This window comes from Afipia carboxidovorans OM5 (assembly GCF_000218565.1).
GTDB classification, from domain to species: domain Bacteria; phylum Pseudomonadota; class Alphaproteobacteria; order Rhizobiales; family Xanthobacteraceae; genus Afipia; species Afipia carboxidovorans.
The window spans coordinates 3239571-3296376 of record NC_015684.1 but is presented as its reverse complement, the minus strand read 5'-3'; the positions used below and the strand labels follow the sequence as shown (position 1 = coordinate 3296376).

Genomic DNA, 56806 nt, shown 5'->3' with positions numbered 1-56806 from the left:
GCGGTAGTGCGCGCCTTCCGAAATGGATGAGGAGGAAAGGTCATGGTGTCTGTCTGGACATCAAATCCGGTGATTAAAGTACTTTCCGGAATCGCGATCCTGTTCGGAGCAGCCACGCTTATTTCCGGAGGGCGTGCTCTTTTTGAGCTACATGGGACAGAAAGTTCGGCGGCAAAAATTGTGCCTTTCGTATTGTATTTCAATTTTGCAGCCGGCTTTGCGTATATTATCAGTGGCGTTGGATTGATTCTGAAACGCAGGTGGGCGCCCGTATCTGCGGTGGCAATTACCATAGCAACCACTATAGTCTTTCTTGGTTTAGGTGGCTGGATATTGGCAGGCAACGCTTACGAAATGCAGACTGTCGTCGCGATGAGCCTGCGAACGGCATTTTGGTTTGGCGTAAGCGTCATTTTATCAATTAGATGCCGTGAATATTCGCTTTCGCCCGATGCACAAAACGATCCACCATCGAACCAATAATAGTGCGCGGGAACTCCCGTAACAATGAGGAAGCGTTCGGCCATACTTCCAATGAAGTCGTGCTCAACGGCACTGCGATGTCGAGGGGATGGAATGGGATTGCTTCGACCTCTACGCACAGGCGCTGGTGCGGATGCTCGGAGCCGAGATGCGAGAACATAGCGGATCAGCCCTGTTTCAGCACAGTTCCATCCATCTCCTTCACGGTAACATTGAACGGAATGCCAGCGCGCACGCTCTGGGACACGGTGCAGAAATCCTCAAACTGTTCCAGTGCGCGATCGAGCCGCGGCAGGGTATCGGCTGCGACTCCCAGCGTGATCGCCACATTGACGCCGGTTACGCGCAGCCGGTTCTGTTCATTGCGGCCAACTTCCCAGGTTGCCGTAGTGACGAGATGCCCAGGGTCGCCCTTGAACTTGCCGATCGCGAATACCAGGCTGGCCGACAGACAATTAGCCATCGCGGCTGCCAATAGGTGGGCCGGCGTCGGGCCTGTGCCGTCGCCGATTGGCGGGGCCTCGTCGCCCATGATCTGTCCAAGTCCAGGTTCAAAATCGATCAGGAATTTGAACTTGTCTTGACGCGTGATGGTGACAGAGTGCGTTTCGCTCATGAAGCAAGACTCCATTATCTGGATGGCAAGTGGTTGTGCATGACATGTCGGCAGATTCGGCAGGATGTTCATGTACAGGCTGAGCATCTTCTCTGCGGCCTGACGTTCTGGCAAGGTCGCCGTCAATCACGCTCCGCACCATGGCCTCTTCATCCTTCGGCGTTGAGAGGTGCGTTCCTGGGCCTTGCCCATTCGGTCTTCGGGGATTGGCTAAAGCTTCGGCAACAGCAGCGTCCTTGTTCATGTCTGGATGGGCAACCTTTTGAAGGCTCGCACCCGGTCCAGTGATCGCTGCGCAAAAGAAAGGGGTGCGGGTCTTCGGTTTCATTGGAGGCGCCCTCTGACGAATACGGTCGCCATCGTCAGCGTGGCCAGGGCGATGACCGCCAGCGGCCACAGGCTGGCGAGAATGTCACCGGGCGGCATGGCTTTAAGAAAGCTGCCCTCGACGATAATGAGGAAGTGGGTCAGCGGAATGACTTGGGCCAACCATTGCAGGACCACTGGCATGTTTTCCACCGGCGTAGCAAAGCCGGACATCAGTACCGCCGGCACGCCAATAGCGAATGCACCCAGAATGGCCTGCTGCTGCGTCATGCTGACCGCGGAAATCATGAGGCCGATGCCGACCACCGACAAGATGAATAGCACCAGGCTGGCAAGCAGCAAGCCGAACGAACCGGTAAAGGGAATGCGGAACAAAAATACGCCCGCACTGATCATGAAAAGACCCAGCAGGGTGCCGATCGCTAGCGCCGGCAGCGACTTGGAAATGATGATTTCCGGCGTTGAGGTGGGCGACACCAGCAACTGGTCGAAAGTGCCGAGCTCGCGTTCGCGCGCAATCGACAGCGAGGTGATGAGCAGCGCGCTGAACAGCGCCAGGATCCCGGTCAGTCCGGGTACGATGAACCAGCGGTAGACCAGGTTCGGATTGAACCAGTGACGCACGACCACGGGTGTTGGCGCTTGCGCGTCGGGCACGACTTCAGCGCTGACATCGGCCGCTATGGTGGACAGATAGGCGACAGTGATCTGACCGGAGTTGCTGCGCCGGCCATCGACCAGCACCTGTGTGCGGCCGCTGTCACCGGCGGCAATCGTGCGCGAAAAATCCACTGGGATGGCGAGCGCGGCGATCACCTCACCCCGGTCAATCAACTCGTGCAGATACCGCTGGCTGTCCACATGCCGGACTTGGGTGATGAAGCGGGCACTATTTAGGCGCTGTACCAGTTCGTGCGACCAGCGGCCCGCATCCTGGTTGTACACGGCGATGTCGACATTGCGCACTTCCAGCGTTGCGGCAAAGGCGAACACGAGCAGTTGCAGGATGGGCGGCACGAACACCACCATGCGGCTGCGCGGATCGCGCAGGACGCTGAGGATTTCCTTGATAAACTGCGCCCGCAAGCGGATGAAGCTGAAGATGGAGCTGGACACGGGCCTACTCCAGGTTCTTGCGTGTGGCGCGCTGGGCAAGCACGAAAAACACGACACCGATGGCAGCCATAGCCAATAGATTGCGAGTGAATACCGTCCAGATGTCTCCGGCCAGAAACACCGTCTTGAGCGATTCGACGAAGTAGCGCGCCGGAATCAGCCGGGTAATGGCGCGGATAGGTGCCGGCATGGCGTCAATCTCGTACAGGAAGCCCGAGAGCATGAATGCTGGCAAAAAGCCAGTAAACAGCGCGATCTGCGCCGCCAGAAACTGGTTACGCGCCAGTGATGAGATGAGCAGTCCCTGACCCAGCGCCGGTGCCATGAACACCGCCGACAGCAGCAGCAGCGCTGCTAACGAGCCGCGCAGCGGCACACCAAACACGAACACGGCCAGCGCTGCCGCGCCCAACGTGGACAGCATGCCGAGCACGAAATACGGCAGTAGCTTGCCGATCAGGATTTCCGCCACCGAGGCGGGCGTGGACAGCACGGCCTCCATGGTGCCGCGTTCCCATTCGCGCGCCACCACCAGCGCCGTCAGCATGGTGCCGATGATGGTCATGACAATAGCGATGGCGCCGGGGATCAGCGCGCGGCGGCTCTCCAGCTCGGGGTTGAACCAGTAGCGCGGCTCCAGCACCACGGCCTGGGCGGGCGCTGCAACATCAAGCCCGGCGCGCCAGCTTTGGACCACACCCCGGGCATAGTTTTCGACGTAGCTGGCAGTATTAGGATAGGAGCCATCGGTGACGATCTGCACTAGCGGTTCACTGCCCCGCTGGGCCAGGCGTCGCTCGAAGTCCTGCGGGATCACTACGTAGCCACGCAACTCGCCGGAGACGAGCTTGTCGGCCACTTCGCGCCGATCGTGGGCAAAGTGCGCGTCCAGAAAGCGGGTGCCAGAAAAGGCGGCAGCTAGCTCTTGCGCGGCGGCGCCGGGTGATTCCAGCACTACGCCGACGCGGACCTCCTTGGCATCCAGCGACACCGCATAGGCAAACAGCAGCAGCAAGACGACCGGCAATACGAACGCGATCAGCAGCGTCGACGGGTCGCGCAGTGCCTGCAGGCTTTCTTTGTAAACCAGTGCCGTGAGGCGCTGCAGATTGAAGCGGCGCAGGCTGGCTCGCCTCGCGCCATCTCCGTCCTTGGGTTGTGGGGCGGCGTTCATGAGGTCGCCTCCATTTCACGGTCGGCGGACTCCACCAGATGGATGAAGGCATCCTCCATGGTCGGATCCGGCCGCTCGGCATTGGCGGTGACACGCTTGAGCGCGTCAGGAGTATCCAGCGCAATGAGCCGCGCACGCGAGAGCATGGCCACCCGGTCGCAGTATTCGGCCTCGTCCATGAAGTGGGTGGTAACCATGATGGTCACACCCTTGCGCGCTAGGCCGTTGATGTGAGTCCAGAATTCACGCCGGGTGATGGGGTCCACGCCCGAAGTGGGTTCGTCCAGGAACAGCACGGGAGGCCGATGCATGAGCGAGCATGCCAGCGCCAGGCGCTGCTTGTGCCCCAGCGGCAGGGAATCGGGTGTGGCGGACAACCAGCCGCCCAGGTCGAAGGTTGCTATCATTTCCTCGATGCGTTCGCGTCGTGTGTCCCCGGCCAATTGATACACCCCGGCCGAGAACTCCAGGTTCTGCCGCACCGAGAGCAGGCCATAGAGCGAAAACTTCTGCGCCATGTAGCCAAGCCGGCTCTTTGCCTCGCCAGTCGCCCGACGCAGATCGTGCCCCACAACATGCGCCTCACCTGCAGTCGGCTTGAGCAGGCCGCACAGCATCTTGAAGGTAGTGGATTTGCCTGCGCCGTTGGGCCCAAGCAGGCCAAAGATTTCGCCCTTTTGTACTTCAAAACTGACATTGTCGGTGGCGGTGAATTCACCAAAGCGCTTGGTGAGATTCCGGCAAGACACGGCAATGTCGGAACCCAGTTCGATCGGCGGCAGGCGCTGGGCCAAGGTAGAGGTGCCACCGGGGCCGCCGCCGAGCAGATCGATGAAGGCATCCTCGAAGCGTGCAGGCACCGGCGCCAGCCGTACTTGCGTCTGATCGGCCAGTGCCTGGATCTGCTCCGCTTGCGCGCCGGCGCGCAGCACCACGCGGACGCCAGCCCCCTGGATCACACCATCGCTCACGCTCTCGAGATCGAGTGCTTCTGTCAACACCGCCCGGCGCTTGGCGCCGACGTCTTCCAGACGGAAACTGCGACCTTTAAGCTGCGCAGTCAGTTCTTGCGGCGGGCCATCGAACAAGAGTTGGCCCTGGTTCAGTAACAGCACACTCTCGCAGCGCTCAGCCTCGTCAAGATAGGCGGTGGACCAGACCACCGCCATGCCTTCGTCGGTGAGTGCCTGTACCATGCGCCACAAATCCTGGCGGCTGACCGGATCGACTCCTACTCCGGGCTCATCCAGCAAGAGGACTTTGGGCCGCGCCATGAGCGCACAGGCCAAGCCCAGCTTCTGTTTCATGCCACCAGAGAGCTTTCCAGCCAGACGCTTGGTAAAGGGGCCAAGCCGCGTGAAGTCGAGCAATTCAGCAAACAGATCGGCGTTGCGGTCTGCGTCCATGCCGCGCAACTGCGCATACAGGCGCATGTTCTCGATCACTGACAGGTCTTCATACAAACCGAAGCGCTGCGGCATGTAACCACTGGCGACGTGAATGGCGTCGTTGTCCCGCACCACGTCGTACCCGGCCAAGGTGACGTGGCCGGCGTTGGGTACCAGGAGGCCGGTCAGAATCCGCATCAGCGTCGTCTTGCCAGCGCCGTCCGGGCCAACCAGACCCGTCAATCGCCCGTAGTGGATGCGCGCACTCAAATTCCGCAAGGCACGCACGTCGCCAAAATGCTTGTCCACACCCTCGATCACGACGGCTGCGGCATCTGCGTTTGCGTTCGAGCTTTTCGGCGCAGCTGCAATAACGGCGCTCGCTTGCATCTTAGCGTTTCCCCATGGGACCGGACTTAGCATCAACCTCGATCGTCACCGGCATGCCTTGGCGCAAAGCGGTGTCATGATCGGCTTCGTCGATGACGATGCGCAGGCGATAGACCAGGTCCGTGCGCAAATCCGTCGTTTCCACCGTCTTGGGTGTGAATTCGGCGCGCGGTGAGATGAAGCCGATCTGACCGCGATAAATCTTTCCCGCAGAATCGCTCTTAACACGCACTGCGGTGCCGGGCGCGATACGCCCCAAATCCGGCTCACCTATGTAGGCGCGCACGTAGACAGGCTTGTCCAAACTTAGGCTGTAGACCGTGCTCTGGCTCGCAACCATACTGCCGGGTTCACGTACCCGCGCGATGATGGTTCCGTCGCTAGGCGCTATCAATTCAGTGTCCGTAAGAGAGATAGTGGCTTGCGCCTGTGCTGCTTGCGCGACAGCCAGACGTGCTTCCGCGGCGGCAATGTCCTCCTCGCGAAAACCTTCGAATGCCTGCGACAGCGCAGCCTTGGCTACCTCAACGCCAGCGGCTGCCTGGTCTCGAGCCGTGCGGGCGGCGTCGGCTGCGCGCTGGGTGGTGGACCCTGACGCAAGCAGACTGCTTTGACGCTGATGGTTACGCTCAGCGTCAATAGCAACAACCTGTGCTTGTTTGAGCGCCTCTCGTGCCTGGGTAATTTCCTGCGGACGCAAACCGCGGCGCAGCTTAGCGAGTTCTGCCTGTGCCACCTGCACCTGGGCTTGCGCGGCCGCAAGTGCTTCCCGATAGGGCTGCGCGTCAAGAGCGGCCAAGCACGTGCCGGCGCTGACGGCGTCGCCCTCATCGAAAGCCATTTGAGTTACGCGCCCAGGCTGGCGGAAGGCCAGTTGCACCTCGCGGATATCGACATTGCCATAGAGGCGCAGCAGGCCAATACCCTTGTCGGTGCGCTGTATCCATAAGAACGCGGCGCCGAGACCCAGCACGAAGACAGCCCCGAAAACGATTGCTAGTTTCGCGGTGCGAGAGGAGGCAATTCTGGTCATCGCATGCGCCCCATGTGCTGAGCGGCGACGAGGTTTATGATGCGCTGGTTCGGCGTTGGCTCGCCGGGGGCATGGACGCAGAGAGCTTTCATTGCGCTGCTTCAATGCCACGGCGATAAATGGCAAATACGGCTGGAGCCTCGCGCCGAATCCGATTGACCTTGCCGGCCAACAACGACTGCATGACCAATCCCTGGATAGTGCCAATGAACAACACGGCGGCAGCATCCACGTTTAGCTCTGCGTCCAACTCGCCCTGCGCCTTGCCTTCCTCCATCAAGCGGCGCAGTCGCTGTTCGTACTGACGGATTAAGGTTTGCACCATACGCTTCGCGAGCGTCTCGCCAGAGCGCTGTAGCTCTCCGAACAGCATGCGTGGCACGCCAGGATGTTTGGCCACGAAGTCGATATGCGTCATGAACATGGCTTCGAGCGCCGCAACAGGGGATGCGGCGCCTTCGGCCGCCTTGTCCACGCTGATCAGCAGCCGTTCGCTGACCCAGGACATCGTTGCTTCCAGGATCGCGTCCTTGTTGGGGAAGTGACGAAATAACGCACCCTGCGTCAAACCCATCCGATCAGCGATAGCCGCGGTCGTGATCTCGGCCGGGTTTTGCTTGGCTGCCAAGTCGACCACGGCTTGCACTGTGGCGGCTCGGCGCTCGTCGGCGGGCAAGTATTGAGAGCGATCATTCACTATCTGGAACTCCAAAAAGCAGGTGGTTTGTTACTATCTTAACACCCGAAATAACCCTTATGGAAGAAAGAGAATTTGGTTATTCGGCACGGGATTGAGTCTGGGTTTGATGTTCGGAATGAGCGGTCTGGTTCGGAGCGGTTTGTGGCGTCGTTATGGCTCAAGCCGTATCGAAGAACTCTTGTGCCGACGTCAGTCAGGAAGCGAGCCGTGCGCACTGATGCCAGAAAACGGTTATCTGATGAGATGTGGGTTGCATGTTCTGGTATGGACAGTAGGATAGTAATAGATTACTCGCTGATTGGAAAGAGCTGGAGATGACCGCTGTTGACATGGCCAACAAGCTCGCGCCGACTTCGTCTGAAAGTACGCCGCCCGATGCCTTGGATGCGTTTGTTAACGCCTTGCGGGCGCGCAGCACGGGTGGGTTGTCACCGGCGGCTGGTCTGCTGGCTTGGTATGACTGGGCGTTGCACCTGAGCCTTTCCCCAGGCAAGCAACGCAGCTTGATCGAAAAGGGCTTGCACAAGCAGCAGCGCCTTGCGCGCTATGGCTTGCGCGTCGCCAGTACGCACGACTGTCCGACCTGCATCGAGCCTCTGGAGCAGGATCGACGCTTTGCCGCCCCGGCTTGGCAGCAGTGGCCCTTCAACGTGATTCACCAGGGCTTTTTGTTGCAGCAGCAGTGGTGGCACAACGCCACCACGGGCGTGCGTGGCGTGTCGCGCCATCACGAGAGCATGGTCACTTTCGCAGGGCGGCAGTGGCTGGACATGTGGTCGCCTTCGAATTTCATCTGGACCAACCCCGAGGTGCTGCACGCCATCTCGCAAAGCGGCGGCGCAAACCTGTGGCGCGGTGCCATGAACTTTCTGGAAGATGCAAGGCGCCTCGCGCTCGACGATGCGCCTGCAGGGGTCGAAGGGTTCGAGGTCGGCAAGGACGTGGCGGTCACCCCAGGCAAGGTGGTGTACCGCAACCACCTGATCGAACTGATCCAGTACACACCCACGACGTCCGATGTGTATGCCGAGCCGGTCCTGATCGTGCCGTCCTGGATCATGAAGTACTACATCCTCGACCTGTCGCCGCACAACTCAATGGTGAAGTATCTGGTCGGCCAAGGGCATACGGTGTTCATTATTTCATGGAGGAACCCGACCGCAGCCGATCGCGACCTCAGCCTGGACGACTATCGGCGGTTGGGGGTCATGGACGCATTGGATACGGTTACGGCCATTGTTCCCGAGCGTAAGGTGCAAGCGGTCGGCTATTGTCTGGGCGGTACCTTGTTGGCGATCGCTGCTGCTGCGATGGCGCGCGATGGTGACGAACGTCTGCAAAGTTTGACGCTGCTGGCGTCTGAGACCGACTTTCGTGAATCTGGCGAGATCGCGCTTTTCATCGACGAGAGCCAACTGGCGTGGCTCGAGGCCGGCATGTGGGACAAGGGCTATCTTGACGGCAGGCAGATGGCTGGCGCGTTCCAGTTGCTCAATTCGCGTGACCTGATCTGGTCGCGACAGATTCGCGAATACCTGTTGGGTGAGCGGCAAGCCTTCAATGATCTGATGGCCTGGAATGCCGACGTGACCCGCATGCCGTATCGCATGCACAGCGAGTACCTGCGGCAACTGTATCTGGGCAACGATCTGGCAGAGGGACGCTATCAGGTCGGCGGGAGGCCGGTGGCGCTCGCCGATATCGATGTGTCCATGTTCATCGTCGGCACAGTGCGCGACCACGTCGCTCCCTGGCCCTCTGTGTATAAGATGCACCTGCTCAGTGATGCGGAGTTGACCTTCGTGCTCACCAGCGGTGGGCACAACGCCGGCGTGGTCAGCGAGCCGGGGCATCCCCGGCGCAGCTTCCAAATTGCCACCCGTGCCGCCGGCAAGCGCTACGTCGATCCGCAGATGTGGCGCGCTGAAACGCCTTTGCACGAGGGTTCTTGGTGGCCGGCTTGGCAGCAGTGGTTGGCGCAGCGCTCGGCCGGGCGCGTATCGCCGCCTGCCATGGGCGGCAGCACGTACACACCACTTGGCGACGCGCCCGGGACATACGTGGCAATGACGTGACGTGGCCACCCGCGGCGGAGACAGAGCTGCCGCGGTTTGATCGGGCTACCCCGCAAGGAATGGCCCACACCTGCCCCCATGGGGCACAACGTGACCGTGGAGCATTGCAATGAACAACGAACTGCCTATCCAACTCTACAAAGCCAACGCCGAGCTACAGCTACAGATCATCCGTTTGCTGCAAGAAAGCGGACATCGCTGGCTAGAAGCCATGCAACAGCTCAGCGCTGGCGGCGTAGAGGAAACCACTGCGCGCATCCAGAAGCTTCAGCAGGTGGCAGACTGGCAGGCGCTCGCGACCTTGCCATCCGAGGCGTTCCGGTGCCTGTATCAGGGCCGCGTTGGCGATGCCCAAGCAATCGCTCAAACCGCTACCAAGGGCCAGGCCACCTTTGTCGATGGCCTGCGCCAGGCGCTCACGACTTGGCAGGGGTCCGTATCCGAGGCCTTCGGGGCCAGTGGTGATGCAGCTTCTTTTGCGCAGCTTTTTCAACCATGGACACAGCCCTGGTTTGGGCCAGCCGCCACGCCCCAGAGCAAGGCCGAGAAGTGAGGAGATCGCCATGAGTACCTCTCAGCGAACGGCCCTGGTGACCGGAGGCAACCGGGGATTGGGCGCCGCGATCGCCCGTGCTCTGCACGACGTCGGCCACCGCGTGATCGTGACACATACGCCGGGCAACACCACGATTGACCAGTGGCAGCAAGCGCAAGCAGCACAGGGTTATACGTTCGCCGCCTACGGGGTGGATGTGTCCGAATACGAATCGACGCAGGAGCTGGCGCGGCGCATCCATGCTGATGGTCATCGGGTCGACATTCTGGTGAACAACGCCGGCATCACCCGCGATGCCACGCTGCGCAAGCTCGACAAGGCCGACTGGGATGCCGTGCTGCGCACCAATCTGGACTCCCTGTTCAATGTCACCAAGCCATTCATTGATCCGATGGTGGAGCGAGGCTGGGGACGCATCGTGAACACCTCTTCGATCAATGGCAGCAAGGGCCAGTTTGGCCAGACCAATTACTCGGCGGCCAAGGCCGGCGTGCATGGATTCACCAAGGCGCTGGCGCAAGAGGTGGCGCGCAAGGGCGTGACGGTCAACACCGTCTCGCCGGGCTACCTGGCCACCAAGATGGTGATGGCGGTGCGCGAGGACCTGCGCCAGAAGATCATCGATGCGATTCCAGTTGGCCGCCTTGGTCAGCCGGATGAGATCGCAGCGCTGGTGGCGTTCATCGTGAGTGATGCCGCTGCCTTCATGACCGGCAGCAACGTCGCCATGAACGGCGGTCAGCACATGTACTGACACGCGGGGAAGCAACGCTTTAACCGCAGAGCTGGCGCCCCTGGAACCTATGTTCATCAACACTGAGGCAGACTTGGATCAATCCCCACTCAGGAACCGCACCTTCGACGAACTCGCGATCGGCGAGAGCGCTTCCCTCGTGCGCGTCGTTGGCCGCGACGACATCGATCTTTTCGCCACTGTCTCCGGTGATGTAAATCCTGCTCATCTCGATCCCGTCTTCGCGTCGACCGATATATTCGGACATATCGTCGCCCACGGGATGTGGACTGGCGCGCTGGTCTCGGCCGTGCTCGGCACGAAGCTGCCGGGCCCGGGCACGATCTATCTCGAGCAAGATCTAAGCTTCCGTAAACCAGTTTCCCCCGGAGATACGATCACCGTCACCGTCACCGTCCGGGAGAAGTGGCCGGAGAAGCGCATCGTCGTTCTCGACACGCGCGGCGCGAATCAGCGCGGCGAGGAGGTGTTGAACGGCTCGGCGACCGTGATCGCTCCGGACCGCGCCATCGAATGGCCGCGCGCACTGCTTCCCGACGTTGCACTGGTGCGGCGCGACCGATACGAGCATTTCGTCAAGGATGCGCGGGCCCTGCCGGCGCTCGAGGCAGCAATCGTCCATCCTTGCTCGCCTGATGTCATACTGGCCGCGGTGGAACTCCGTAACAAGGGCCTGCTCGAGCCGCTTCTCGTCGGGCCCGAGGCCAAAATTAGGACCGCGGCTGAGGAGGCCGGCGTCTCGCTTGATGGAATCCCGATCGAAGCCGTCGAGCACAGCCATGCGGCGGCCGCCCGCGCGGTCGAGCTTGCCGCCGGCGGCCACGTCGCCACGCTCATGAAAGGCAGCCTGCACACCGACGAACTGCTCGGAGCCGTTGTTGCCCAGAATTCCGGACTGCGGACAGATCGTCGCGTCAGCCATGTCTATGCGATGAGCGTGCCGGCCTACTCGAAGCCGCTTGTCGTCACCGATGCGGCGATCAACATTCAGCCGACTCTCGATCACAAGCGCGACATCTGCCAGAATGCAGTCGACCTTCTGCACACGCTCGGCGTCGTCGAACCGCTCGTTGCCGTCCTTACTGCCGTTGAGACCGTCAACTCCCGCATGCCATCTACGCTCGACGCCGCCGCGCTGACTGTCATGGCGGCTCGCGGCCAGATCACGGGCGCACGCGTCGATGGGCCGCTCGCCTTCGATAACGCCATCAACTGCGACGCAGCGCGAAACAAGGGCATAATCTCGCCGGTCGCCGGTCAGGCGGATATTCTGCTCGTGCCGGATCTCGAGGCCGGGAACATGCTGGCGAAGCAACTGATCTATTTCGGCGGCGCGGACGCAGCCGGTCTCGTGCTCGGCGCCCGCGTGCCGATCATCCTGACGAGCCGGGCCGATTCGCTGCGCACCCGCATCGCCTCCGCTGCGCTCGCCAAGCTCATCGTATTTCGCCGGTCTCAGGGAGCAAAATCCGCATGAGCCAGCGCATGCTTGTCACGTTCAACGCGGGATCGTCCACTGTGAAGCTCGGGCTGTTCGCCCTCGAAGGAGATGAGGCGCGGCGCATCGGGAAGGGAATGATCGACTTCCACAAGCCACCCCTGAGGTTTCATCTTCTCGAAGGCCCGGATACGTTCGACGTGGCGCTTGAAGCTGACGCCGGAGCTGAACTGCACGTTGTGCTCGGCGAGGCCTTCCGCCGGCTATCCTGGCACTACGATATGGATCAGATCGCCGCTGCCGGCCATCGCATCGTCCACGGCGGCGACACCTTCGCCGGGCCAATCCTGCTTGACGCCGCCGCGCTCGAAACCTTGCAAGCCCTGACGCCGCTCGCGCCGCTGCACCAGCCAGAGGGACTGCGTTTGGTTCAGGCGATCCGTCAGCTGCGATCCGGTCTGCCGCAGACTGCCTCCTTCGACACGGCTTTCCACCGTACCCAGACGGATCTCGTCCGCCGATTTGCCATCCCGCGCGCCCTGCATGACGAGGGCGTGAAACGCTACGGTTTTCATGGACTTTCCTACAAGTTCATCACCGGCGAAATCGAGAAAAGCGAACCCGAACTCGCCGGCGCTCGCATCGTGGTCGCCCATCTTGGCAGCGGCGCGAGCCTGTGCGGATTGGCGGGCGGTCGTAGCCGCGACACCAGTATGGGCTTCTCCGCGCTGGATGGCGTTCCGATGGCGACCCGCTGCGGCGCGCTGGATCCGGGCGCCGTTCTGCATTTCATCATGCAGAAAGGTATGAAACCGATCGATGTTGAGGATCTGCTCTATCGTCGCTCCGGGCTCCTCGGCGTCTCCGGGATTAGCGCCGACAGTCGCGAATTGATTGAAAGTGCTGCTCCTGAGGCCGCCGAGGCGCTTGAACTCTTCTGCTTTCGCATCGCCGGCGAAATCGCCCGCCTCGCGGCCACGCTCGGCGGACTCGACGCCATCGTCTTCACGGCGGGCGTGGGCGAGAACCAGCCGCCGGTGCGCGCTGCAGTAGCGAAGCGCCTCGGCTGGCTCGGGCTCGAACTGGACGAAGCCGCGAACGCCGTCAATGCCCGGTCGATTGGCGCGGCCGGCGCGCGCGTCAAAATGCTGGTCATTGCAACGGATGAAGAGCGCGTCATTGCCGACGAGGCGCTGTCGGTGCTGCAACATGACAGCTTCGCTGCGGGGCGCTTGTGATGGCTCCTGTCGTCGATCTCTCGGGTAAACGTGGGCTCATCGTCGGCATCGCCAATGCACAGAGCATCGCCGCCGGCTGCGCTCATGCCCTTCGCCAGGCGGGGGCGGAACTGGCGGTCACTTATCTCAACGAGAAGGCGCGGCCCTACGTGGAGCCCGTCGCGCAGGCCATCGGCGCGACCATCGTTACGCCATGCGACGTGCGCAGTCCCGGACAGCTCGAAGCCGTCTTCGAGCGCATCCGAAACGATTGGGGCCGGCTCGATTTTCTGCTCCACTCCATCGCGTTCTGCCCGCGGGAAGACTTGCAGACCGGTGTCATCAACTGCTCGGCCGACGGCTTTGCGCTGGCGATGGACGTCTCCTGTCATTCGTTCATCCGGATGGCTCGGCTCGCGACGCCGCTGATGACGCAAGGCGGAAGTCTGCTGACTGTGAGTTTTTATGGCGCCGACCGTGTCGTCGAGAATTACAATCTGATGGGACCAGTGAAGGCCGCTCTGGAATCGAGCGTACGTTATATCGCCGCCGATCTCGCCGACCGCGACATCCGCGCCTTCGCGATTTCGGCTGGACCTGCGAAGACGCGCGCCGCCTCCGGCATCGGCCGGTTCGACGATCTCCTCGACAAGATCCGCGAACGCACTCCCGCAAACCGCCTTGTTAGCATTGAAGAGATTGGCGCAGTCGCTGCTTTTCTGGCAAGCGAGGCGGGTCGCCCGATGACGGGGTCGGTCGTCTACGCCGATGGCGGCTTTCATACGATCGCGTGACGGACGGATCACCTGTGACATACGCCCGCGCAGCGGCAAGATCGAGTTCAACGGACACCTGGATGTTCAACTTGTACATCAATACCTCAGGCAGTTCCAAATCAGTGCGGTTGCGCTGAAAGAGCCGACATGGCGCTTCGAAAAAATAGGGGTGGGAATGAGCAGCACTCTCAGTTTGCCCGGTCGTCTATCGTTCGTCGTCATCGCCATGACGATCCTTACCGCCTGCAGTTCTCTTCCGCGGACACCCTACACCGCCAATGACGCGCTATCCTCGCGTGTGCTCGATCTCAACAATCTGCGGAGATATGCGGACGAGCCAGTATCGACGTTCTCCAATGAAGCGCGCGTGCCCCTTCGTGCTGGCTCGCATAGCTATCTTGCGCTATCCGGAGGCGGTGCCGACGGTGCCTACGGTGCCGGCGTTTTGAGTGGCTGGGCCGCAGCCGGCACTCGCCCGCAGTTTTCAGTTGTTTCGGGGGTGAGCACAGGCGCATTGATTGCGCCGTTTGCATTTCTTGGGCCTACTTACGATGCCACGCTGAAAGAAATATACACCAGCGGCATAGCGGAGAGCATTCTCGGATCGCCAAGTATTGCGAATGCCCTTTTCAGATCAGGCCTGTTTGGAAATACGCGTCTGCGCGAACTCGTCGCTCATTATGTTGACCAGCAATTGCTCGCGGCAATTTGTGCCGAACACGCCAGGGGCAGAAGGCTTTTCATTGTAACCACCAATCTCGATACGCAACGTACGGTGATCTGGGACATGGGGCGGATTGCCTCGATTGGATCAACCCAGGCTTTGAACCTGTTTCGGGACGTCGTTGCCGCATCGGCAAGCGTCCCGGTGGTATTCCCACCTATGCTAATCGACGTTGAGGCAAACGGGCGTCGTTTTCAGGAGATGCATGCGGATGGGGCGGTGATGGCGCCTGTGCTGACGTTACCGGATGCATTCCTTTTACGGAATGGAAACTTCAGCCGAGATCTGCATATAGACATCTACATTTTGATCAACAACAAGGTCGAACCAGATTTTCAAGTGGTGCGGAACAACACGGCGGATATCGCTGCGCGGAGTTCTGCCTCGACCACAAAGACGCAAACTCGGTCTATTCTATACGGCACCTTTGACTTCGCCCGGCACAACAAGCTTGGATTCAACCTGACCTATATCGACAGGAATATTCCGTCACCTGCCTCGCCTGACTTTGATACAGGCTATATGCGGTCTCTTTATGAGTACGGTTATGAAAAGGCGAAAACCGGTTCGTTCTGGGAGAAGGCACCGCCATCCAATGATCGTCCTCTGAATGACGGCCGCGAACAAAGGGTAACAATGTAGCGCGCTGGCGACTCATCACGTTGCAGAGGGCGATCTGACGGATGTCGCAAGGCGCACAATTCCGCTGGTCTCCTGGTGTCGCAGAGGAGTCTCTATCTCGTGTTCCGCGTGTTGTTGTCTCCCGTCATCGCCGTTGCCAACGGTGCTCTTGTCCGTCATCATCGCTGCAATGCGCTCAGGCTAAGAGGAACGAGGATAGAAGGCCGCGATGATCGGCACCGTATCCCTGTCCCGGTCCATCGATGACCCCGCGCTTTCGGATGAGGTTTTGGAAGCGGCACGCGGGCTGGATTGACACGAAAATCAGCGACATCCCGGTCGGCGGTTCTATCGCCGGCCCCCGCTATACTGGACGCAGCAACGTCCATCTCGGGGGCATGAAGGAGGCGCGTAGCCCGCACTTGACAGCATCGGGGCGCAGCAGATGATCTAATCAAGGATTAAGTCATCGGCATATTCAACGGTGAGACGTACCATGTGGGGACGAACATTGGTGGTGCTACTTGGGCTGTTGATTGCGGATGCGGTGCAATGCGCCGAACTCGACCCGCATGCGATCTATGAAACGAGGTGTCGTGGCTGTCATTTCGAGCACGGAGCTGATCTGGCGCGGCTAAAACTCAAGATAGAGAAAGACACCCTCATAGTCAGTCGCACCGGCCAGCCGCTCACGCGACTTCTTCGTAATCACCATGGCGTTAAGCTTGAGGCGGGAGAACCGGGTGCTCTCGAGGATCTGTTTACGCGGGGGCTCACGTGGGCCGGCGTCTTTCAGCACCGCTGCGCAAAATGTCATGGGCGGGCCGTAGAGTTTGCGCGACACAATCTCGAGATGCGTGCGGGAAGTATTGTTTCGAAGCGTAATGGTATGGATGTGACAGGACTACTCGCGAGCCACGGTGAGGCTACGCCCGAAGAGGTGCGCACGCTTGTCGAGATGTTGCAATATCAGCTTAGGACAGCGCAGCCGGCCGTGACAAAGTGAGCTACCTCTTGCTGGTAATACGGATCCTGTCGTGGGGGCAGTTGCCGGGGTGGCGGTATGGGTCGATCCCGATCCGGAGGATAACAAAGGGGCCTGCAAGTCGGAGATCGATGTCAAGGAATTCCGGGAGGTCCGCGTCTGAAAACGCCCACCAGATGCGCCACCAGGCGACGTGGTGGTCGGAGGCTTCTCTGGCTCTTACTCGCAGCCTTGAGTTGTACTTTGGAGTAGTACAAATGCGGTACAGGCACAAAAATACCTCGGTCTGAGACGTCGCGGGTTCTCGATCTTACAATGACTGACCTATCGACGCCGGCTGAATCCACGCTGACAGCTTCCGTTCAGGTTGGCGTGTCATGAGGATGGCTTTTCGGGGCCTGTTCGTATGCCTAGACCACTATTGATAATCATTCGCATGATCGCGATCGTTCTGATGACGCCGGCGCAGGCGCAGCAGGCGACGACTTTATCAATCGATGCCTTGGCCAAGACCGTCATCGCCAATAATCCTGAGCGACGCTTCTATATGGAGCAGATCAATCTCGCCGGGATCGAACGCGACGCCTCGAATCGATTGCCAGATCCTGAAATGTCGGTTGAGTTCGGCGAACGCCGGACAACCGACGTCGTGACCGGCGCACCAACGGGGTCCGGTCCGGCTTATGGCATATCGATTATGCAACCGATCGATTTTGCCGGTCGGGGCGCCCTTCGCCAAGCCATCGCCGGGCACCAAATCGCGTTGGCTCGAATCGGCCTGGCACAATTTGACTCCACTCTGGCCAGCCGGGCGCGACTGCTCGGCTATACGCTGTTCGTAGCCCAACAGAAGTCCGCAGCGGCAAGAGACGTCGCCGCCCGGATGCGAGCGCTCGCAAAGGTGATAGCGCAGCGCGAGACGGCCGGTCCCACATCCGTACTGGATACGGCCATTCTGGAGGCCAGCGCGATCACGTCAGAGCGCAATGCCGCGGCCGCCGATGTGAAGGCAAGCGCGGTCGTCTATGAATTGAACCAGCTTCGTAACTCACCCCTGGGTGCGCGTATCCGCATCAATCGGCCGGATATCACGCTGCCTGGACTACTGTCGGCCGATCGCATGGCGCAGGAGGTGGACGCTAATAATTTCGAACTTCAGTCGCTCCGTGCGCAGTCCCGGCAGCAAGGGTTGCGCATCGATCTGGCACGGAGATCGCGTGCCCCGAACGTGGCGGTCGGCCCCTATTACAACCAGGCGAAGTCTGACATTCGCGAGACCAATTTCGGCGTCCGGTTATCGACAACTCTGCCGCTCTGGAACAGTCAGGCGGCGGGTGTGGCGCAGGAACAAGGCCGCCAATCCCAAGCCGATGCGGCCCTGCTGGCAGCGAGGCGGCGGATCAAGCGCCAGGTCTTTGAACAGGCCGCATTGTACGAGACTGGTCGCAAAACGTTGGCGGGCTGGGCTACGTCGACGCCGGATGCACTCCAGGCAGCCGCCAAGGCGGCCGACGACAATTTTCGTAGCGGTGCAATCCCGATCGCGACCTATGTAGAAATGCAGCGCCAATATCTGGATGCGTTATCGGCTTTTCTGGATACAAAGCTCGAAACTTTCGAGGCCTCGCTGCAATTGCGCGTCCTTAACGGCGGTCGCAGCTTTGGTGGCAAGATTCAATAATGCGCCGCTTGCTGCACTGGACAACCAGCCACCTGTTCGCGGTGGTCGCAATCGCCCTGGTGATCAGCGGCTTTGGCCTCTGGTCGTTTCTGCGGCTGCAGGTCGACGCTATTCCCGACATCACAGGCGTGCAGGTTCAGATCAATACCACGGTGCCGGCCTTCGCACCGGAGGAAATCGAGCACCTTGTCACCCTGCCTATCGAGCGCGCAATGGCGGGCCAGCCGGGGCTTCGTGACATGCGATCGCTGACCAAGACCGGGCTGTCTCAGGTCACGCTGATTTATGGCGACGGCACCGATCAGCTTCGCGCGCGCCAGCTCGTCACCGAGAGGCTGGCGGCGGTGCGCGACCTGCTGCCGTCCGGCTCGGTGCCGCAACTCGCGCCCATCACCACCGGGCTTGGCGAGATTTGGTACTACACGCTCGACTGGACGCAGCCTCCGGCGGGCATGAACGAGCAGCAGCAGTTGATGGAGCTGTACGAGGCGCAGGAATACATCGTCAAGCCGATATTGCGCGCGGTTCAAGGCGTGGCGGATGTGAATTCCAACGGTGGCCTTGAACGGCAGTTCGTCGTCGAGCCCGATCTCCAGCGGCTGACAGCGGCAAGCGTCACGCCGAGCGAGCTTGGCCAGGCCATCGGTGCCAATGTCGAGAACGCGGGCGGCGGGACGATCACTCAAAACAATCAGCGTTTCACTATACGGACCGAAGCGCGCGTGACGACCGCGGATATGATCCGTGCCCTTCCCGTTAAATTCGCGGGCGGCGTGCGGCCGCTGACGGTTGGCGATCTCACCACCGTCACCATCGGCCATGCCCCGCGCAATGGCGCCGCGACAGCCAACGGCAAGGAAACCGTCCTTGGCACGGTGATGATGCTGGTCGGCCAAAACAGCAGGGAGGTGGCGCGGCGCGTCGACGCGCAGTTACCGGATCTGCGTGCGGCGCTGCCCAAGGGCATGACCCTGCAAGTACAATATGATCGCTCCGAACTCGTGGAGCGCACCGTTGCGACGGTCGAGAGCAATCTGGGTGAGGGCGCGCTGCTCGTTGCGGTGGTGTTGCTGGTCGTGGTCGGCAACTGGCGTGCCGCCCTGATCGTCACGCTCGTGATCCCGCTGGCTTTCCTGATGATGATCATCGGCATGAATACGCTGGGCATTTCAGGTAACCTGATGAGTCTAGGAGCCCTTGACTTCGGCCTTCTCGTCGATGGCGCCATTGTCGTCGTTGAAAATGCTCTGCGCCTGATGACTGAGGCCAAGGCAGCCAAGGGGCGCGAATTGACCGCGCGGGAGCGCCGTACCATCGTCATCGACGCTACCAGCGGCGTGGCGCGTCCGGTTTTCTTCGGCATTGCCATTATCACACTGGTCTACGTGCCGGTGCTGAGTCTTGGCGGCGTGGAAGGCAAACTGTTCCACCCGATGGCCGAGGCGGTGATGCTGGCACTGGCGGCGGCGCTGATCGTCACGTTCACGCTGGTGCCGGCGCTATGCGCATCGCTATTGCGTGGTGAAACGCCGAGCAGGCAAAGCGAGCGCATCGACGGCGAGAACGACGCACGGCTCCGCGCCACCGATAGTATCCGGCAAAGCGGCTTCGCCGGGGTGGTCGCACGCGGCTACGTTCCCGTGCTCAACTTTGCCCTGCGTCATCCCATAGCGCTGCTGTTCGTGGCGGTTGGTCTGCTCGGTGGGACGTTCGCGGTTTTTCAGACGCTCGGCGCACAATTCACCCCGCGTCTCGATGAAGGATCGATCACGGCCATGGTCTACAAGCCGGTCGGCATGTCGCTCGACCGCAGCCTGGCCATCGAGCAGGAAATCGAGCGGGAAATCCTGCATCGCTTCCCGCAGGTGACGCGCACCTTTTCGCGCATCGGCACCAGCGCGGTCGCGACCGACCCGATGCCGCCGAACGAGAACGATCTCTACATTTTTTACAAGCCGCTGGATCAGTGGCCGAAGGACCCCGGCATGCCGACCACCAAGGCTGAACTGGTCGCGGCCATCGAAAAACTGGCAACTACGCTTGAACCCGAACAATCCTTTCTGTTCGCACAACCGATCGAGATGCGTTTCAACGAAATGCTGGAGGGCACCCGCGCCGACCTGTCCGTCAAGATCTTTGGAAACGACTATGACGTGCTCGAGCGGCTTGCGGCGCAAGCCAAGGAAGAACTGCAAGGTTTGCCCGGCACCGCCAACGTCGCTTTCGAGACCGCCGACCGCACGCGCAGCGTGGTGATCGAGATCAATCATGACGCCATGATCCGGCTGGGGCTGGGCGCGGCGGAAGTGAACCGCGCCATCCGCGCCGCCCTGGGCGGCGAGGAGGTCGGCTTCATCGCCCGTGGCGAGCGTCGCTATTCAATCGTCGTCCGCCTGTCTGAAGCCATGCGTGCGGATCGCAAAGCGATCCTGTCGCTGCCGCTGCGGGTTGGCGCGACCGGCCTGGTGCCGCTTGAGCGCGTTGCCAGGCTCCGCGAGATGCGTACGGTCGAGCCGATCTTGCACGACAATGCCAAGCGCCGGGCGGCTTTGATGATCAATCTCAACACCAACGACATCGAAGGCTATGTCAGGGCGGCCCGCGCACGGCTGGACAGCAAGCTGGAATTGCCGGAGTCCTACCGCATTGAGTTCGGCGGGCAATTCCGCCAGTTGGAGGCCGCCCGCGCCCGCCTGATGATCGTCGTGCCGGCGGCGCTGGCGATGATCTTCGCCCTGGTCTATTCGGCTGTGGGCAGTGTCCGCCAGGCCGCGATCGTCTATACCGGCATTCCTTTTGCGATCACCGGAGGCGTGATGGCGCTCTGGCTTCAGGGCATGCCGTTTTCGATCACCGCGGCGATCGGATTCATCGCGCTGTCCGGCATCGCAATGCTGAACGGTCTGGTGCTGGTCGATCATATCAACGCCCTGCGGCGGACGCTGCCACTCGTCGATGCCGTGCGCCAGGCCGCGACAGACCGCCTGCGCCCGGTGCTTTCCACCGCGCTGGTCGCGGCCATCGGCTTTGCACCCATGGCCGTCGCGCAAGGCGCCGGAGCGGAAGTGCAACGGCCGCTCGCGACCGTCGTCATCGGGGGCATCATGTCGTCCACCGTGCTGACGTTGCTGTTGCTGCCGGCAATCTATCACTGGGTGGAGCGCCGCTCGGCAGGCGCTCCTGATCGACAAAAGCAATCGTTGAAATTAGAGATTTCGGCATGAGGAATCCTGGGTAGGGTCTTGGTCACATCGATTGCGGCAACGATACTGTCGCCTGCTATCGGGCAACTGAAATCACGTCGACTTGCATCCGCAGGATGCCCGTAATCGAAGTCCATACGCTTTTGGACGGCAACGTTCGTCGCGACTGAACGAAAAGGCCTTGCCGACAAAGCGTTCGCCGTTTCGTCCGAAACCTCAAACTTTCATCCGGGAATATGGCCCATGCGCACCCTTCACAAAGAAAACCATCTGATCGAACGAATAGGATGGCTTCGTGCCGCGGTGCTCGGAGCCAATGACGGTCTGATTTCAACGTCGAGCCTGATCGTCGGCGTCGCCGCTGCAACAGCAACGTTCCACGAGATCCTCGTTGCCGGTGTCGCCGGGCTGGTGGCCGGAGCGATGTCGATGGCAGCGGGTGAATACGTATCGGTCAGTTCCCAGGCTGACACGGAAGAAGCCGACATGGCGCGTGAGCGTTATGAACTGTCCACGCAACCCGAAGCGGAGCTGGCCGAGCTGGCAAAGATCTATGAGGACCGCGGCGTGACACCCGAACTGGCCCGGCAGGTTGCCGAGCAGATGATGGCGAAAGACGCGTTCGCAGCACATGCGAGGGATGAACTCGGACTGTCGAGCCACATGATGGCCAGGCCAGTTCAAGCAGCCTTCACGTCTGCGGCGACATTCGCATCCGGCGCTGCATTACCGTTAATTATCGCCCTGCTTTCCCCGGCGGGAACAACCGTCTGGACGGTGTCGATCGCCTGCCTCGTCGGGCTTGCCACCCTTGGGGCCATTGGCGCGCGAGCGGGCGGCGCCAGCATATGGAGGCCCACTTTTCGGGTCGTGTTCTGGGGCGCTGTTGCCATGGCATCAACCGCTGTGATCGGCGCCCTTATTGGCCGGGCCGTCTAGAGTTTTTCCGCCTCTCAATGTTCTTGACGCGAACCGGCCGTCACCGGGCCGGAGCCGGCTATGGCCTAGCGAAGGCCGGTTTCCCACCCTCGGGTCAGGCCCCAAGGATATCGTTTGGGGCATGCTTCGCGCGAAAATGCTCTGACCGGGACCAGAGCCGTTCGATGCAATCCATAACCTGACCGCTTGAGCCACAGCGCTTACTTTCCCAAAGTAAACCTGGCTTCAAAGCCATCCTGTTGGCCTTCGCGGGGGGAAATCAATTCAATACGGCCGCCGGTACCGGCGGCGATCGCCCGGGCGATGGCCAGCCCCAACCCGGTACCATCCACCCGCGCGCCGCCTCGTTCGAACGGCTCGGAAAGACGGGCAAGCAGATCGGGAGCCACTGCTGCACCCCCATTGGCCACGCTGAGCACGCCGTCTGTCGATAGGGTCACGCGCACCGGTTCCTGCTGTGATCCGTGCTTCAGCGCATTTTCGATGAGGTTCCGCGCAAGAATTGCGAAAGCATCCGGGTCGATACGGGCCATGACCTGTGTATCCGGCAACTCGAAGGCTATGCGGTCAACGCTGTGCGCGCCTGTCGTCATTTCCCGCACCACCATTCCCAAGATCGCGGCAATGTCCGTGGGCTCCGTTCCCCGGAGGCGCCCACCCTCAGCCCGTGCGAGCTGCATCAGCTTTTCCGACAGCCTGGAAAGCCGCTGCAATGCCGTCTCGATGAGACGCGCTCGCTCGCGTATTGCGTCATCCTTCGCTTCGATGAACAATCTTTGTGTTTGCGCCAGCGCAGCCGCGACCGGAGTCCGCAATTCATGGGCGGAATTGGCCGTGAAGCTGTGCTCGGCCTCCAGGGTGCGCCTGAGTTGCTCCAGCAGGCGGTTCACCGCTTGCGCGGTCGGCAGGATCTCGGATGGCAGATCTTCGTCTGAAATGGGCGATAGATCGCCGGCACCCCGCGCCTCAATGCCTGCGCGAAAGGTCATTATCGGTGTCATTGAAATTCGCACAGTGCCCCAGATGCCGATCAGGCTTAAGGGAAGCACCAAGCCAAGCGGCAGGAGCAGATCGAGTAAAGTTCTTTGCGTTATTGCCCGACGGTGGGCCAGTGGCTCGGCGACCGTGATGGTGATCGTTTCCTGCAGTGCGGCATCGGAATAGATGCGATGGGTTGGGGTGTCGGTAAAACCCATGCGGGTGAACGGCGGAAATATGGATAAATCGGCTTTGTGTGAACGTAGCAGCACCTTGTTTTGGGCATCCCGCACCACATAGGTGAAATACTCGTCATGCTTGCGCAGCGTCGTAACGCTTTGGCTCACATCACCATCATCGCTGTCGCGATTGATGATGTCGCGAACGGCCAGCGGCAGGATGCGCTGCGCCGTTTCCTCAAGCGCGCTGTCGAAGACCTGATCCATTTCATGACGTAATTTTTGCGCAGTTATCGCGGCTGCGATTGTCCAGAGCAGGGTGATGGTCAGTCCCAGCCATAGCGAGAGACGCCACTGCAGACTTTTAGGCGACTTCATCTGGCAGTTCCGAGCCGGTAGCCAATACCCCGCACGGTTTCCACAATCGCTGATCCGAGCTTCTTGCGCATGCGGCTGACATGCACTTCGATTGTGTTGCTTTCCACCTCGGCGCCGAAAGCGTAGAGGCGCTCCTCCAATTGTTCCTTGGACAGGACCTGGCCGGGATGCTGGATGAAAGCCTCTAAAAGCGCCCACTCCCGCGCCGTGAGATTGACGGGTCGGCCGCCACGCGTGATCGTCCTCGCCGCGAGGTCGATCTGCAGGTCGCCGATCTTCACGAGCGGATTCGGATTGCCGCTGTATCGGCGTCCCACGGCGTTCAATCGTGCCAATAGCTCGGAAAGATCGAAGGGCTTGGTCATATAGTCGTCGGCCCCGACGTTGAGCCCCTGGATGCGGTCTGAAATCTGATCCAGCGCCGTCATGATAATCACTGGCGTGACACAGCCCTTCCGGCGCAGATCGCGCAGAAAGGTAATGCCCTGTCCGTCAGGAAGCATCATGTCGAGCAGAATAAGGTCATAGGCCGCACTGCCGAGATGGTCGTTGGCCGCGTCGAGACGGGTCACCCAATCAACCGAATGATTGTCGGCGACAACGTGGTCGCGGACGGCTGCCCCAAGTATCGTGTCGTCTTCGATCAGAAGGATTCTCATAGGCGCGATATTCCTATCCCTATCCCAATCTGTGTCCAAGAAGCCTGTCGGAAGGCTGACGGAAATATCTTTCCTCCTTCAGCTACCCGTCAGGATTGATCGCCATCTTTTGTCACAGGACGATGCGGAGCAAGGACAATACAATGATCAGGCGCATGGTGGCAGCTTCGCTGCTTTTCGCTCTTGCCGGGTCCGGCGCGGCGATGGCGGATGACGATTGCAACGTCCCCATGAACCAGTGGCAGTCGCGCGAGGCCGTGCAGAAGAGCGCCGAAGCGCACGGCTGGAAAGTGGACCGGATCAAGATCGATGACGGCTGTTATCAGATCAGGGGCATCGACGAGACGGGACAGCCATTCAAGGCAAAGATCGATCCGGGGACCCTTGCGGTCGTCAAGATGAAGCGCAAGCGGGCCGATGATCATGACGAGCACGGGCGTGCGCGGCGCGAGCCGGCCGCGTCTGGTATGATCGAGCCGTCGTCCTTGCCGCCGGTGGACAGAGAGTCGCCGAAGGTTATCGTCAGGTAATCGATTCCGGCGCCCTCATTTCCCATTAGCATCTCTTCCCTGATCGAAGGGCGGCCAGCCATGCCCAAAACGATAGTTCGCTATTCGAAAAGTATCGTCGTCATCCACTGGGCCAGCGCCATTGCCGTGCTTGGTGCGTGGCTGAGCGCGGAGGGCGGCCGAAAGATCGTGCAAGACCCGCCCCTCTTGCATTTCACGCTCGGTCTTGCGGTGCTGGTTCTGGTCCTGCCGCGGCTGATCCTGCGGCTGATCGGCCCCTGGCCTGAGCCGGTTGCCCGGACCGGCTGGCTGGCGCTCGGCGCCAAGATGGGGCATGGCGCGCTCTATCTGTTGCTGATCGGCCTACCTCTCACCGGCTGGTATGTGGCATCGCAGATGGGGGTGCAGGTCTCCTTCGCGGGGCTGCCTTTGCCAGCTCTCACCGCAGCTGTTCAGGGACGCCCCGGCCTGATAGGCGAGCTTCACGAGAATGCCGGCAATCTCATCCTGATCCTTGCCGGAGCGCATGCCCTGATGGCGATCTGGCATCAATTCGTGTTGCACGACGGAACCCTGCGACGCATGAGCTGGCGCTGATCAAATTATGGCTCGCCGGCTCGTTCCTGCCTGTCCGTATATGCAAACAGCCGGCAAGGCGGACACCCTGCCTTGACCGATGCGGTGCGCGCGCCGGGCATGTCAATCAGGTGCTTACGGCGTCCATCAACTGACATTCGGCTGAAGAAGAAACCGCTCCCGCGTCAGCAATCGCTCAGTTGCGCGATCGACAATGACGGCACGGAGAAAGAAGCCCTCAAGGCAGTCTCCTGAGCTTCCGGGCCTATGCCGGAGCTGTTCGCAGACCTGAGACAGGCAAGGCAGACCCACCATGAAATCACTCCTCGCAGCCCTTATGCTAACCACCGCGCTCACGCTTCCGGGCCTCGCCGAGGCGAGACCCGTGACGCTGACAACCCAGCTGAGCAATTACGGCGGCGACGGCGCCTATCTCGCGCTCTATGTCACCGATGCGCAGGGCAAATATGTCAACACCCTGTGGATGGCGGGAACCAAGTCGAAATATTATGACCACCTGTCGAGCTGGGCTCGTGCCAGTGGCGGCAGGCCAGCCGAAATCAACGGCATCACCGGCGCCAGCGTCGGCGCCGGCCGCACACTCGAAATCACCCTCGACCTTGCCGACGCGCTGTTCGACGCCGGTTACTCGCTGCGTATCGATGCCGCCGTTGAAGACATGCGCGATAGCCCGAACGAGGTTGTCGTCCCGTTGACCAGAGGAACCAAGCCTTCGGTCCGCGGTCGGCGCTATATCGCCAGCTTCGCCTACAGCATGTAGATCGAGGCTGCGATGATCCGCGCATCTCACCGCTGGGCGGGCCTTCTTGCCGCCTGTCTGCTGCTGGCGCTCAGCCTGAGCGGCGCGGCTCTCTCGATCTTTCCCGCGCTTGAGGGCCTGTCCTCGCCACAGGCGGCGGCGGCGCTGTCGACGGCCGAACTGGCCGGGCGCATTCAGGCGATCTATCCAGACGTGGAGCAGATCCGGCGCGCGCCATCGGGCCGGATCACCGCCTATTGGTTCGGCAGCGCCGGGCCACAGGCGGCGGTTGTCGATCCGGCGACGGGACAGGGCATCGCCTCCGTTGATCAGAGCCGTTTTGAACGCTGGCTGACCAATCTGCATCGCTCGCTGTTTCTCGGCGATGGCGGCCGCATGGCGACGGCGGCCGGAGCCGCTGCCATGCTGGTGCTTGCCCTGTCGGGCGCCGCGCTTGTCGCGCGCCGGGCTGGTGGCTGGCGGCGATGGCTTGCGCCGATGCGCGGCGCGGGCAGCGGACGGGCGCATGCGGAGATCGCGCGGGTAGCTGTCGCCGGCCTGCTGCTGTCTTCGGCAACGGCGTTGTGGATGACCGCCTCGACCTTCGATCTTCTCCCCGACGAAGCAGTGACGCCTGCCCCCCAGGCAGAGGCGAGCGGCCGGACCGGCATGGCCGTCGCGGCGATGGATGTGCTGGTGCGCACCCCGGTTTCCGAACTGCGCAGCCTGACGTTCCCCAGTGCTGGCGACGCAACGGATGTCTTCACCCTCAAGACCGATCGCGGTGCTGGCCATCTCGATCGAGGCACTGGCGCGCTGCTCGCCTGGAGCGATCTGACCGGGTGGCAGCGCGTCTCGGAAACCATCTACATGCTTCACACTGGCCAGGGGGCCGCCGTGCTCGGGCTCATTCTCGGGATCATGGCGCTTGGCGTGCCGGCGATGGTGGGAACCGGCGTTATCCTCTGGCTTGCCGCCCGGCGCGGCCGTCCACGCCTTCGTGACAATGTCCCTGCAAGGCGTGCCGACACGATTTTGCTCGTCGGCAGCGAAGGCGGCAGCACATGGGGCTTTGCCGCAACGCTGCATGCCGCGCTGACGGAGGTTGCGGGCCAGACCATCCATGTCGCGCCGATGTCATCCTTCAACCCGGCGCTCTACCGGCGGGCGCGGCGCATTCTGGTACTGGCGGCAACCTATGGCGAGGGTGGCGCACCTGCCTCGGCGGGGGAATTTCTCGATCGCCTGAAGTCTTTGCCCGCTGCGCCAGGAATCCCGTTGGCGGTTCTCGGCTTTGGCGACCGCAGTTTTCCCGCCTACTGCGCGTTCGCGCAGGCGGTCGCCGAGGCGGCGGAAGCCGCTGGATGGAAGACGCTGATCCCCTTCGACACCGTGGATCATCAATCGACGCAAGACTTCACTCGGTGGGGCCGAGCGCTCGGCGCGGCGCTCGGTATCGAACTGGAGCTCGTCCATCAGGCGCGTGCTCCAGCCGCCTTGCCACTGACGCTTCTATCACGCCACGACTACGGCGCCGAGGTGCAAAGCCCGACCGTCATCCTGCGTTTTGAGTTGCCAAAGATCCGGCTGATCCAGCGGATGACCGGTCACGGTTTTGGCCGCTTCGCGGCCGGCGATCTCCTTGGCGTTCTACCCGAGGGTTCGGTCGTCCCCCGCTTCTATTCGTTGGCCTCGGCGCATCGCGATGGCTTCGTCGAGATCGTCGTCAAAAAGCATCCGGCCGGCTTGTGTTCCGGCCAACTCTTCGAGCTGCGGCCCGGCGCCACCATCAATGCTTTTTTGAAACGCAGTCCCGCCTTCCATCCGGACCACAGCCGTGCGCCGCTGATCCTGATCGGCGCCGGCACGGGAATAGGTCCGCTGGCAGGTTTCGTGCGCGCCAATGCGCGGTATCGGCCGATCCATCTGTTCTTCGGGATGCGCCATCCGGACAGCGACTTTCTCTATGCCGAGGAATTGGCGGAATGGCAGCGGGATGGCCGCTTGCGGCAACTCGCGACGGCCTGCTCGCGGGGGCGAATGCCCCGCTACGTACAGGACACGCTGCGCGAGGAGTCGGCCGAGATCATACGCCTTGTTCAAGCGGGCGCGCGCGTAATGGTGTGCGGTGGACGCGATATGGCCGCCGGGGTTTCCGCAGCGCTCACCGACATCCTGGCAACCGCAGGGCTAACCCCGGCTCTGCTCAAGGCGGAGGGACGCTATGCCGAAGATGTCTACTGAACCGGGGCGTCGCGCTTTGAACGGGCCGACGATGGGTACGCGCTGGTCGGCGTTGTTCTACACCGCCACCAAGTTCGATCTGCCGCCGGTCCAGGATGCATTGCAGGCGGCGATGGATGAGGTGGACGCGCAGATGTCGGTCTGGAATCCGGACAGCAACCTGATGCGTTTGAACGCCTGTCCGATAGGCGAATGGGTGGAGATACCGAAGCGGCTGATGGATGTCCTGAGTCTCGCGCTCGATATCGGTCTCGCCTCGGGTGGCGCATTCGATATTGCTGTAGGCGACGCGGTTGCGGCTTGGGGCTTTGGGCCGGAAGCCGCCGACCAATCCCTTATCCGGAAGGCGCTTCATACACCGCGTTGCGCGGCGCACGAGGCGCTGGAACTCGACCTTGATCGGGTAAGGGCGCGCAAGCGAGCCCCCCTCGTTCTCGATCTCAACGGCATCGCTAAAGGTTATGGCGTCGACCGGTTGGCTGAGACGTTGCGTGCTTTCGGTATTTCTTCCGGATTGGTGGGTATCGATGGCGAGATGCGGGCGTTTGGCCTTCGGCCCGACGAGCAGCCATGGACCATCGCAATCGAGGCTCCCGACGACGATCGCCGTGCGCCCCATTCGATCCTTGCGTTGGAGAATGCGGCTGTTGCCACATCCGGCGACTATCGGCATTGGGCTCTCGTCGCGGGCCGTCGCCTTTCGCATACGATGGACCCACGCCGCGGTGCTCCTCTCAGCGAGTCGCCTGCCTCCGTGACAGTCATCGCACGAACCTGCGCCGAAGCCGATGCTTGGGCGACCGCGCTGATGGTTACCGGAGCGACGGCTGGAGCGAGGCTCGCGCAGCGGCGCCAGATCGATGCCTTGTTTCTTTCGCGTGGTAGCGATGGCGAAATCATCTCCGAAGCAGTCGGGCTCTTTTCCAGAGTGTCCGGCGCGGATGCCGCCTGAGAGAGTGCGGTCCGCTGTGACGTTTCGATTTCGCCTGATCCTCTGTCTGTTTCCTCTGTCTGTCCATGCAAAGACAACTTGCGCGTTTCATCGATCCCTGTGCGCAAACAGACGGCCTATCTTCAAGCCACACGCGACGGCCCTCCACGATCGCTCGTTGCGGCCAGAGCCAATACCCGACACAGGAGAAGACCTATGCAAACCGCCAAATTCCTCACCACCCTCACCATGGTCCTCGCCCTCGCATTGGGGGCGCCCGGAATCGCCGCCGCGCAGACCGCCACGCATAATGGCCATGATGCCTCGGCCCTTGAGATCGTGCTGAACAATGGCGCCAAGTGGCAGGGCGATCAGAACATGATCACCGGCATGACCGCGATCCGCGACACCATGGCCGCGAACCTGGACGCGATCCACGCTGGCACCCTGTCGGCCGACGCCGCGCGGGGGATGGCCGCCAATGTGCAGAAGCAGCTCGATTTCATGGTTGAGAACTGCGTCCTGGAACCTGCGGTTGACGAGCAGTTCCACATCGTCCTCGAACAGGTGATGGAGGGCGTCGCGGCGCTGAAGAATGGCAAGGCGCAGCCGGGCGCAGCGGCGATCGTTCATGCGCTCGATGCCTATGGCAAGCATTTCGAGCACCCGGGGTGGCAGACACTTGATTAACATCCGCGAGGCGCAAGCCCAGAGGGGCCGGCCGGCCGAGGCATTACGCTCCGGCCGGTTTTTCGGCCAACGGCCCGCGGCCCTCCAGTAGGTCGGCCTGCGCAGCTAGCGCCTCGGCCATGAAATCGACGAAAGCGCGGATGCGGGCGGTGTGGCGCAGATCCTCGTGGGTGAGTAGCCACAGGTCGAGGCGAAAATCACCCGGGAAAGGTGCCACCCGCCGCAGGCCGGAATCGGGATCGGCGATGGCGCAGGGCAGCGCCGCAAGCCCGATCCCCACCCGCGCCGCCGCGATCGCTGCCGTGATCGAATTGGTGCGAAATTGCGGGCGCAGGCCGGGCAGCCATTCGGCCAGCACCTGCCGCAAGGGCGCATGGGCGCTGCCAAAGCCGATCCAGTCATGGCTTGCTAGGTCCTCACCGATCCCCTCGCGATGGTACGCTGCCGCGCAATAGACCGCGAAGGCCAGCCGCCCGATCCGGCGCCCGACCAGCGTTTCTTGCACCGGATTGCCAAGGCGCAACGCGATATCCGCCTCGCGCCGGGTCAGGTCAAGCCGCGTGTCCGAGACCAGCAGTTCCAGTTCGATCCCCGGCCAGGCGACGCGGAACGCGGCCAGGTGTGGCGGCAGCAGGCTGATAGCCAGCATGTCGGTGGCGGTGATGCGGACCTGCCCGCTCAGCCGCTGGTCCTGCCCGGTCACGCGGCGACGGACGGCGGCGATCTCGTCGTCGATGCGCGCCGTCGCGTGCTGCATCGCCTCGCCTGCCGCGGTCAGGACATAGCCCGAGGGCAGGCGTTCGAACAGGCGCACGCCAAGGGTTTTCTCGAAACCGGTAAGGCGGCGGAACACGGTCGAATGGGTGACGCCCAAAAGCCGCGCCGCCCCCGACAGCGAACCCGCCTGCGCGACAGCGAGGAACAGGCGGTAGTCGTCCCAGTTCTGATCTTGTGCATCCATGCAAGAAATCCTTGCATAATTTGCCAATAACCGTGCGTCAACGGACAGCCTATCTCGACCCTGTAAGTCAGGTCCAGACCGAGGTCGGGCCGAGCAGACAAAAGACAAAGGAAAGAACCATGTCCGACACGCTCAACACCGTCCTGCGCAGCGACGAATTTTCCTGCCCCTCCTGCGTGGTCAAGATCGAGAAGGCGCTCAAGGCGCTGCCCGGCGTCACGATGGCGAAAGTTCATTTCAACACCGGCCGCATCGAGATCGCATACGATCCGGCGATCGCCTCGGTCGAGGCCCTCGTCTCGACCGTGAAATCCGTAGGCTATACCGCCCGCCCTACGGCCTTCTGACCTCACCTTCTGACCCCCGTCCCGCCGCCACCCCCGGCGGTCATCCTCCTGTTGTGCAAGGGAGCATCTGACATGATCACCCGCATCCTTCCCCTGCTGCGCAACCCGGCGACGCGACGCAAATGGCTAGTGCTGGGCAGCGCGGCGCTGATCGGCGCCGGGCTGGTGGTGCGCTGGGGCTTCGGCGCCATCGACCTGTGGGCGGCGCTGATGGTGGCGGCCGCGGTGCTGGCAGGCGCCGACATCGCGTGGCGCGCGCTGCAGGCGCTGCGCATCCACCACCTGTCCATCGAACTGCTGGTGACCATCGCCGCCATCGGCGCGCTCATCATCGGTGAATACTGGGAGGCGGCAGCCGTCACCTTTCTGTTCATGCTCGGCGCCTGGCTCGAGGCGCGCACGCTGCGTCAGACCCGTGGCGCGCTGGCCGATCTCTTGAAGGCCGCGCCCCAACTCGCCACGGTCATCCGCGACGGCCAGCCGGTCGAGGTCGCCGCCAGTGCCGTGCGTCCCGGCGAGACGGTGCTGGTGCGCGCGGGCCAGCGCATCCCCGTCGATGGCGAGGTGATGGAGGGCAACGCCGCCGTCTCGGAGGCCGCCATCACCGGTGAGCCGATCCCGGCCGAGAAAGCGCCAGGCGCGCGCGTCTATGCCGGCACCATCGCCGAGAACGGCTTGCTGCGCATCCGCGCCACCGGCGTCGGTGCCGACACCACGCTGGCGCGCATCATCCGCCGTGTCGAGGAGGCACAGGAGGAACGCGCGCCCAGCCAGCGCATGATCGAACGCTTTGCTCAATGGTATACGCCTGCAATCATGGTGCTGGCGCTTGGCGCCTGGGTGGTGACGCAGGATGTCCGCCTCGCGCTGACGCTCATGGTGGTGGCCTGCCCCGGGGCGCTGGTGATCTCGACCCCGGTTTCCATCATCGCCGGTATCGGAAGGGCGGCGCGCTCAGGGATACTGATCAAGGGCGGCCAGCATCTGGAAAACGCCGGGCGCATCGACATGTTGGCGCTCGACAAGACCGGTACGCTGACCGAGGGGCGCCCGAGCCTGGTCGAGGTCTTGCCGCTGGCCGGCATCGACCGGGCGGAGCTGCTGCACTGGGCGGCGATTGCCGAGTCGGGCTCGGACCACCCGCTGGGCCGCCCGATCGTCGCCGCCGCCCGCGCCGAGGCCGAGATCCCGCCACCGGAGGCGGTCGAGGAACTGGCCGGCATGGGCTTGGTCGTGCGCCATGCCGGGCGTCGGATCGCAGCGGGTAACCGCCGACTGTTCGACCGGCTGGGCATCGCCTTCGATGCCGCGGCCGAGGCCGCGCTGACTGGGCTTCTCGCGCGCGGACGCACGCCGGTAATCGTCGCGCTGGACGGGCGGGCCGTCGGCATTCTGGGCCTGTCGGATCAGCCGCGCCCTTCAGCCGCCCCGGCGATAGCCCGGCTGCGCGAGGCTGGCATCCAGCGCATCGCCATGCTGACCGGTGACCAGCCGCAGGCCGCCCGCGCCATCGCCGCCGATCTGGACATCGACGAGGTCCATGCCGGGCTGATGCCCGAGGACAAACTCAGGCTGATCCGCGCCTTCCAGGCCGAGGGCCGCCATGTCGCGATGATCGGCGACGGCATCAACGACGCACCGGCCCTGGCTGCCGCCGATACCAGCATCGCCATGGGTGCGGCAGGTTCCGACGTGGCGATCGAGGCCGCCGACATCGCGCTGATGGCCAATGACCTCGGCAAGCTGCCCGAGGCGGTTGCAATCTCGCGCGCCACACTCTCCAACATGCGCCAGAACCTGGTGATCGCGCTGCTGACCGTGGCCGGGCTGCTCGCGGGCGTGTTCAGCGGCGACATCCACATGGCCGAGGGCATGCTGGTCCACCAGTTATCGGTGCTGGTGGTGATCCTCAACGGCATGCGCCTGCTGCGCCGCCCGCGCGCTCTCCGGAAGCGCGGGGCGCGGGAACGCGGAAACATGGCTGCGAAAGAACGCACCAGCCCTGTCGACGCCTGAGGCGTTGCGTCGGAGAGTATTAGCTGACAGACCTCTCCGCTCAACCAATACTTTCTGCGATTGCAGATCGTTCAAAACCCCGATGATCGAAAGATCATCGGGGTTTTTGTTATCTGGCGTGTGGCTGCTTACTGCCGGAGCTTGAGCGCCATTCCGACCCAGCCGAAGCCGGCAAACAGCAGATCGATCCCGAGAAACAGCCCGAGGACGTAGAGGCTCGAGACCGGCCACTGGCTGAGAATGATCGCGCCGAGCAGCACGGTGATCGCGCCGGACAGGCAGATCCAGAATCGCGGTGCCGTATCGGGCAGACGGAAGGCGAGGAAAATCCGTACCAGGCCGGAGGCGATGAGGGCGATGCCGATCAGGAGCGTCAGCGCGCCTGCCGCAAGCAGCGGATTAGCCCAAACAAAGATGCCGGCGAGGGCGTAGAGCGCGCCGAGAACGATCCAGAGAAAGAAGCTGCTCCAGGTCTTCATCTGGAAGGCGCTGATGATTTCAAAAACACCCGAAATGAACATCACCGCACCGATAATCGCGACGGAGAGAACGGTGCTGAGAAGCCCGTTCCCGAGAGCGATAATTCCGGCGACGATATACACAATGCCGAGTGCGAGAATCCAACCCCACTTCGCGCGCAGCGAATGCAGGGCGCCGCCAAGACTATGATGGGATCCGCTCGAAATGCTCATGGCTTTTCTCCCGAGTGATGGACGCGTAGCGATGTTACTGCGCTTCCGAGCGGAAACAATATCGGGTGATCTCGGACTCGGGGTGAGGGAACCCGGTGCGGCCAATAGATCGTAAGGGGAATGGGTACCCCGACAGCCGATCTCGGCCGGCCCCTATCTCATCGAGCCGCTCAGGGGCGATCGAGGATGGTCATGTCCTGCTGAAGCACGAAGGGCAGCGCTTGTTGCGTCTGCCGGATCGGGGCCGAGATGGAAAACACATCGGCCATCACCTTGGCCGAGATGCTTGTCGTGGCGTCACCGTCGCAGGCGATGGTGCCCTTTTTCATGACGATGATGCGGTCGGCGAAGCGCGCTGCGAGATTGAGGTCGTGCAGAACCGCAATCACGGCCGCGCCCTCCCGCGCTTTTGAGCGGGCGAGGTCGAGAAGCTTGATCTGGTGGCGCAGGTCGAGGCTCGAGGTCGGCTCGTCAAGAAGCAGTACGCCCTTGCCGTGTGTCCGCTCGCCGAGCGCAAGCTGCAACAGAGTGCGAGCGAAATGCGCGCGCTGCTGCTCGCCGCCGGACAGCGTCGGAAACTCCCGATGCCGCAGGGCTGCGAGTTCGACTTCGTCGAGCAGCGAATCGATCAGGCCGTTACTCTCGGCGTCGGCGTGGCCCTCACCGCCCATGCGCACCACTTCCTCGACCGTGAACGGAAAGCTGACATTGACGTGCTGGGAGAGAACCGAGCGGCGCTTGGCGAGATCGCGCGGAGCGTAAGCGGAGATATCCCGGCCGAGAAGCTGAACGTGTCCCGACGACGGGCTGAGATCGCCGGAAATGAGCCGCAGCAGGGTTGATTTTCCCGCACCGTTCGGGCCGACGATGGCGACGGTCTCTCCCGGCCTGAAATCGACGCTGATCTGATCGAGCAGCACCGCGTCCTTCACGCGGTAGGAGGCGGAGCGAAGCTGCAGCACGGCGTTCATAGCCCGACCAGAGCTCGCTGGCGCAACAACAGAACCAGAAAGAACGGCGCGCCGACCGCTGCCGTCAGAATGCCGATCGGCACTTCCGCGGGGGCGGCGATGATTCGCGCGCAGCTATCGGCTGTCACCATCAGTACGGCACCCAAAAGTGCGGAGGCAGGCAGAAGAAGCCGATGGCCGGGCCCGATCGAGATTCGCAGGAGATGCGGCACGATGATGCCGACAAACCCGACGATCCCGCAGACGGCGACGGACACGCCCGTCATCGCGGAGACGAGTACGATGGCGATGCGCTTGGTGCGCTCGACCGCAACGCCGGCATGAAAGGCTTCGGCCTCGCCCAGCACCAGCAGATCGAGCGGCCGCGCGAGAAGGGGAAGCGCGATCAGCATTGCCACGAGCGCGGGCACGAGCATCGCGGCTTTGGCCCAGGTTGCGCCGCTGAGCGAGCCGAGCAGCCAGAACGTGATGTCGCGCAATTGTCTGTCGTCGGCGATGAACACCAGAAGCCCGATGCCGGCGTTGGCGAGCGCCGCGATGGCAAGCCCGGCCAGCAGGAAGACCGCGACCGAGGTTCGCCCGGAAGAGCTTGCGATCCGGTAGAGCGCGAACGTTGTGATAAGCGAGCCGACAAAGGCCGCGAATGGCAGCATGTCGAGCCCGAAATAAGCATGACCGGCAAGCAGCGTATCGCTGATGACGATGGTGAGTGCCGCTGCAAAAGCGCCGCCGCTCGAGACGCCAACCAATGCTGGGTCCGCAAGCGCGTTGCGGAACAGGCCCTGCATCAGCGCGCCCGCCATCGCGAGCAAGGCACCGATCATCGCGGCGCAGACGAGGCGCGGCAGCCGAATGGAGTAAAGCACAAGCTGGTCGCGATCGATCAAGGCGCCATCGGGCGTGCCAATGCCGAGCGCCGGCCACAGCCGGTGCAGCGGAATGTTGGCAGCGCCAACGGTCGCGGACACGACAAGTGCCAGTGCCAGCAGGCTGAACAACGCAAGAAGTGTCGGTACGGCAGGCGGCCGGCGCAGAAAGGATTTGCCCGAGCCGCGAGTGGTCAGCGCGCTCATAGCTTGCGGCAGTCGGCTGTGGCGACGCGCGATGCCCAGTGAGCGGCTTCCTTGCTGATGGATGGATAGAGGTCGCTTGCGAGATCATGCGCGGCCGCGGCCGTGCGCGGACCAAAGCCGAGGAGATAGAGGCCATCCATGGCGATGAAGGATTTCGAGGCGGAGGCCGGTGTCAGCTTGAAAGCCGGCGTCGAGAACACCGCATCGGCATTGAGCGAATCCTTGCCGCGCTGCATGGCCAGAATCACCTCCGGCTTGGCCGCGATGATCGCTTCCTCGCTGATGGTTTTGTAGCCGTCATAGCCGTCGATGGCGTTGGTGCCGCCGGCAAGCGCAATGATTTCGTCGGCCGCCGTATTGCGCCCGGCAGCCATCGCCCGGCCGTCCAGAAGCGACATCACGAACATGACTCGCGCCTTGTGGCCGATATGGCTGCGAAGTTCCTTGATCGCGGCGAGATCGGCGGCGGCCGCTGTGGCGAGGCATTCGCCGCGCGCCTCGACCTTCATCTCGCGGGCAATGAACTTGATCTTATTAATCAAGCCGTCTTCGGTGTAGCGGTCGGGGACGATCTTCAGCGACACCTTGGCTTGGCGCAGCACGTCGAGCGTCGAGGCAGGACCCGAGCCTTCGATCGCGAGAATAAGGTCGGGTGCGAGGCCGAGAACGCCCTCGGGCGAGAGCTGGCGCATGTAGCCGACATTGGCTTTGGTCGAGAGAGCGTTGCTCGGATAAAGGCTCGTGCTGTCGACGCCGACGATACGGTCCTCGAGGCCGAGTGCATAAAGGATTTCCGTCACCGCCCCGCCCACGGAAACGATGCGCTTCGCCGGCGCCTCGCCGGAATAAGCGGGTTGGCAGCAGATGACCGTGGCTGCCAATGCAGCGGACAAAAGGGAGGCGAGAGGCTTCTGCAGCCGGAATGCAAACACGATCAGTCCGCCTATTTTGTCAGGATCAATTTGTTCTGCGAGGTAAGCCTCAACCGATAGGTCTCCTCGCCGTGCGATATGAGAAGTTCGCGTGCGGAGCGAAAGAGGTCGGCGCTATCCATGCGGTTTCCGTTGATCAGAACCTGCCGGGTGGATGTGTCGACGGAGGGTCGGGGCGTTTGATCTGTCGTATCGTTCATGAGCTTGGTCGGAGCCTTCTTCATGAACTTTCTATCGAAATCGCAACGCCGCTTCCAAGCATGCTACTTTACAATCACTATAAGGTGGCCGCTCTCGGCTTGACCGTGCGCAAGCTGCCCTTTAGCGATCAGGATGGAAGTTCCTGCAGGGTGACTCTGCAGGCGATGCCAGCAAGCCGTTGCCCGAGTGCAGCCGCAAGCCAGCCTTTCCAGCAGTTTTGAAGAATCTGGGGGCGGGTAATGGCAATCGTTACCAGCAGCGCGCGTGCGCTTGCGTGGGGTGTATCTCTTGCGGCTTTAAGTCTTGGCGGCGCGATCAGCGCGCATGCGGAAGATCAGGTGGCGCCGGTCACGGTGTCGCAGGCTGCTTCGTCCAATCAAAACAGTGCGGTGTCTGCCAAACGGCAAAAGCCGCAGGCAGCAGCGATGTCGCCGGAGGTGCGTGATGCGCGCGCCCAGGCGGTCGACCCGCGCGTGCCGCAGCCGCTCGATATGATCACGGTGACTGCATCGAAGACCGAGGAGCGTGCCGTCGATGCGCTGGCGCCGGTCAGCGTCGTTACGCCGGAACAGATTGAGGTGATGCAGGCGAGCACCATCGGCAATCTGATTTACAATATTCCGGGCGTGTGGACGCAGGATCGCGGCGATGAGCCGTCGACCTCGATCAACATCCGTGGCTTGCAGGACTTCGGCCGCGTTGCCTTCATCGTCGATGGCGCGCGCCAGAACTATCAACGTACGGGCCATTTCGCGAACGGCTCGTTCTTCCTCAATCCTGAACTGATCAGCGGTATTGATATCGTCCGCGGTCCGACCGCGAACATCTACGGTTCGGGTGCGATCGGTGGTGTTGCCTCGTTCCGTACCAAGGATATCGATGACGTGGTGCGAGCCGGCGAACGCTGGGGCGTCGACATGCACACGGTGCTCGGCTCCAACCACGGCCGTGCGCTTGGCTCGATCTTTGCGGGAGCGCGCATCAATCCCAACGTCGATATCTTTGCCGGCGGCACTTACTCGACGCAGGATAATTATCGCGACGGCACGGGCTACCAAATTCCAAATACCTGGAACAGGCTTTCGAGCGGCATCGCCAAGTTGACTGTGCGTCCTGCCGATGGCCATGAGGTCAAGCTCGGCACGATCTACCAGGAAAACATCTACAATGTCGGCCAGCCCGCGCGTAAGGCGGGCGATCCCAATTCGACCAATCCGAACGGGAGCAACAACCTCACCGGCACGTCGATCTATGCCACCAACGTCAAGAACTACACGACGACGCTGGGCTGGACCTACTCGCAACCCGATGATCAGTTGTTCGACTGGAACGCCAGGATTTACTGGAATCGCACCGAGAACGATCAGATCAAGGTTGCGCATAACACGGGTGGGTCTTCGGGCGGCTGTGCGGGTGTGGCTCCCGGTACCGATATCACCGGTTGTGTCGGCGATCCGCGCAGTTACCTGATCGATACTTATGGTTTCGACGCCTACAACACCTCACGCATCGAGTCCGGTGAATGGCGTCATGCCTTCACCTACGGTGCCGATGGTTTCCGTGATCGCGTGTCGACCTACGACAAGAGCGGCAACTCCGATGCGACCACGCCCGGCGGCGAGCGCACCGTCACCGGCGGCTTCGTGCAGTGGAAGCTGAACTACGCGTCATGGGCCGAGTTGATCAGCGCGGTCCGTTACGACAACTACCGCTTGTCTTCCAACATCGGCGGCACCAGCGGCGACCGGTTCTCGCCGAAGGTGACGTTGGGTCTTCTGCCGACCCATGTGGTCACGCCTTACATCAGCTACTCTGAGGGCTATCGTGCGCCTTCGATCACCGAAACGCTGGTGGCGGGATCTCACGTCGCGAGCGGCCCGGGTCAGGGCGATACTGCACAGTGTCCCGACGGTTCGCGTGGTTTCTTCTGCTTCCTGCCGAATCCGAACCTTCGTCCGGAAGTCGGCAAGAACAAGGAGATCGGCCTTAACGTCAAGAAGAACGACCTGTTCACGGCAGGCGACAGCTTCCGCGGCAAGTTCAACGTCTTCCAGAATGACGTGACGGACTTCATTGATGCGATCCAGTTCGCATGTCCCGCACCGATGGGGCAGTGCTATCAGTATCAGAACATTGCAGCGGCGCGGATTCGCGGTTTCGAAGCCGAGACGATGTATGATGCCAATCTGTGGTTCCTGGGCGTGTCGGGCAGCTTCACGGAAGGCAAGAACACCCAGACCGGTATCGGCCTCTACAGCATTCCGTCGCAAAAGATCACCACCACTGCCGGTGTTCGTTTCGACGAGGGGCGGGTCGTTGCCAGCGTGATGTGGACCAACGTGAAGGGCAACACCGATATCCCGGCGAACTTCCTTCCGGCAACGTCCTACGACCTCGTGAATGTCTATCTGTCGGTGAAGCCGACCAAGAATCTGACGTTGATCGGGTCGGTCGAAAACCTGCTTAACCAGTACTATCGCCCCTACGCGGTGCCGACCGGGAGCGACACCACGTCGACCCAAAACGACGTCAAGTGGGCGAGCGCCGGTGCGGGTATCGTCTTCAAGGGTAGCCTGAAGTATCATTTCGGAGGTTAGACCGAACGACTGTCATCGGTTGAACGGCGGGCCGCGCAGATTTTTCTGCGCGGCATCGTGCGTCAAAAAAAACAAGATTTTGGGAGCGGATTGTCCGCTGCACCGTAAAGGAGGCATCGCTATGTATATTGCAATGAACAGGTTTCAGGTGAGGAAGGGTTCCGAGCAGGCATTCGAGACCTTGTGGGCGAACCGCGAGACCTATCTCGGCGAGCTCGAAGGCTTCATCGAGTTTCATCTGCTGCGCGGCCCGGTCGCCGAGGATCATCAGCTCTATGCCACCCACACGATCTGGGCGAGCAAGGCTGCGTTCGAAGGCTGGACCAAGTCGGAGCAGTTCCGCAAGTCGCATGCCCGCGCCGAGAACAGCACCGGCAATAGCCTCTATCTCGGCCATCCGAAGTTCGAGGGGTTCGAGATCATCCAGACCGAGCGCAACGCCAAGGTGGCGGCTTGAGATGACAGCGACCTCAACGGCAGAGGGCATGGCGAGCCTCCGCCAGTACATGGCCGACAATCCCGGCGCGGTGATCGAGGATGCCGCGCGTGAGCATGGCGTGATGCCCCGCGCCGTGCTCGAGGCTCTGCCGGACGCCATGCGCCGCTTCGTGCCGGGTGACCGGTTCGAGGCGGTGATGCAGGACATCGCCGGATGGGGAGAAATCACGTTCATCGTTCACACCGAGGACGCGATCTTCGAATTCACCGGCGAGATTCCGAATGGCGCGATGGGCCACGGCTATTTCAACCTGATGCAGCCGAAGGGCCTGCACGGGCATTTCCGCCCGCAGCGTTGCGCGACCATTGCCTTCGTCGAGCGTAGCTTCCGCGGCAAGGCGTCGGCGTTCATCGCCTTCGTCAATGTCGATGGCGGCATCATGTACAAGGTGTTCGTTGGCCGCGAGGAGGGCGGCGCGCTTCGATCCGACCAACTCGCACGCTTCCGGGCGCTCGTCTCGGAGCCCGTTGGATAGGCGGCCGCGTCCATGACCGCCGTAATGATGTTTGATGATCGTGAGCGGGCCGATGTCTATCGCTGGACGATGTCGGCCCTGCTCGTAACGGCGTTGCATGGTCTTGTGGTGATCGGCTGGACTCTTTGGCCGGAGCCGCCGCAGCCTCTGGGCGCGCACCTTCCCCCCGCCATCATCGAATTGTCGCTTGTCTCCGTCTCTCCGCAGGAGACCGAACTCGATCTCGCGCCGGGTCCGGTGATGCAGGAATCGGATTCCGCAACCACAGCCGCGAAGCCTGCCGCAGCCGAGGAGGCCTTTGCTCCGGTCCTGCCGCCAATGGATTCCGATCTCGTTCTGCCTGCCGCGCAGCCCAAGGCCGAGAAGGCGCCGGTCACGGAGAAGGAGCCGGTGAAGAGCGAAGCCGAGAAGGAGGCTCCACAAACCCGCAAGCCGGTCGAGAAGAAGAAAACCCATACCGACCGCACGCCCGCGCCGAAGACCACGGCATCGCGGCGGGCCGAGCAGCGCGCGCATCAGGCCGCCTCGAGCCGGGTCGGCGCCCAGGCGATGGCCAATGCCCTGCCGTCCTACCGCGAGCGGCTGGCCGCACATTTGCAGCGCTACAAGCGATATCCGCCGGAACTGCGTGCGGCCGGGGTCCGCGGTGTCGCACGATTGACGTTTACGGTTAACCGCTCGGGCCATGTCCTCTCGAGCCGGTTGACCGGTTCGTCAGGGAACAGCAGCCTCGATGCGGAAACCCTGGCAATGATCCGCCGGGCGCAGCCCCTGCCGTCCTTTCCGCCGGAAATCACCGTGAGCAGCATGAGCTTCACCATCCCGGTCGGCTTCGTCATCCGCTAGGGAAGACCGCCCACGATTGTGCCGCTGATTGCCGCGCAACCGGCCGTCGATGCCGGGTCTACGTAAAAATAGGTCGTATCGAGCCTTTGCGGCGGGCGTTCGACCTTCGTCGGCAAACTTGCAAAGCCGTTCATGTTGCAGAGCGGGAGTGACTTTCCCCTGACCCGGCGCGTGTCGAGGAAGCGCTCTCGAAAGGTCGCAACACGACCCAGACAGAGACAGTCCACAGGGACAGTCCGGAATCCGAAAATGGTGCGGCTAGGGAGCGCATCATCCTAACGGATAAGTTCGCTCAATTGCATGCAATCAAATGAAAACCGCGTGGAAGCTGGGTTTTTCGCAGGTTTTGCGATTTGTGCGCAGCGGGCCACACGCCTTTCGTCGAAATGATGAGATGCCGCGCTTCGACCAAAGTGACCTTGACAGAATTGGCATGAAAGGAATTCAAAGGAACCGACATAAATATCAACAAGAGCAGCAAAATTTCATCTGAGGTTTGCGAGCTCAAAATAAGTTGCAACGATAATATGTCTGGGAGGTTTAGCGATGACGAAAATAAACGGATTCTACAACTCTGACATTTCTCGCCGTGCGATGCTGCGCGGGAGCGCCGGTCTCGCTGGCGGTCTTGCTCTGACGGGCGGACTGACGATGCCGGTTTTCGCGGATAACCCTGCGATCGGCACCTATCCCGCCGGCTCCTCCGGAAGCACGGTTACGTTCGGCGTGGCCGTGCCGCGCACCGGCACTTATGCCGTTCAGGGCGAAGACGAACTGAAGGGCTGGGAGCTCGCGGTCGAGCACCTCAACACGGGTCACGAACTCGTCAAGAAGCTGTCGCCGAAGACCTCGAAGGGCGTTCTCGGCAAGGAAATCAAGCTGGTCGTCGCCGACAGCGGCGCCAAGCCGAACATCGCCGTGCAGGCACAGCAGCGCTTCATCACCGAGAACAAGGTGGTGCTGATGACCGGTTCGACCTCGTCGGCGGTCGCGGTTGCGCTCAACAAGCTCGCCCAGCGCGAGAAGGTGATGTACGTCGCCGGCATCTCCGGTTCGAACGACACCACCGGCAAGGACTGCGTCCGCTACGGCTTCCGCCAGTGCTTCTACGGCGAAATGGCGGCGAACGCGATCGGTCCGACCATCATCAAGACCTTCGGCAAGAACAAGAAGGCCGCCTATCTCACGCCGGACTACACCTATGGTCACACCACCACGGCGTCGGTCGAGAACTACCTGAAGGGTCAGGGCTGGACCACGGTCACCAACCAGGTCTCGCCGCTCGGCGCCCCCGACTACTCCTCGTACCTCCTGAACGTCGCGAACTCCGGTGCGGACGTTCTCATCAACGTCAACTGGGGTCATGACTGCGTGCTGTCGACCCAGCAGGCGAAGCAGTTCGGCATCTTCGACAAGATGAAGCTTGTCGTGCCTTACCAGGTGCCGTTCCTCGCGCGCGAAGTCGGCGGCGGTCTGCTGGCCGGCGTCTATGCGGCTACCGACTACTGGTGGACCCTGGAAGAGCAGTTCCCGCTTGCCAAGATGTTCAACGACTCCTTCGAGAAGAAGTACGGCTACAAGCCGGAGTGGGGTGCGGAGAACGCTTACATGGGCTTCGTGCACTGGGCTCGCATGGCCGAGGAAGCGAAGAGCTTCTATCCGCCGGACATCATCAAGGCCTACGAGAAGGGTGAGACCATTCCTTCGCTGGTCGGCGATGTGCACTACCGGCCCGAAGATCACCAGTGCGTGCGTCCGGTCATCATCGTCCGCGGCAAGAAGCCGTCCGACATGAAGAACAAGGAAGATTACTACGAGATCGTAGAAATCGTCCCCGGCGACAAGGTGATCCAGAAGCCGGATGCGTTCGGTTGCAAGCTCGGCGATTACACCTGATCGCACTCGTTCCGTTCGGCCGGCGCCTGATGTTTCGCATCAGGCGCCGGGTCCGGCGGGATCACCCGGGACAGACGCCACCATCCGCCGCAAGGACGAGATGGCAGCTTCTCAAAAATTCGTGGCGGGAAACACGTGATTAATTGGCCGAATTTTGTTTCGCAGTTGTTCAACGGGCTGGTGCTCGGCGCGCTGCTTGCGCTGATCTCGTCGGGCCTGACGATCATCTACGGCACCCTTGGCGTCTTGAACCTCGCCCATGGCGCGATGTTTATGCTTGGCGGCTATGCCGGTTATGTCGCTTACACCTACACCGATTCATTCATCGCAGCGGTGCTCGGGGGCTCGCTGTTCGTCATGGTCGCGGGTGTGCTGATCGAGCGCGTCATTATCAGATATTTCTATGGGCGACCGGATGAAGATCAGTTGCTGGTGACGTTCGGCATCGGCATCTGCATCGTTGAACTGGTGCGCTTCTTCTTCGGCAGCCTGTCGCTGACGGTGCCGCCGCCGAAGATCTTCAGCGGCATCACCTCGCTCGGTTTCATGTATTACCCGACCTACCGCCTCGCGCTGGTGGGGATCATCACGGTGGCGCTGCTGTCGCTGTACCTCGTGCTCTATCGCACTCGTATCGGCATGATCGTTCGCGCCGGTATCGAGGACTCCGTGATGGTGAGCACGCTCGGCATCAACATCTACCGTGTCTTCATGATCGTGTTCGGCATCGGCGCCATGGCGGCGGGCTTTGCGGGCATCGCCAATGCTCCGGTAGTGTCGCTGACCCCCGACATGGGCGACGCCATTCTCGTGCAGACGTTCGTCGTGGTGGTGATCGGCGGTGTGGGTTCATTCCCCGGCGCCATCTTGGGCGGCCTGATTGCAGGCGAGATCATCAGCATCACTTCCATGATCAACCCAGGCTACGCCTACGTCATGCTGTTCGCAGCGATGACGCTGGTGCTGGTGCTACGGCCGCACGGCCTGTTCGGCACGCAAAGCCGGGCCTAGAAACGGTTCCTCCATGCTCAAGCAACGCCCATACCTTGTCGAGACGCTCACGGCCATCGGCCTGATCCTCGCGCCATTCATACTGCCCCATCTCGGCTTCGCACCGAACACGGTGAACCGCATTCTGGTGTGGGGCCTGTTCGGCATCGGCTTCGATATCCTGTTCGGCTTCACCGGCCTGTTGTCCTTCGGACAGTCGGCGCTCTACGGCACCGGCGGTTTCGTTGCGGCCTATCTGTTGACCATCGCCGGCTTCCCGCATGTGGTGACGGCGCTGTTCATCGGCATGATTGCCGCGGCGGCGGTTGGCTATCTGGTCGGCCTTATCGCGCTGCGCAGCACCGGTATCTATTTCGCCATGATCACGGTGGCGATTGCCGAGGTGTTCTTCTTCGTCGAGTTCAATCCACTATCGGAGTGGACCGGCGGCGAGAACGGCCTGCCGGGTGTGCCGAGCCCGTCGTTCGATCTCGGCTTCACCACGCTGCACTTCACGAGTGGCTGGTCGCTCTACGGCTTCCTCGCGTTCTGGTACTTCATCGGCATCGTCGCCGCGCTGCGCATCGTGCGCTCGCCGGTTGGTGCGGTGCTGCGCGCGATCCGCGACAATCCGTTGCGTGCGGTCGCAGTGGGCCACAACGTTCACGGCTACAAGCTGACGGCGTTCGTCATTGCCGCGGCCTATGCCGGTTTCGCGGGCGGCCTGCTTGGCGTCATGCAGGCCTTCATGCCGCCGGATGCCTTCATGTTCCACACCTCGGCCGAGCTCGTGATGATGACCGCCATCGGCGGCACCGGCACGCTGTTCGGTCCGCTGCTCGGCGCAGGCGTGTGGCTGTTCCTGCAGGACTTCCTGCAGGCAGCGCTTGGTCTCGGTGCGGCGTGGAAGCTCGTGCTGGGTGTCATCTTCGTGTTGCTGGTCTGCTTCCTGCGTCGTGGCATCATCGGCGGCATTGTCGATCTTTATAACCTGGTGACGCGGCGCGATGCGGCGAGGGCTGCCGCGGCAGAAGCCGCCGCCCAGAGCACCAGCGTCACGCCCGCCGTGAATGTCGAAGCGCTTGCCATGCCGCCGCGCGAACGCGGCGCCGCGAGCTTCACCGGACCGATCCTGCAGGCTTCGGGTCTCACCAAGCGCTACGGTGGTCTCGTCGCCAACAGCGATATCAATTTTTCGGTGAACCCGGGTGAGCGTCGCGGCATCATCGGCCCGAACGGCGCCGGCAAGTCGACCTTCTTCAAGATGCTGACCTGCGAGGTGGTGCCCACCTCCGGCACCATCACCTTTGAGGGCAACGACATCACCGGCAAGACCGTGACCGATGTTTGCCAGCTCGGCCTGACCAAGAGCTATCAGGTCAACCAGTTGTTCTCGCGACTTACGGTTCGCGAAAACCTCATCATCGCCGTGCTCGCCGAACTGCGTGGCAAATTCCGCCTCGATATGTTCCGACGCATCGACAGCGTTTCGGGATTGACCGACCAGGTCAACCGGACGCTCGCCATGGTCAATCTCACCGAGCGCGCAGACGTGCCGGTCTCCGAGCTTGCCTATGGTGAGAAGCGACGGCTTGAAATCGGTCTTGCGCTTGCTAACTCGCCGAGCCTGTTGCTCCTCGATGAGCCGCTCGCCGGCATGAGCCCGCAGGAACGTGTGGAGACGGTGAAGCTTCTCAAGTCGATCGCGAAGGGACGCACCCTGATCGTGATCGATCACGACATGGATTCACTGTTCGAGCTTGTTGAGAAAGTGACCGTTCTGCAGGAGGGCCGTGTGCTCGTCGAAGGCACGCCGGAAGAAATCAAGAGCAATCCGAAAGTCCAGGAAGCGTATCTCGGGGGAGTTCTCGAATGAGTCTGCTCGAGGTCAAGGGACTGAATTCGTATTACGGCGACTCGCACATTCTGTTCGATGTTTCGCTGAATGTGCAGCGCCACGAGGTGGTCGCGTTGCTCGGCCGCAACGGCGCGGGCAAGAGCACCACGCTGAAGAGCCTGATGGGCGTCGTCACGCCGCGCTCGGGATCGATCCTCTTCAACGGGCAGGAGATCGCAGGCAAGAAGAGCCACCTCATCGCGCAGGCAGGCATGCAGCTTGTGCACGAGGATCGGCGCATTTTCGGCAGCCTCAACGTCGAGGAAAATATCGTCCTCGCCGGCATCACCGCGCAGAACAAATGGCCGCTGGAGCGCATCTACGAGATGTTCCCGCGGCTCAAGGAGCGGCGCGACAATCGCGGTACGGATCTGTCGGGCGGTGAGCAGCAGATGCTTGCGATCGCGCGTGCGCTGGTGCGTGACCCGGAGATCATCCTGCTCGACGAGCCGTTCGAGGGCCTTGCGCCCGTCATCGTGCGCGATCTCGTCAACGCCTGCCGCGATCTTGCGGCGGCGGGACAAACGATCGTGCTGGTGGAGCAGAACCTTGCGGCGACGCTCGCGCTCGCGCAACGCGTCTACATCATCAACAATGGTCACATCGTCCATGAAGGCGATGCCGATGAGCTCAAGAAGCAGCCCGAACTGCTGCAGCGTTATCTCGGCGTCTGACGCCGCGCTCGCCGGAAACAGTTAGAAGACATCACCAAAACGGGGCCCGTTCGGCCCCGTTTTTTAGTGTGTTTTTATTGTGTCAATTTTGACTGGCCCGGTGCCGGTGAATTCTCGCCGCAAGAGGACGGAATCTGGAGGCGCGACAGCGGAAGCCAAAGTCGTGTGGTGGTGCGGCGACGAAATTTACAACGCCTCCTTCCTCGCCGCGCCGCGTGTCTCCGCGATACGATCCCGCGGACAACCCAGCGCAGTCCGCTGATGGTCCGGCACAGCCCGTCGTCAGCCTTTCAGTGCGGCGATGAGGCGTGCGGCGTGCTCCTCCAGCACCTTGAAATCTTCCTTGCGGCTTTGCGGCGGCAGCAGCGGCACGCCTTCCTTCACCGGCATGATGTGCATGTGCAGATGGAAGACGACCTGACCGCTCGCGGGCTCGCTGAACTGCTGGATGATGAGGCCGTCGGCGGCGAAGGCTTTCATCGCAGCAGGCGCGATGTGGCGCGTGGTGCGTGCGACTTCGAGGAAATCAGCCTCGCTGATGTCGAGCAGATTGCGCGCGGGCGCCTTCGGAATGACGAGCGTATGCCCCGGCGAGCGCGGCATGATGTCCATGAAGGCGAAGGTGTGATCGTTCTCGAACACTTTGAAAGCGGGCAGTTCGCCGCGCAGGATTTTCGCGAAGATGTTCTGGTCGTCGTAGGTCGCCATCTCGATGTCCCTCGAAAACGTTACTTTGAAATTTCAAAACCCTCGTGCCGCCACACGGCGCGATTTTCCGGTGCGCTCAGGTAGCGGATGAAGTCGGCGGCAGGGCCGGGGGCCTTGCTCGTGGTGGCGATCGCCCCGCCATAGAGGATCGACAGTTGCAGCGGCTCGGGCAGGGGGCCGAGCTGCGTGATGCCGTCGACATGGACCACTTCGCTTGCGGGATAGATACCGATCGCAGCCTGTCCTTCCGACACCATGCTGACGCCGCCCTCGAGAGCCGGACGATAGGTCACCTTGCGGTCGACGATATCGGAAATTTCGAGCTTGGCCACCAGGCTCGAAATGTGTGCACCGCTCGGCGTGGAGGCGGGCGTCGAATAGACGATCGACGGCGCCTTCAGCAGCACTTCGCGGAAAGCCTCGACGCTCGAGATGTCAGCGGGCGGCGTGCCCGCCTTGGCGATGACGACGAGCTTGAGAATGCCGAAGGTGGCGCGCCCCTCGTTATGAATCTTCCGCACGATGGCGAGATTGTCGAGTGCGGGGACCGGCATCAGCAGGACGTCGGCATAATCGCCTTCGAGAATCCTCTGCCGCAGGTTCGACACCAGCTCGTGCCGGGCGATGATGCGGTGTCCGGTGAGTCTTTCGAATTTTGGTGCAAGCGCGAGCAGCACGTCCTTGGGCGCGCCGCCGCTCATGACGAGGATTTCGGCGGCCCTTGCATCCGGCGCAAGCAGGAGCGCGGCGAGAGCGAGCGCGACGAGAACAGGCTTCATGGGGCGTTTTGCCGTCTGCGGGAGCCAGAAAAGCGTGGCCGAAAAGTGCTCCGGAACAAGGCTATCGCATGTTTCATGAGTCGCGTCATGCCCCTGCCTTGGGAGCATGGCAGGGGCTAAAGGTCCTATGTTCCTTGGGTGAAACCTTCTATAGTCCGCGCCGTTAAGTTTCGTGCCTCTCAAGATCGCGGATGTATCTCATGACCTTTACCCTTCCGGACCTGCCGTATGCCCATGATGCCCTCCAGCCTTACATGTCGAAGGAGACACTGGAGTACCACCACGACAAGCATCATCAGGCCTACGTCACCAACGGCAACAACCTGCTCAAGGGCACCGAATTCGAGGGCAAGTCGCTCGAAGACATCGTCAAGGGCTCGTTCGGCAAGAACCAGGGTTTGTTCAACAACGCCGCGCAGCACTATAACCACACCCTTTTCTGGAAATGGATGAAGCCGAATGGCGGCGGCTCCAAGCTGCCGGGCAAGCTCGCCAAGAAGATCGACGAGGATCTCGGCGGCTTCGAGAAGTTCAAGGCTGATTTCGCCGCTGCCGGTGCCGGCCAGTTCGGCTCGGGCTGGGCCTGGCTCTCGGTCAAGAACGGCAAGCTCGAAGTCTCCAAGACCCCGAACGGCGAGAACCCGCTGGTTCACGGCGCAAGCCCGATCCTCGGTGTCGACGTCTGGGAGCACTCCTACTACATCGACTATCGCAACCGCCGCCCCGACTACCTCAAGGCGTTCGTCGATCATCTGGTGAACTGGGAGTATGTCGAGGAACTGTTCTCCAAGGCTTCCTAAAAAGTGGCGGCTTCCTAAGCTTTCAGCCGTTGCGGCAAAGTTCGAATTTTATGCAAAGGGCGGCAGTGATGCCGCCCTTTTGTTTTTGCTAGTGTGGGGTCCGGGCCTTCGAGGGCGGCGAGCCGCTGAAACCGATGCGGGGGGCAAATGAATTATCTGCTGATCTTTGTGGGCGGTGGGATCGGCGCGTCGCTGCGCCACGCCGTCAATGAGCTTTGCGTCCGCCTGTTCGGGCTGGGATTTCCGATCGGCACGTTCCTTATCAACATCACCGGCTCGCTGGTGATGGGGCTGATCGCCGGCTATCTCGCCTTCAAGGGCGCGGCCGCGCAGCCATGGCGGCTGTTCGTCATGGTCGGCCTGCTCGGCGGCTACACCACGTTCTCCTCGTTCTCGCTCGATGCGGTGACGCTGTACGAGCGCGGCGCCTGGGGCGCGGCGCTGGGCTACGTCGTGGGCTCGGTGGCGCTCGGTATCATCGGGCTGGTCGCAGGGCTCGCTGTCGTCCGGCATTTCTCCTGACAGAATAAGGCATTAGCCGAGGCGCAGAGTAGCCCTTGTCACCGCCATAAGCGTTATAATATAACATTACTGGCTGCTCGCGGAGCGGCATTGCGAGGCATCTTAGATGGCACATGGTCCGGATCACTCCCATTCGGGTCACGCTCCCGCCTGTGGCCATGACCACGGGCGCCCTGCGGAAGCGCCTGCGGCCACGCCGTGCGCCGGGCATCACCATGCCCCCTCGATGCCACACCCCACTCAGGCGGCGCCCTGGTCAATCCTGCGCATGGGGCTGGCAGGCCGCCTCGGTGGCGCACTGGTCGTCGTGGCCGGGCTCTGGATTGTCATTCTTGCCTCGATGAGGGCGGTGTGAGCGGGCGCATCACCTTTCGCGATCTGACGCTCGGCTATGACCGTCACCCCGCCGTTCATCATCTGAGCGGGACGGTGCCGGAAGGCGCGCTGCTGGCGGTGGTGGGGCCGAACGGCGCGGGGAAATCCACGCTGTTCCGCGGCACCGTCGGCCTTCTCAAGCCGCTCTCCGGCAGCATCGAGCTTGCCGGGATGACCTCGCGCGAGATTGCCTATCTGCCACAGAGCGCCGACATCGACCGCGATTTCCCGATCTCGGTGTTCGATTTCGTCGGGCTCGGGCTGTGGCGACGCAAGGGCGCGTTCGGCGGTTTTGGCGCGCGCGACCGCGCCGCGATCAAGGCTGCGATTTCGACCGTGGGGCTCAGCGGCTTCGAGCGCCGGCCGATCGGCACGCTCTCCGGCGGGCAGATGCAGCGGATGCTGTTCGCCCGCGTCATCCTGCAGGATGCGCGGCTGATCGTGCTCGACGAGCCGTTCAACGCCATCGATGCCAGGACTGTCGCCGATCTCACGACACTGGTGCTGCAATGGCATCGCGAGCGGCGCACCGTGCTGGCGGCGCTGCATGATCTCGACAGCGTCCGCGAAACCTTCCCCGAAACGCTGCTGCTGGCGCGCACGCCGGTGGCGTGGGGCAAGACCCGCGACGTGCTGACGGCCGAACATCTCGCCCGCGCGCGGCAGATGTGCGAGGCCTTCGATGATGCGGCGGCTCCGTGCGCCGCGCCGTCAAAGGCGGCCTGAATCATGCTCCTTTACGACACGCTGATCGGCCCCTTTGCCGAATTCGAGTTCATGCGCCGCGCGCTTGCGGGCACCGTGGCGCTGGCGCTCGGCGGTGCGCCGGTCGGCGTCTTCCTGATGCTGCGGCGGATGAGCCTCGTCGGCGATGCGATGGCGCATGCGATCCTGCCCGGCGTCGCGGTCGGCTTCCTGCTGTTCGGACTCGACCTCGTCGCGATGACGCTCGGCGGCCTCGTTGCCGGCTTCGCGGTCGCGATCTTCGCGGGCGTGCTCGCGCGCGTGACCGCGCTGAAAGAGGATGCCTCGCTCGCGGCTTTCTATCTGGTGTCGCTGGCGCTCGGCGTCACCATCGTCTCGGTGCGCGGCACCAACATCGATCTGTTGCATGTGCTGTTCGGCAACATCCTCGCGCTCGACGACGATGCGCTGATGGTGATCGCCATCAACAGCACGATCACGCTTGCGCTGCTCGCATTGATCTATCGGCCGCTGGTTGCCGAATGCGTCGATCCCCTGTTTCTGCGCACCGTCAGCCGGAGCGGCGGGCTGGCGCATCTGACGTTTCTCGCGCTCGTGGTGGTGAGCCTCGTCAGCGGCTTTCAGGCGCTCGGCACGCTGCTCGCGGTCGGTTTGATGATTTTGCCTGCGGGCATCGCGCGGTTCTGGTCGCGCGACATCAGCGGCATGATCGTGATTGCGACACTGGCCGCGATTGCCTCCGGTTATGCGGGCCTTGTGCTGTCGTTTGCGAGCAAGGTGCCCTCGGGACCCGCGATCATCCTGAGCGCCGCGGTGCTCTATGTGATCTCGGTGCTGTTCGGCAGTGTCGATGGCGTTCTGCGCCGCCGCCTGATGCGAGGCCATCTTGAAGCGTAGGGCTTTCATCGCGGGTGGTCTCGCCGCAACTATGTTTGTGCGGCCGCAATCGGTGCGCGCGCAAGCAGCCCCGAAAGCGCCGCTGAAAGTCGTCGCGAGCTTTTCCATCCTGGCGGATTTCGTCCGCAATGTCGGCGGCGACCGGGTCGAGGTCATGTCGCTCGTCGGGCCGGACAGCGACACACATGTCTATACGCCGTTGCCGGCCGATGGACGGCGGGTGGCTGCGGCGAAACTCGTGGTCGTCAACGGCCTCGGGCTGGAAGGCTGGCTGCCGCGTCTGGTGCGGGCCTCAGGTGGGAAAGCCAATCTGGTTGTCGCCACCAAAGGCATCGTGCCGCTGAAGAGCGAGGCGGAGGGCCACGATCATGGGCACGGCCATGACCACGGGGAGGGCGACGATCCGCACGCCTGGCAATCGGTCGCGAACGCAAAAGTCTACGTCGCCAACATCCGCGATGCGCTGATCGCGGCGGATGCTGAAGGTGCGGACATTTACCGTCGCAATGCCGACGCCTATCTCACTGCGCTCGATGCGCTCGATCGCGAGGTGCGCGAGGCGGTGGCGAGCATTCCTCCGGAGCGGCGGCGCGTGATCTCGAGCCATGAGGCGTTCGGCTATTTTGCCGCCGCTTATGGCATTGCGTTCATGGCGCCGCAGGGCGTCTCGACCGATTCCGAGCCGAGCGCGCGCGACGTCGCCGCGATCATCACCCAGATCCGGAAAGACAAAATCCCGGCGGTGTTTCTGGAAAACATCTCCGATCCGCGGCTGGTCCGCCGGATTGCCGCCGAGACCGGGGTTAAAATCGGCGGCAGCCTGTTTTCCGACAGTCTGAGCGCGAAAAACGGCCCCGTACCCACTTACATTGACCTCGTCCGGCACAATATAAAGGCTCTCACCAGCGCGCTGACAGGCTAGGGCAGACCGGCCTCGCGTGCATTCGCGTGTCCGGAGTTTCCATGTCTGATTCCACGTCTGACGCTTCCCCGAAAATCCCCGTCACCGTCCTCACCGGCTATCTCGGCGCCGGCAAGACCACGCTTCTCAATCGCATCCTGTCCGAAAATCACGGGCAGAAATATGCGGTGATCGTCAACGAATTCGGCGAGATCGGCATCGACAACGACCTCATCGTCGGCGCCGACGAGGAAGTGTTCGAGATGAACAATGGCTGCGTCTGTTGCACGGTGCGCGGCGACCTCGTGCGTATCATCGACGGGTTGATGAAGCGCAAGGGCAAGTTCGACGCCATCATTCTGGAAACGACCGGCCTCGCCGATCCCGCGCCGGTGGCGCAGACCTTCTTCGTCGACGAAGAGGTCAGCGGCAGAACGGCGCTCGACGCCGTGGTGACGGTGGCGGACGCCAAATACCTGAGCGAGCGGCTGAAGGATGCGCCGGAGGCCAAGAACCAGATCGCGTTCGCCGACGTCATCGTGCTCAACAAGATCGACCTCGTCAGCAAGGACGAACTGGCCGAGGTCGAGGGCCGTATCCGCGCAATCAATCCTTACGCCACGCTGCACCGGACCGAGCGCTGTGCGGTGAAGCTCTCCGACGTGTTGGGACGCGGTGCGTTCGATCTCGACCGCGTTCTCGATCTCGAGCCCGCCTTCCTCAAGGACGAGGGCCACGATCACCACCATCATCACGATCACGATCATGAGCACGGCCCGGATTGCGGCTGCGGCGCGCACGATCACGACCATGGTCACGACCATCATCACCATGATCACGATCATGGTCATGGCATGAAGCACTATCATGACGAGGACATGCAGTCGCTGTCGCTGCGCTCCGACAAGCCACTCGACCCGATGAAGTTCATGCCGTGGCTGCAGGAGCTGATCGCGACTGACGGCGCGAAGATTTTGCGCTCCAAGGGCATCCTTGCCTTCAAGGATGACGAGGATCGCTACGTCTTCCAGGGCGTGCACATGATGCTCGAAGGCGATCATCAGCGGAAATGGAAGCCGGATGAGAAGCGCGAGAGCCGCGTTGTCTTCATCGGCCGCGAACTGCCCGAAGAGCGGATTCGCGAAGGCTTCGCCAAAACAATCGCATAACGACGATCGCATGACCACGGTTGCATGATGTCGAGCTTCGAGTCCCCCGGCGGCACTGTCGCCTCTGTCACCGATCGTGTCCTCAAGATCGATCTGAAGGCGCCCGCGACCGCGGTGCATTTCATCGGCGACGTTGCGGCGTTCGTGAACGGCGAGGAGAGCGTGGTGCTTGTCGATGACAAGGCCAACGCGACGCCGTTCAACGTGCACGGCGGCGGCATCCTGTGCGCGACGTCCGACGGCAAGCGTCTCGTCACCGGCGGTGACGACGGCAAGGTCGTGGCGATCGATGCCAAGGGCACAATCGAGACGCTCGCGACCGACGCGCGCCATCGCTGGATCGACAATGTCGCCGTTCATGCGGACGGTGCGGTAGCGTGGTCGGCGGGCAAGACCGCGTTCGTCAAAGTGAAGGACACGGAGAAGTCGTTCGACGCGCCCTCGACCGTCGGCGGCTTGGCGTTCGCGCCGAAAGGGCTGCGACTTGCGATTGCGCATTACAATGGTGTGACGCTGTGGTTTCCGAACATGGCGGCGACCCCGGAAGTGCTGGAGTGGAAAGGCTCGCATCTCGCGGTCGCCTTCAGTGCGGACAACCGCTTTCTCGTCACCGCGATGCACGAGCCCGCGCTGCACGGCTGGCGGCTCGCGGATGCCAAGCATATGCGGATGACCGGCTATCCGAGCCGCGTGCGCTCGATGTCGTGGAGCGTCGGCGGCAAGCTGCTCGCCACCTCCGGTGCGGATACCGTGATCCTGTGGCCGTTCGGCAGCAAGGATGGCCCGATGGGCAAGGAGCCCGCGATGCTTGCGCCGCTGCAGGCGAAAGTGACGGCGGTGGCCTGTCATCCGACCAGCGACATTCTCGCCGCGGGCTATAGCGACGGCACCATTTTGATGGTGCGCATTCAGGATGGTGCCGAGATTCTCGTGCGCCGCAACGGCGGCGAGCAGGTTTCGGCGCTGGCGTGGAATGCCGAAGGCTCGCTGCTCGCCTTTGCCACGGACGATGGTGACGCGGGCCTGATGCCGCTGTAAGAGAGCGGCATGCGGTTTCTCACGACGTTTCAGTTGTTCGATTTCTTCGACACGCTGGCGAGCCTGGCGTCGGCGTTCTTTTTCGGCGCGCTGATCGGTGCGGAGCGGCAATACCGGCTGCGCACTGCGGGACTGCGCACCAATGTGCTGGTGGCTGTCGGCGCTGCCGCCTTCGTCGATCTTGCGATGCATCTTGCCGGCGCGGACGGCAGCGTGCGCGTCATCGCTTATGTCGTGTCGGGCATCGGCTTTCTCGGCGCCGGCGTCATCATGAAAGACGGCATGAACGTGCGCGGCCTCAATACCGCGGCGACGCTGTGGGGCTCGGCGGCGGTGGGCTGTTGCGCCGGCGCGGACATGATCGCGCAGGCCGGTGCGCTGACGGTGTTCGTCCTTGCCGGTAACACGTTGCTGCGGCCGCTCGTCAATGCGATCAATCGCAGCCCGCTCAACGAGCGCACGTCGGAGGGCATCTGCGAGGTCGTCGTTACCGCCGATGCGGGCGCGGCGGCAGCACTGCGCGACGTGATCGTGGAGAAGCTCGAAGCCGCGAGTTATCCGGTCGGCGATGTCGAGCTTGTCACCCGCAGCGAAGACACCGTCGAAATTCTTGCGACGCTGGTCAGCACCTCGGTGGATGCCGAGGATCTTGATCGCGTGACCGCGGAGATTGCCCGTCAGCCGGGCGTGCGGCATGTGACGTGGGACGTCAGCACCGGGGATTGAACCGGCTTCCGTGTTGATCCGGTTCCCGCGCACGGGAACTTTGCCGTTTCGTTCTCGTTGCCCTCGCGAACAAGGAGACGCCCGTGGCAGCCGACAACAAGAAAAATCCGCTTGGCATCGATCTCACGGTTGCAGCCGTTCTGGTGACGATGGGCCTCGTCGTGACGGGTCTGTCGCTGTCGAAATTGTCGGCGCAGAGCGAGCTCGCGCAGGCAACGGTGCCGGAGCAGGACAAGCCCGCGCCTCAAGCGCCCGCAGGCAAAACGGATGGCCCGGCCGAGTCGAAGCCGGGCGGCACGCGGCCGACGACACCGCCACCGGAGCCCGCGCGGCCGGACCCTGACGCGCAGAAGTCGGGTGCGGCTCCTGCGCTTCCCGCGGCGCCCGCCGAGAAGATGGGCGAGCCGGTGCGGAAGTAATAACGGCTGATAACGGGGCACGCGCGGTTTTACACCGGGCGTCCGTGTTTGCTCCAATGCGAGCAACAATCGCAATGCGCTCCCTCTCCCCATAGCTCGTCGAAGACGAGCGTAAACGCTCTTATGGGGGAGAGGGTTGGGGTGAGGGGCTCTAAATGCCTCGATTGAATACCTAGTCCCCCTCACCCGGCTCGCTTCACTCGCCGACCTCTCCCCGCCGGGGAGAGGTGAGGGAGCGTTGCTGCGTGATTGATTAGTGAATGAGTAGGTTCACGCTCCTCGCAATGACGACAAATATTCATTTCCCAACAAAAAAGAGCCGGCTTGCGCCGGCTCTTTTGTTTTCTGCAGATGCGCTGCGATCAGCGGACGAGTACGTTCTTGAACTGCCACGGATCGGCTTCGTCGATGTCTTCCGGGAAAAATCCCGGACGGCCCGTCAGCGGCGTCCAGTCGGTGTAGTAGCCCTTCATTGGCCCCAAATATGGCTTCTGGATTTCCAGCAGACGATCGAAATCCATCTCGTCGGTTTCGACGATGCCTTCGTTCGGATTTTCCAGCGCCCACACCATGCCCGCGACCATCGCCGACGTCACCTGC

The 56806-nt window shown here is 62.2% G+C and carries 55 protein-coding genes (1 of these 55 running past the window's edge); 38 read left to right on the top strand and 17 right to left on the bottom strand.

Going from position 1 to position 56806, the window contains the following annotated elements; translation table 11 throughout:
* The first annotated feature begins 42 nt into the window (after positions 1-42).
* Positions 43-483: a hypothetical protein gene (locus OCA5_RS18930; protein WP_013913368.1), complete on the top strand. Its 441-nt coding sequence runs from the start codon at positions 43-45 to the stop codon at positions 481-483.
* A 166-nt stretch (positions 484-649) separates the two neighbouring features.
* Here the strand turns inward: OCA5_RS18930 and OCA5_RS15540 are convergent, their stop codons facing one another.
* From OCA5_RS15540 to OCA5_RS15515, 6 genes are all read right to left on the bottom strand, one after another.
* Entirely contained in the window at positions 650-1225 is a 576-nt protein-coding gene (locus OCA5_RS15540; RefSeq protein WP_244396141.1) for an OsmC family protein, read from the bottom strand.
* A gap of 198 nt (positions 1226-1423) precedes the next feature.
* Positions 1424-2542, bottom strand: coding sequence for an ABC transporter permease (locus OCA5_RS15535; protein WP_012562024.1), 1119 nt, complete (start codon positions 2540-2542; stop codon positions 1424-1426).
* A gap of 4 nt (positions 2543-2546) precedes the next feature.
* Complete coding sequence (locus OCA5_RS15530) at positions 2547-3716, bottom strand: ABC transporter permease (protein ID WP_012562025.1); 1170 nt, start codon at positions 3714-3716, stop codon at positions 2547-2549.
* A complete protein-coding gene (locus OCA5_RS15525; RefSeq protein WP_012562026.1) occupies positions 3713-5494 on the bottom strand; it encodes an ATP-binding cassette domain-containing protein in 1782 nt (593 codons plus the stop codon). Before OCA5_RS15525 ends, OCA5_RS15530 begins: the two co-directional genes overlap by 4 nt.
* Position 5495: 1 nt before the next feature.
* Positions 5496-6527, bottom strand: coding sequence for a secretion protein HlyD (gene hlyD / locus OCA5_RS15520; protein ID WP_012562027.1), 1032 nt, complete (start codon positions 6525-6527; stop codon positions 5496-5498).
* Positions 6528-6615: 88 nt separating this feature from the next.
* Positions 6616-7224: a TetR/AcrR family transcriptional regulator gene (locus OCA5_RS15515; protein ID WP_013913367.1), complete on the bottom strand. Its 609-nt coding sequence runs from the start codon at positions 7222-7224 to the stop codon at positions 6616-6618.
* Between the two features lie 317 nt (positions 7225-7541).
* Between OCA5_RS15515 and OCA5_RS15510 the strand changes: the two genes are divergently transcribed.
* From OCA5_RS15510 to OCA5_RS15460, 11 genes are all read left to right on the top strand, one after another.
* Positions 7542-9302, top strand: a complete 1761-nt coding sequence (locus OCA5_RS15510; protein WP_012562029.1) for a PHA/PHB synthase family protein — start codon at positions 7542-7544, stop codon at positions 9300-9302.
* Positions 9303-9411: 109 nt separating this feature from the next.
* Positions 9412-9855 (top strand): phasin family protein, encoded by a 444-nt coding sequence (locus OCA5_RS15505; RefSeq protein ID WP_013913366.1) that lies wholly within the window; start codon positions 9412-9414, stop codon positions 9853-9855.
* Between the two features lie 10 nt (positions 9856-9865).
* Positions 9866-10612, top strand: a complete 747-nt coding sequence (gene phbB / locus OCA5_RS15500; RefSeq protein WP_013913365.1) for an acetoacetyl-CoA reductase — start codon at positions 9866-9868, stop codon at positions 10610-10612.
* Positions 10613-10661: 49 nt separating this feature from the next.
* Positions 10662-12089 carry a bifunctional enoyl-CoA hydratase/phosphate acetyltransferase gene (locus OCA5_RS15495; protein WP_012562031.1) on the top strand — a complete coding sequence of 476 codons (1428 nt, stop codon included), beginning with the start codon at positions 10662-10664 and terminating at the stop codon, positions 12087-12089.
* Positions 12086-13288 (top strand): acetate/propionate family kinase, encoded by a 1203-nt coding sequence (locus tag OCA5_RS15490; RefSeq protein ID WP_012562032.1) that lies wholly within the window; start codon positions 12086-12088, stop codon positions 13286-13288. The genes OCA5_RS15495 and OCA5_RS15490 overlap by 4 nt, the downstream gene beginning before the upstream one ends.
* Entirely contained in the window at positions 13288-14061 is a 774-nt protein-coding gene (fabI, locus tag OCA5_RS15485) for an enoyl-ACP reductase FabI (RefSeq protein WP_012562033.1), read from the top strand. Before OCA5_RS15490 ends, fabI begins: the two co-directional genes overlap by 1 nt.
* Before the next feature lie 157 nt (positions 14062-14218).
* The gene (locus OCA5_RS15480) at positions 14219-15409 is read left to right on the top strand and encodes a patatin-like phospholipase family protein (protein ID WP_013913364.1); all 1191 of its coding nucleotides are present in this window, start codon (positions 14219-14221) and stop codon (positions 15407-15409) included.
* A 475-nt stretch (positions 15410-15884) separates the two neighbouring features.
* Positions 15885-16394 (top strand): hypothetical protein, encoded by a 510-nt coding sequence (locus OCA5_RS15475; protein WP_013913363.1) that lies wholly within the window; start codon positions 15885-15887, stop codon positions 16392-16394.
* Positions 16395-16809: 415 nt separating this feature from the next.
* Positions 16810-18054, top strand: coding sequence for a TolC family protein (locus tag OCA5_RS15470; RefSeq protein ID WP_012562037.1), 1245 nt, complete (start codon positions 16810-16812; stop codon positions 18052-18054).
* A complete protein-coding gene (locus tag OCA5_RS15465; RefSeq protein ID WP_012562038.1) occupies positions 18054-21278 on the top strand; it encodes an efflux RND transporter permease subunit in 3225 nt (1074 codons plus the stop codon). The genes OCA5_RS15470 and OCA5_RS15465 overlap by 1 nt, the downstream gene beginning before the upstream one ends.
* A 222-nt stretch (positions 21279-21500) precedes the next feature.
* Complete coding sequence (locus tag OCA5_RS15460; protein WP_012562039.1) at positions 21501-22196, top strand: VIT1/CCC1 transporter family protein; 696 nt, start codon at positions 21501-21503, stop codon at positions 22194-22196.
* Between the two features lie 200 nt (positions 22197-22396).
* On the opposite strand, the gene OCA5_RS15455 is transcribed toward OCA5_RS15460, so the two are convergent.
* Together OCA5_RS15455 and OCA5_RS15450 are read right to left on the bottom strand one after the other, a co-directional pair.
* On the bottom strand, positions 22397-23731 hold the full coding sequence (locus OCA5_RS15455) for a sensor histidine kinase (RefSeq protein WP_012562040.1): 1335 nt from the start codon (positions 23729-23731) through the stop codon (positions 22397-22399).
* Positions 23728-24390, bottom strand: coding sequence for a response regulator transcription factor (locus tag OCA5_RS15450; protein WP_012562041.1), 663 nt, complete (start codon positions 24388-24390; stop codon positions 23728-23730). Before OCA5_RS15450 ends, OCA5_RS15455 begins: the two co-directional genes overlap by 4 nt.
* A 122-nt stretch (positions 24391-24512) precedes the next feature.
* Here OCA5_RS15450 and OCA5_RS15445 point away from each other — a divergent pair, with 122 nt between their 5' ends.
* From OCA5_RS15445 to OCA5_RS15420, 6 genes are all read left to right on the top strand, one after another.
* Positions 24513-24920 carry a PepSY domain-containing protein gene (locus tag OCA5_RS15445; protein ID WP_422836370.1) on the top strand — a complete coding sequence of 136 codons (408 nt, stop codon included), beginning with the start codon at positions 24513-24515 and terminating at the stop codon, positions 24918-24920.
* A gap of 60 nt (positions 24921-24980) precedes the next feature.
* A complete protein-coding gene (locus OCA5_RS15440; RefSeq protein WP_012562043.1) occupies positions 24981-25496 on the top strand; it encodes a cytochrome b in 516 nt (171 codons plus the stop codon).
* 292 nt (positions 25497-25788) lie between these two features.
* A complete protein-coding gene (locus OCA5_RS15435; RefSeq protein ID WP_012562045.1) occupies positions 25789-26256 on the top strand; it encodes a DUF2271 domain-containing protein in 468 nt (155 codons plus the stop codon).
* 12 nt (positions 26257-26268) lie between these two features.
* Positions 26269-28479, top strand: a complete 2211-nt coding sequence (locus tag OCA5_RS15430; RefSeq protein WP_012562046.1) for a PepSY domain-containing protein — start codon at positions 26269-26271, stop codon at positions 28477-28479.
* Positions 28460-29431 carry an FAD:protein FMN transferase gene (locus OCA5_RS15425; protein ID WP_012562047.1) on the top strand — a complete coding sequence of 324 codons (972 nt, stop codon included), beginning with the start codon at positions 28460-28462 and terminating at the stop codon, positions 29429-29431. The genes OCA5_RS15430 and OCA5_RS15425 overlap by 20 nt, the downstream gene beginning before the upstream one ends.
* A gap of 195 nt (positions 29432-29626) precedes the next feature.
* Positions 29627-30100, top strand: a complete 474-nt coding sequence (locus OCA5_RS15420; protein ID WP_012562048.1) for a hypothetical protein — start codon at positions 29627-29629, stop codon at positions 30098-30100.
* Between the two features lie 43 nt (positions 30101-30143).
* Here OCA5_RS15420 and OCA5_RS15415 read toward each other — a convergent pair whose 3' ends face one another.
* Entirely contained in the window at positions 30144-31061 is a 918-nt protein-coding gene (locus tag OCA5_RS15415) for a LysR family transcriptional regulator (RefSeq protein ID WP_012562049.1), read from the bottom strand.
* Between the two features lie 119 nt (positions 31062-31180).
* Between OCA5_RS15415 and OCA5_RS15410 the strand changes: the two genes are divergently transcribed.
* Positions 31181-31408: a heavy-metal-associated domain-containing protein gene (locus OCA5_RS15410; RefSeq protein ID WP_012562050.1), complete on the top strand. Its 228-nt coding sequence runs from the start codon at positions 31181-31183 to the stop codon at positions 31406-31408.
* A 72-nt stretch (positions 31409-31480) separates the two neighbouring features.
* Positions 31481-33424, top strand: a complete 1944-nt coding sequence (locus tag OCA5_RS15405) for a heavy metal translocating P-type ATPase (protein WP_013913361.1) — start codon at positions 31481-31483, stop codon at positions 33422-33424.
* A 128-nt stretch (positions 33425-33552) separates the two neighbouring features.
* Here the strand turns inward: OCA5_RS15405 and OCA5_RS15400 are convergent, their stop codons facing one another.
* The 5 genes from OCA5_RS15400 to hemP all read right to left on the bottom strand — a co-directional run bounded on the left by OCA5_RS15400 (position 33553) and on the right by hemP (position 37316).
* The gene (locus OCA5_RS15400; RefSeq protein ID WP_012562052.1) at positions 33553-34116 is read right to left on the bottom strand and encodes an HdeD family acid-resistance protein; all 564 of its coding nucleotides are present in this window, start codon (positions 34114-34116) and stop codon (positions 33553-33555) included.
* Between the two features lie 170 nt (positions 34117-34286).
* Positions 34287-35087 (bottom strand): heme ABC transporter ATP-binding protein, encoded by an 801-nt coding sequence (locus OCA5_RS15395; protein ID WP_012562053.1) that lies wholly within the window; start codon positions 35085-35087, stop codon positions 34287-34289.
* Positions 35084-36160 carry a FecCD family ABC transporter permease gene (locus OCA5_RS15390; RefSeq protein WP_012562054.1) on the bottom strand — a complete coding sequence of 359 codons (1077 nt, stop codon included), beginning with the start codon at positions 36158-36160 and terminating at the stop codon, positions 35084-35086. The genes OCA5_RS15395 and OCA5_RS15390 overlap by 4 nt, the downstream gene beginning before the upstream one ends.
* Complete coding sequence (locus OCA5_RS15385) at positions 36157-37092, bottom strand: heme/hemin ABC transporter substrate-binding protein (protein ID WP_012562055.1); 936 nt, start codon at positions 37090-37092, stop codon at positions 36157-36159. Before OCA5_RS15385 ends, OCA5_RS15390 begins: the two co-directional genes overlap by 4 nt.
* 11 nt (positions 37093-37103) lie before the next feature.
* The gene (gene hemP / locus OCA5_RS15380; RefSeq protein WP_012562056.1) at positions 37104-37316 is read right to left on the bottom strand and encodes a hemin uptake protein HemP; all 213 of its coding nucleotides are present in this window, start codon (positions 37314-37316) and stop codon (positions 37104-37106) included.
* 216 nt (positions 37317-37532) lie between these two features.
* On the opposite strand from hemP, the gene OCA5_RS15375 reads away from it, so the two are divergent.
* From OCA5_RS15375 to OCA5_RS15340, 8 genes are all read left to right on the top strand, one after another.
* Complete coding sequence (locus tag OCA5_RS15375; RefSeq protein ID WP_012562057.1) at positions 37533-39890, top strand: TonB-dependent hemoglobin/transferrin/lactoferrin family receptor; 2358 nt, start codon at positions 37533-37535, stop codon at positions 39888-39890.
* Positions 39891-40011: 121 nt separating this feature from the next.
* Complete coding sequence (gene hmuQ, locus OCA5_RS15370; protein WP_012562058.1) at positions 40012-40347, top strand: heme-degrading protein HmuQ; 336 nt, start codon at positions 40012-40014, stop codon at positions 40345-40347.
* Between the two features lies 1 nt (position 40348).
* The gene (gene hutX / locus OCA5_RS15365) at positions 40349-40864 is read left to right on the top strand and encodes a heme utilization cystosolic carrier protein HutX (RefSeq protein WP_013913360.1); all 516 of its coding nucleotides are present in this window, start codon (positions 40349-40351) and stop codon (positions 40862-40864) included.
* Between the two features lie 12 nt (positions 40865-40876).
* On the top strand, positions 40877-41710 hold the full coding sequence (locus OCA5_RS15360; RefSeq protein ID WP_012562060.1) for a TonB family protein: 834 nt from the start codon (positions 40877-40879) through the stop codon (positions 41708-41710).
* Between the two features lie 546 nt (positions 41711-42256).
* On the top strand, positions 42257-43606 hold the full coding sequence (locus OCA5_RS15355; protein ID WP_012562063.1) for a substrate-binding protein: 1350 nt from the start codon (positions 42257-42259) through the stop codon (positions 43604-43606).
* Between the two features lie 135 nt (positions 43607-43741).
* A complete protein-coding gene (locus OCA5_RS15350; RefSeq protein ID WP_012562064.1) occupies positions 43742-44617 on the top strand; it encodes a branched-chain amino acid ABC transporter permease in 876 nt (291 codons plus the stop codon).
* A 13-nt stretch (positions 44618-44630) separates the two neighbouring features.
* The gene (locus tag OCA5_RS15345; protein WP_012562065.1) at positions 44631-46472 is read left to right on the top strand and encodes a branched-chain amino acid ABC transporter ATP-binding protein/permease; all 1842 of its coding nucleotides are present in this window, start codon (positions 44631-44633) and stop codon (positions 46470-46472) included.
* Positions 46469-47167, top strand: a complete 699-nt coding sequence (locus OCA5_RS15340) for an ABC transporter ATP-binding protein (protein ID WP_012562066.1) — start codon at positions 46469-46471, stop codon at positions 47165-47167. The genes OCA5_RS15345 and OCA5_RS15340 overlap by 4 nt, the downstream gene beginning before the upstream one ends.
* Before the next feature lie 282 nt (positions 47168-47449).
* Here OCA5_RS15340 and OCA5_RS15335 read toward each other — a convergent pair whose 3' ends face one another.
* Both OCA5_RS15335 and OCA5_RS15330 read right to left on the bottom strand, forming a co-directional pair.
* The gene (locus OCA5_RS15335; protein ID WP_012562067.1) at positions 47450-47875 is read right to left on the bottom strand and encodes an HIT domain-containing protein; all 426 of its coding nucleotides are present in this window, start codon (positions 47873-47875) and stop codon (positions 47450-47452) included.
* A 20-nt stretch (positions 47876-47895) separates the two neighbouring features.
* Positions 47896-48654 (bottom strand): substrate-binding domain-containing protein, encoded by a 759-nt coding sequence (locus tag OCA5_RS15330; RefSeq protein WP_012562068.1) that lies wholly within the window; start codon positions 48652-48654, stop codon positions 47896-47898.
* Between the two features lie 200 nt (positions 48655-48854).
* Here OCA5_RS15330 and OCA5_RS15325 point away from each other — a divergent pair, with 200 nt between their 5' ends.
* The 10 genes from OCA5_RS15325 to OCA5_RS15280 all read left to right on the top strand — a co-directional run bounded on the left by OCA5_RS15325 (position 48855) and on the right by OCA5_RS15280 (position 56206).
* Positions 48855-49454 (top strand): superoxide dismutase, encoded by a 600-nt coding sequence (locus tag OCA5_RS15325; protein WP_012562069.1) that lies wholly within the window; start codon positions 48855-48857, stop codon positions 49452-49454.
* Between the two features lie 147 nt (positions 49455-49601).
* Positions 49602-49976, top strand: coding sequence for a fluoride efflux transporter CrcB (crcB, locus tag OCA5_RS15320; protein WP_012562070.1), 375 nt, complete (start codon positions 49602-49604; stop codon positions 49974-49976).
* A 226-nt stretch (positions 49977-50202) separates the two neighbouring features.
* Entirely contained in the window at positions 50203-50331 is a 129-nt protein-coding gene (locus OCA5_RS19620) for a hypothetical protein (protein ID WP_012562071.1), read from the top strand.
* The gene (locus OCA5_RS15310) at positions 50328-51077 is read left to right on the top strand and encodes a metal ABC transporter ATP-binding protein (RefSeq protein ID WP_012562072.1); all 750 of its coding nucleotides are present in this window, start codon (positions 50328-50330) and stop codon (positions 51075-51077) included. Before OCA5_RS19620 ends, OCA5_RS15310 begins: the two co-directional genes overlap by 4 nt.
* A 3-nt stretch (positions 51078-51080) precedes the next feature.
* Positions 51081-51953, top strand: coding sequence for a metal ABC transporter permease (locus tag OCA5_RS15305; RefSeq protein WP_012562073.1), 873 nt, complete (start codon positions 51081-51083; stop codon positions 51951-51953).
* Positions 51954-51984: 31 nt separating this feature from the next.
* Positions 51985-52875, top strand: a complete 891-nt coding sequence (locus OCA5_RS15300) for a metal ABC transporter substrate-binding protein (protein WP_012562074.1) — start codon at positions 51985-51987, stop codon at positions 52873-52875.
* Positions 52876-52916: 41 nt separating this feature from the next.
* Positions 52917-54023, top strand: a complete 1107-nt coding sequence (locus OCA5_RS15295; RefSeq protein WP_012562075.1) for a CobW family GTP-binding protein — start codon at positions 52917-52919, stop codon at positions 54021-54023.
* A gap of 27 nt (positions 54024-54050) precedes the next feature.
* Complete coding sequence (locus tag OCA5_RS15290) at positions 54051-55061, top strand: WD40 repeat domain-containing protein (protein ID WP_013913357.1); 1011 nt, start codon at positions 54051-54053, stop codon at positions 55059-55061.
* A 9-nt stretch (positions 55062-55070) separates the two neighbouring features.
* On the top strand, positions 55071-55787 hold the full coding sequence (locus tag OCA5_RS15285; protein ID WP_012562077.1) for an MgtC/SapB family protein: 717 nt from the start codon (positions 55071-55073) through the stop codon (positions 55785-55787).
* Positions 55788-55870: 83 nt separating this feature from the next.
* Positions 55871-56206 carry a hypothetical protein gene (locus tag OCA5_RS15280; RefSeq protein WP_012562078.1) on the top strand — a complete coding sequence of 112 codons (336 nt, stop codon included), beginning with the start codon at positions 55871-55873 and terminating at the stop codon, positions 56204-56206.
* 362 nt (positions 56207-56568) lie between these two features.
* Here OCA5_RS15280 and OCA5_RS15275 read toward each other — a convergent pair whose 3' ends face one another.
* Positions 56569-56806 carry the final stretch of a homospermidine synthase gene (locus OCA5_RS15275; RefSeq protein WP_012562079.1) on the bottom strand. It continues 1208 nt past the right edge of the window, so only the last 238 of its 1446 coding nucleotides appear in the window; the start codon falls outside the window, past its right edge; the stop codon is at positions 56569-56571.

What these genes read in the sequence shown, in the direction of transcription:
- OCA5_RS18930 (WP_013913368.1), top strand. Translation starts at nt 43, where the DNA reads ATGGTGTCTGTCTGGACATCAAATCCGGTGATTAAAGTACTTTCCGGA.
- OCA5_RS15530 (WP_012562025.1), bottom strand. Translation starts at nt 3,716, where the DNA reads ATGAACGCCGCCCCACAACCCAAGGACGGAGATGGCGCGAGGCGAGCC.
- OCA5_RS15525 (WP_012562026.1), bottom strand. Translation starts at nt 5,494, where the DNA reads ATGCAAGCGAGCGCCGTTATTGCAGCTGCGCCGAAAAGCTCGAACGCA.
- hlyD (WP_012562027.1), bottom strand. Translation starts at nt 6,527, where the DNA reads ATGACCAGAATTGCCTCCTCTCGCACCGCGAAACTAGCAATCGTTTTC.
- OCA5_RS15510 (WP_012562029.1), top strand. Translation starts at nt 7,542, where the DNA reads ATGACCGCTGTTGACATGGCCAACAAGCTCGCGCCGACTTCGTCTGAA.
- OCA5_RS15505 (WP_013913366.1), top strand. Translation starts at nt 9,412, where the DNA reads ATGAACAACGAACTGCCTATCCAACTCTACAAAGCCAACGCCGAGCTA.
- phbB (WP_013913365.1), top strand. Translation starts at nt 9,866, where the DNA reads ATGAGTACCTCTCAGCGAACGGCCCTGGTGACCGGAGGCAACCGGGGA.
- OCA5_RS15495 (WP_012562031.1), top strand. Translation starts at nt 10,662, where the DNA reads ATGTTCATCAACACTGAGGCAGACTTGGATCAATCCCCACTCAGGAAC.
- OCA5_RS15490 (WP_012562032.1), top strand. Translation starts at nt 12,086, where the DNA reads ATGAGCCAGCGCATGCTTGTCACGTTCAACGCGGGATCGTCCACTGTG.
- fabI (WP_012562033.1), top strand. Translation starts at nt 13,288, where the DNA reads ATGGCTCCTGTCGTCGATCTCTCGGGTAAACGTGGGCTCATCGTCGGC.
- OCA5_RS15480 (WP_013913364.1), top strand. Translation starts at nt 14,219, where the DNA reads ATGAGCAGCACTCTCAGTTTGCCCGGTCGTCTATCGTTCGTCGTCATC.
- OCA5_RS15475 (WP_013913363.1), top strand. Translation starts at nt 15,885, where the DNA reads ATGTGGGGACGAACATTGGTGGTGCTACTTGGGCTGTTGATTGCGGAT.
- OCA5_RS15470 (WP_012562037.1), top strand. Translation starts at nt 16,810, where the DNA reads ATGATCGCGATCGTTCTGATGACGCCGGCGCAGGCGCAGCAGGCGACG.
- OCA5_RS15465 (WP_012562038.1), top strand. Translation starts at nt 18,054, where the DNA reads ATGCGCCGCTTGCTGCACTGGACAACCAGCCACCTGTTCGCGGTGGTC.
- OCA5_RS15460 (WP_012562039.1), top strand. Translation starts at nt 21,501, where the DNA reads ATGCGCACCCTTCACAAAGAAAACCATCTGATCGAACGAATAGGATGG.
- OCA5_RS15455 (WP_012562040.1), bottom strand. Translation starts at nt 23,731, where the DNA reads ATGAAGTCGCCTAAAAGTCTGCAGTGGCGTCTCTCGCTATGGCTGGGA.
- OCA5_RS15450 (WP_012562041.1), bottom strand. Translation starts at nt 24,390, where the DNA reads ATGAGAATCCTTCTGATCGAAGACGACACGATACTTGGGGCAGCCGTC.
- OCA5_RS15445 (WP_422836370.1), top strand. Translation starts at nt 24,513, where the DNA reads ATGCGGAGCAAGGACAATACAATGATCAGGCGCATGGTGGCAGCTTCG.
- OCA5_RS15440 (WP_012562043.1), top strand. Translation starts at nt 24,981, where the DNA reads ATGCCCAAAACGATAGTTCGCTATTCGAAAAGTATCGTCGTCATCCAC.
- OCA5_RS15435 (WP_012562045.1), top strand. Translation starts at nt 25,789, where the DNA reads ATGAAATCACTCCTCGCAGCCCTTATGCTAACCACCGCGCTCACGCTT.
- OCA5_RS15430 (WP_012562046.1), top strand. Translation starts at nt 26,269, where the DNA reads ATGATCCGCGCATCTCACCGCTGGGCGGGCCTTCTTGCCGCCTGTCTG.
- OCA5_RS15425 (WP_012562047.1), top strand. Translation starts at nt 28,460, where the DNA reads ATGCCGAAGATGTCTACTGAACCGGGGCGTCGCGCTTTGAACGGGCCG.
- OCA5_RS15420 (WP_012562048.1), top strand. Translation starts at nt 29,627, where the DNA reads ATGCAAACCGCCAAATTCCTCACCACCCTCACCATGGTCCTCGCCCTC.
- OCA5_RS15415 (WP_012562049.1), bottom strand. Translation starts at nt 31,061, where the DNA reads ATGGATGCACAAGATCAGAACTGGGACGACTACCGCCTGTTCCTCGCT.
- OCA5_RS15410 (WP_012562050.1), top strand. Translation starts at nt 31,181, where the DNA reads ATGTCCGACACGCTCAACACCGTCCTGCGCAGCGACGAATTTTCCTGC.
- OCA5_RS15405 (WP_013913361.1), top strand. Translation starts at nt 31,481, where the DNA reads ATGATCACCCGCATCCTTCCCCTGCTGCGCAACCCGGCGACGCGACGC.
- OCA5_RS15400 (WP_012562052.1), bottom strand. Translation starts at nt 34,116, where the DNA reads ATGAGCATTTCGAGCGGATCCCATCATAGTCTTGGCGGCGCCCTGCAT.
- OCA5_RS15395 (WP_012562053.1), bottom strand. Translation starts at nt 35,087, where the DNA reads ATGAACGCCGTGCTGCAGCTTCGCTCCGCCTCCTACCGCGTGAAGGAC.
- OCA5_RS15390 (WP_012562054.1), bottom strand. Translation starts at nt 36,160, where the DNA reads ATGAGCGCGCTGACCACTCGCGGCTCGGGCAAATCCTTTCTGCGCCGG.
- hemP (WP_012562056.1), bottom strand. Translation starts at nt 37,316, where the DNA reads ATGAAGAAGGCTCCGACCAAGCTCATGAACGATACGACAGATCAAACG.
- OCA5_RS15375 (WP_012562057.1), top strand. Translation starts at nt 37,533, where the DNA reads ATGGCAATCGTTACCAGCAGCGCGCGTGCGCTTGCGTGGGGTGTATCT.
- hmuQ (WP_012562058.1), top strand. Translation starts at nt 40,012, where the DNA reads ATGTATATTGCAATGAACAGGTTTCAGGTGAGGAAGGGTTCCGAGCAG.
- hutX (WP_013913360.1), top strand. Translation starts at nt 40,349, where the DNA reads ATGACAGCGACCTCAACGGCAGAGGGCATGGCGAGCCTCCGCCAGTAC.
- OCA5_RS15360 (WP_012562060.1), top strand. Translation starts at nt 40,877, where the DNA reads ATGACCGCCGTAATGATGTTTGATGATCGTGAGCGGGCCGATGTCTAT.
- OCA5_RS15355 (WP_012562063.1), top strand. Translation starts at nt 42,257, where the DNA reads ATGACGAAAATAAACGGATTCTACAACTCTGACATTTCTCGCCGTGCG.
- OCA5_RS15345 (WP_012562065.1), top strand. Translation starts at nt 44,631, where the DNA reads ATGCTCAAGCAACGCCCATACCTTGTCGAGACGCTCACGGCCATCGGC.
- OCA5_RS15340 (WP_012562066.1), top strand. Translation starts at nt 46,469, where the DNA reads ATGAGTCTGCTCGAGGTCAAGGGACTGAATTCGTATTACGGCGACTCG.
- OCA5_RS15335 (WP_012562067.1), bottom strand. Translation starts at nt 47,875, where the DNA reads ATGGCGACCTACGACGACCAGAACATCTTCGCGAAAATCCTGCGCGGC.
- OCA5_RS15330 (WP_012562068.1), bottom strand. Translation starts at nt 48,654, where the DNA reads ATGAAGCCTGTTCTCGTCGCGCTCGCTCTCGCCGCGCTCCTGCTTGCG.
- OCA5_RS15325 (WP_012562069.1), top strand. Translation starts at nt 48,855, where the DNA reads ATGACCTTTACCCTTCCGGACCTGCCGTATGCCCATGATGCCCTCCAG.
- crcB (WP_012562070.1), top strand. Translation starts at nt 49,602, where the DNA reads ATGAATTATCTGCTGATCTTTGTGGGCGGTGGGATCGGCGCGTCGCTG.
- OCA5_RS19620 (WP_012562071.1), top strand. Translation starts at nt 50,203, where the DNA reads ATGCCACACCCCACTCAGGCGGCGCCCTGGTCAATCCTGCGCATGGGG.
- OCA5_RS15305 (WP_012562073.1), top strand. Translation starts at nt 51,081, where the DNA reads ATGCTCCTTTACGACACGCTGATCGGCCCCTTTGCCGAATTCGAGTTC.
- OCA5_RS15300 (WP_012562074.1), top strand. Translation starts at nt 51,985, where the DNA reads ATGTTTGTGCGGCCGCAATCGGTGCGCGCGCAAGCAGCCCCGAAAGCG.
- OCA5_RS15295 (WP_012562075.1), top strand. Translation starts at nt 52,917, where the DNA reads ATGTCTGATTCCACGTCTGACGCTTCCCCGAAAATCCCCGTCACCGTC.
- OCA5_RS15290 (WP_013913357.1), top strand. Translation starts at nt 54,051, where the DNA reads ATGTCGAGCTTCGAGTCCCCCGGCGGCACTGTCGCCTCTGTCACCGAT.
- OCA5_RS15285 (WP_012562077.1), top strand. Translation starts at nt 55,071, where the DNA reads ATGCGGTTTCTCACGACGTTTCAGTTGTTCGATTTCTTCGACACGCTG.